This window comes from Plantibacter sp. RU18, assembly GCF_050613355.1.
Taxonomy (GTDB): Bacteria; Actinomycetota; Actinomycetes; order Actinomycetales; family Microbacteriaceae; genus Plantibacter.
Window position 1 is genome coordinate 1,246,968 of the sequence record NZ_CP159618.1, and the last position, 57,553, is coordinate 1,304,520.

The 57,553-nt window shown below is 68.3% G+C and carries 49 protein-coding genes (2 of these 49 only partly in view); 22 read left to right on the forward strand and 27 right to left on the reverse strand.

Annotated elements, in window-relative coordinates:
• Positions 1-445, reverse strand: partial view of a siderophore-interacting protein gene (locus tag ABMA10_RS06115; RefSeq protein ID WP_347867041.1) — the beginning only. 506 nt of this gene lie to the left of the window's left edge; the window shows 445 of its 951 coding nt (coding positions 1-445); its start codon is at positions 443-445; its stop codon lies beyond the left edge, outside the window.
• Between the two features lie 172 nt (positions 446-617).
• Between ABMA10_RS06115 and ABMA10_RS06120 the strand changes: the two genes are divergently transcribed.
• The 4 genes from ABMA10_RS06120 to ABMA10_RS06135 all read left to right on the forward strand — a co-directional run bounded on the left by ABMA10_RS06120 (position 618) and on the right by ABMA10_RS06135 (position 5,095).
• Positions 618-2,765, forward strand: coding sequence for an ATP-dependent Clp protease ATP-binding subunit (locus ABMA10_RS06120; protein WP_347867050.1), 2,148 nt, complete (start codon positions 618-620; stop codon positions 2,763-2,765).
• Positions 2,766-2,841: 76 nt separating this feature from the next.
• The gene (locus tag ABMA10_RS06125; protein WP_347867040.1) at positions 2,842-3,864 is read left to right on the forward strand and encodes a D-2-hydroxyacid dehydrogenase; all 1,023 of its coding nucleotides are present in this window, start codon (positions 2,842-2,844) and stop codon (positions 3,862-3,864) included.
• Between the two features lie 80 nt (positions 3,865-3,944).
• Positions 3,945-4,364 carry a hypothetical protein gene (locus ABMA10_RS06130; protein ID WP_347867039.1) on the forward strand — a complete coding sequence of 140 codons (420 nt, stop codon included), beginning with the start codon at positions 3,945-3,947 and terminating at the stop codon, positions 4,362-4,364.
• 74 nt (positions 4,365-4,438) lie between these two features.
• On the forward strand, positions 4,439-5,095 hold the full coding sequence (locus ABMA10_RS06135; protein WP_347867038.1) for a DUF1345 domain-containing protein: 657 nt from the start codon (positions 4,439-4,441) through the stop codon (positions 5,093-5,095).
• 115 nt (positions 5,096-5,210) lie between these two features.
• Here the strand turns inward: ABMA10_RS06135 and ABMA10_RS06140 are convergent, their stop codons facing one another.
• Both ABMA10_RS06140 and acs read right to left on the reverse strand, forming a co-directional pair.
• Positions 5,211-5,789 (reverse strand): nitroreductase family protein, encoded by a 579-nt coding sequence (locus ABMA10_RS06140; RefSeq protein WP_347867037.1) that lies wholly within the window; start codon positions 5,787-5,789, stop codon positions 5,211-5,213.
• 75 nt (positions 5,790-5,864) lie between these two features.
• Positions 5,865-7,946: an acetate--CoA ligase gene (gene acs / locus ABMA10_RS06145; protein WP_347867036.1), complete on the reverse strand. Its 2,082-nt coding sequence runs from the start codon at positions 7,944-7,946 to the stop codon at positions 5,865-5,867.
• A gap of 171 nt (positions 7,947-8,117) precedes the next feature.
• On the opposite strand from acs, the gene ABMA10_RS06150 reads away from it, so the two are divergent.
• Positions 8,118-9,059: an NADP-dependent oxidoreductase gene (locus tag ABMA10_RS06150; protein ID WP_347867035.1), complete on the forward strand. Its 942-nt coding sequence runs from the start codon at positions 8,118-8,120 to the stop codon at positions 9,057-9,059.
• A gap of 718 nt (positions 9,060-9,777) precedes the next feature.
• Here the strand turns inward: ABMA10_RS06150 and ABMA10_RS06155 are convergent.
• The 11 genes from ABMA10_RS06155 to ABMA10_RS06205 all read right to left on the reverse strand — a co-directional run bounded on the left by ABMA10_RS06155 (position 9,778) and on the right by ABMA10_RS06205 (position 21,215).
• Positions 9,778-10,098 carry a hypothetical protein gene (locus tag ABMA10_RS06155; RefSeq protein ID WP_347867034.1) on the reverse strand — a complete coding sequence of 107 codons (321 nt, stop codon included), beginning with the start codon at positions 10,096-10,098 and terminating at the stop codon, positions 9,778-9,780.
• A gap of 353 nt (positions 10,099-10,451) precedes the next feature.
• Positions 10,452-10,604, reverse strand: a complete 153-nt coding sequence (locus ABMA10_RS06160; protein ID WP_347867033.1) for a hypothetical protein — start codon at positions 10,602-10,604, stop codon at positions 10,452-10,454.
• A gap of 108 nt (positions 10,605-10,712) precedes the next feature.
• Positions 10,713-12,158, reverse strand: a complete 1,446-nt coding sequence (gene thrC / locus ABMA10_RS06165; protein ID WP_347867032.1) for a threonine synthase — start codon at positions 12,156-12,158, stop codon at positions 10,713-10,715.
• Positions 12,159-12,254: 96 nt separating this feature from the next.
• Entirely contained in the window at positions 12,255-13,364 is a 1,110-nt protein-coding gene (locus ABMA10_RS06170) for a threonine aldolase family protein (protein WP_347867031.1), read from the reverse strand.
• 142 nt (positions 13,365-13,506) lie between these two features.
• A complete protein-coding gene (locus ABMA10_RS06175; RefSeq protein ID WP_347867030.1) occupies positions 13,507-13,917 on the reverse strand; it encodes a hypothetical protein in 411 nt (136 codons plus the stop codon).
• Positions 13,914-15,065: an ABC transporter permease gene (locus ABMA10_RS06180; protein ID WP_347867029.1), complete on the reverse strand. Its 1,152-nt coding sequence runs from the start codon at positions 15,063-15,065 to the stop codon at positions 13,914-13,916. Before ABMA10_RS06180 ends, ABMA10_RS06175 begins: the two co-directional genes overlap by 4 nt.
• Positions 15,062-15,946, reverse strand: coding sequence for an ABC transporter ATP-binding protein (locus tag ABMA10_RS06185; protein WP_347867028.1), 885 nt, complete (start codon positions 15,944-15,946; stop codon positions 15,062-15,064). Before ABMA10_RS06185 ends, ABMA10_RS06180 begins: the two co-directional genes overlap by 4 nt.
• Positions 15,947-16,308: 362 nt before the next feature.
• Positions 16,309-17,313, reverse strand: a complete 1,005-nt coding sequence (locus tag ABMA10_RS06190; protein WP_347867027.1) for an aldo/keto reductase family protein — start codon at positions 17,311-17,313, stop codon at positions 16,309-16,311.
• A 63-nt stretch (positions 17,314-17,376) separates the two neighbouring features.
• Positions 17,377-18,081 (reverse strand): response regulator transcription factor, encoded by a 705-nt coding sequence (locus ABMA10_RS06195; protein WP_347867026.1) that lies wholly within the window; start codon positions 18,079-18,081, stop codon positions 17,377-17,379.
• Entirely contained in the window at positions 18,078-19,502 is a 1,425-nt protein-coding gene (locus ABMA10_RS06200; protein WP_347867025.1) for a sensor histidine kinase, read from the reverse strand. Before ABMA10_RS06200 ends, ABMA10_RS06195 begins: the two co-directional genes overlap by 4 nt.
• Positions 19,503-19,637: 135 nt before the next feature.
• A complete protein-coding gene (locus ABMA10_RS06205) occupies positions 19,638-21,215 on the reverse strand; it encodes an MFS transporter (RefSeq protein ID WP_431031301.1) in 1,578 nt (525 codons plus the stop codon).
• 290 nt (positions 21,216-21,505) lie between these two features.
• On the opposite strand from ABMA10_RS06205, the gene ABMA10_RS06210 reads away from it, so the two are divergent.
• The 3 genes from ABMA10_RS06210 (at position 21,506) to ABMA10_RS06220 (ending at position 24,283) form a co-directional block, all read left to right on the forward strand.
• Positions 21,506-22,150, forward strand: a complete 645-nt coding sequence (locus ABMA10_RS06210) for a SatD family protein (RefSeq protein WP_347867023.1) — start codon at positions 21,506-21,508, stop codon at positions 22,148-22,150.
• Positions 22,147-22,914, forward strand: coding sequence for a hypothetical protein (locus ABMA10_RS06215; RefSeq protein ID WP_347867022.1), 768 nt, complete (start codon positions 22,147-22,149; stop codon positions 22,912-22,914). Before ABMA10_RS06210 ends, ABMA10_RS06215 begins: the two co-directional genes overlap by 4 nt.
• A gap of 133 nt (positions 22,915-23,047) precedes the next feature.
• The gene (locus ABMA10_RS06220) at positions 23,048-24,283 is read left to right on the forward strand and encodes a serine hydrolase domain-containing protein (RefSeq protein WP_347867021.1); all 1,236 of its coding nucleotides are present in this window, start codon (positions 23,048-23,050) and stop codon (positions 24,281-24,283) included.
• A gap of 69 nt (positions 24,284-24,352) precedes the next feature.
• Here the strand turns inward: ABMA10_RS06220 and ABMA10_RS06225 are convergent, their stop codons facing one another.
• Entirely contained in the window at positions 24,353-25,786 is a 1,434-nt protein-coding gene (locus ABMA10_RS06225; protein WP_347867020.1) for a DUF6421 family protein, read from the reverse strand.
• Between the two features lie 407 nt (positions 25,787-26,193).
• Positions 26,194-26,775 carry a TetR/AcrR family transcriptional regulator gene (locus ABMA10_RS06230; protein ID WP_431031302.1) on the reverse strand — a complete coding sequence of 194 codons (582 nt, stop codon included), beginning with the start codon at positions 26,773-26,775 and terminating at the stop codon, positions 26,194-26,196.
• A gap of 133 nt (positions 26,776-26,908) precedes the next feature.
• Here ABMA10_RS06230 and ABMA10_RS06235 point away from each other — a divergent pair, with 133 nt between their 5' ends.
• Together ABMA10_RS06235 and ABMA10_RS06240 are read left to right on the forward strand one after the other, a co-directional pair.
• Positions 26,909-27,295, forward strand: coding sequence for a DUF1304 domain-containing protein (locus tag ABMA10_RS06235; protein ID WP_347867018.1), 387 nt, complete (start codon positions 26,909-26,911; stop codon positions 27,293-27,295).
• 94 nt (positions 27,296-27,389) lie between these two features.
• The gene (locus ABMA10_RS06240; RefSeq protein ID WP_347867017.1) at positions 27,390-28,403 is read left to right on the forward strand and encodes an NADP-dependent oxidoreductase; all 1,014 of its coding nucleotides are present in this window, start codon (positions 27,390-27,392) and stop codon (positions 28,401-28,403) included.
• Positions 28,404-28,484: 81 nt separating this feature from the next.
• Here ABMA10_RS06240 and ABMA10_RS06245 read toward each other — a convergent pair whose 3' ends face one another.
• Positions 28,485-29,582, reverse strand: coding sequence for a Glu/Leu/Phe/Val dehydrogenase family protein (locus ABMA10_RS06245; protein WP_347867016.1), 1,098 nt, complete (start codon positions 29,580-29,582; stop codon positions 28,485-28,487).
• Positions 29,583-29,745: 163 nt separating this feature from the next.
• On the opposite strand from ABMA10_RS06245, the gene ABMA10_RS06250 reads away from it, so the two are divergent.
• The 4 genes from ABMA10_RS06250 (at position 29,746) to ABMA10_RS06265 (ending at position 35,816) form a co-directional block, all read left to right on the forward strand.
• Positions 29,746-30,666, forward strand: coding sequence for an AEC family transporter (locus ABMA10_RS06250; protein ID WP_347867015.1), 921 nt, complete (start codon positions 29,746-29,748; stop codon positions 30,664-30,666).
• A 126-nt stretch (positions 30,667-30,792) separates the two neighbouring features.
• Complete coding sequence (locus ABMA10_RS06255) at positions 30,793-32,349, forward strand: amino acid permease (protein WP_431031303.1); 1,557 nt, start codon at positions 30,793-30,795, stop codon at positions 32,347-32,349.
• A gap of 229 nt (positions 32,350-32,578) precedes the next feature.
• Positions 32,579-34,096 (forward strand): amino acid permease, encoded by a 1,518-nt coding sequence (locus ABMA10_RS06260; protein WP_347867049.1) that lies wholly within the window; start codon positions 32,579-32,581, stop codon positions 34,094-34,096.
• Positions 34,097-34,238: 142 nt separating this feature from the next.
• Positions 34,239-35,816 (forward strand): DUF4832 domain-containing protein, encoded by a 1,578-nt coding sequence (locus tag ABMA10_RS06265; RefSeq protein WP_347867013.1) that lies wholly within the window; start codon positions 34,239-34,241, stop codon positions 35,814-35,816.
• A gap of 77 nt (positions 35,817-35,893) precedes the next feature.
• Here the strand turns inward: ABMA10_RS06265 and ABMA10_RS06270 are convergent, their stop codons facing one another.
• Complete coding sequence (locus tag ABMA10_RS06270; protein ID WP_347867012.1) at positions 35,894-36,769, reverse strand: exodeoxyribonuclease III; 876 nt, start codon at positions 36,767-36,769, stop codon at positions 35,894-35,896.
• A 150-nt stretch (positions 36,770-36,919) separates the two neighbouring features.
• Between ABMA10_RS06270 and ABMA10_RS06275 the strand changes: the two genes are divergently transcribed.
• Positions 36,920-37,618, forward strand: coding sequence for a DedA family protein (locus tag ABMA10_RS06275; RefSeq protein ID WP_347867011.1), 699 nt, complete (start codon positions 36,920-36,922; stop codon positions 37,616-37,618).
• Positions 37,619-37,834: 216 nt separating this feature from the next.
• Here the strand turns inward: ABMA10_RS06275 and ABMA10_RS06280 are convergent, their stop codons facing one another.
• Positions 37,835-38,785 carry a LysR family transcriptional regulator gene (locus tag ABMA10_RS06280; RefSeq protein ID WP_347867010.1) on the reverse strand — a complete coding sequence of 317 codons (951 nt, stop codon included), beginning with the start codon at positions 38,783-38,785 and terminating at the stop codon, positions 37,835-37,837.
• A 71-nt stretch (positions 38,786-38,856) separates the two neighbouring features.
• Between ABMA10_RS06280 and ABMA10_RS06285 the strand changes: the two genes are divergently transcribed.
• The gene (locus tag ABMA10_RS06285) at positions 38,857-38,979 is read left to right on the forward strand and encodes a hypothetical protein (protein WP_347867009.1); all 123 of its coding nucleotides are present in this window, start codon (positions 38,857-38,859) and stop codon (positions 38,977-38,979) included.
• Between the two features lie 120 nt (positions 38,980-39,099).
• On the opposite strand, the gene ABMA10_RS06290 is transcribed toward ABMA10_RS06285, so the two are convergent.
• From ABMA10_RS06290 to ABMA10_RS06310, 5 genes are all read right to left on the reverse strand, one after another.
• Positions 39,100-39,870 (reverse strand): FadR/GntR family transcriptional regulator, encoded by a 771-nt coding sequence (locus ABMA10_RS06290; protein ID WP_347867008.1) that lies wholly within the window; start codon positions 39,868-39,870, stop codon positions 39,100-39,102.
• A 53-nt stretch (positions 39,871-39,923) separates the two neighbouring features.
• Positions 39,924-40,712: a 3-oxoacyl-ACP reductase gene (locus tag ABMA10_RS06295; RefSeq protein ID WP_347867007.1), complete on the reverse strand. Its 789-nt coding sequence runs from the start codon at positions 40,710-40,712 to the stop codon at positions 39,924-39,926.
• A 120-nt stretch (positions 40,713-40,832) separates the two neighbouring features.
• A complete protein-coding gene (locus ABMA10_RS06300; RefSeq protein ID WP_347867006.1) occupies positions 40,833-42,188 on the reverse strand; it encodes an aldehyde dehydrogenase family protein in 1,356 nt (451 codons plus the stop codon).
• Positions 42,185-43,084 carry a gamma-glutamyl-gamma-aminobutyrate hydrolase family protein gene (locus ABMA10_RS06305; RefSeq protein ID WP_414693606.1) on the reverse strand — a complete coding sequence of 300 codons (900 nt, stop codon included), beginning with the start codon at positions 43,082-43,084 and terminating at the stop codon, positions 42,185-42,187. Before ABMA10_RS06305 ends, ABMA10_RS06300 begins: the two co-directional genes overlap by 4 nt.
• On the reverse strand, positions 43,071-44,438 hold the full coding sequence (locus ABMA10_RS06310; RefSeq protein ID WP_347867005.1) for a glutamine synthetase family protein: 1,368 nt from the start codon (positions 44,436-44,438) through the stop codon (positions 43,071-43,073). The genes ABMA10_RS06305 and ABMA10_RS06310 overlap by 14 nt, the downstream gene beginning before the upstream one ends.
• A gap of 242 nt (positions 44,439-44,680) precedes the next feature.
• Between ABMA10_RS06310 and ABMA10_RS06315 the strand changes: the two genes are divergently transcribed.
• From ABMA10_RS06315 to ABMA10_RS06325, 3 genes are all read left to right on the forward strand, one after another.
• Positions 44,681-46,237, forward strand: coding sequence for an amino acid permease (locus ABMA10_RS06315; RefSeq protein WP_347867004.1), 1,557 nt, complete (start codon positions 44,681-44,683; stop codon positions 46,235-46,237).
• A 199-nt stretch (positions 46,238-46,436) separates the two neighbouring features.
• Positions 46,437-46,985: an orotate phosphoribosyltransferase gene (gene pyrE / locus ABMA10_RS06320; protein WP_347867003.1), complete on the forward strand. Its 549-nt coding sequence runs from the start codon at positions 46,437-46,439 to the stop codon at positions 46,983-46,985.
• Positions 46,985-50,704, forward strand: coding sequence for a hypothetical protein (locus ABMA10_RS06325; protein WP_431031304.1), 3,720 nt, complete (start codon positions 46,985-46,987; stop codon positions 50,702-50,704). The genes pyrE and ABMA10_RS06325 overlap by 1 nt, the downstream gene beginning before the upstream one ends.
• Positions 50,705-50,822: 118 nt before the next feature.
• Here ABMA10_RS06325 and ABMA10_RS06330 read toward each other — a convergent pair whose 3' ends face one another.
• Both ABMA10_RS06330 and ABMA10_RS06335 read right to left on the reverse strand, forming a co-directional pair.
• Positions 50,823-51,863 (reverse strand): zinc-dependent alcohol dehydrogenase family protein, encoded by a 1,041-nt coding sequence (locus ABMA10_RS06330; RefSeq protein ID WP_347867001.1) that lies wholly within the window; start codon positions 51,861-51,863, stop codon positions 50,823-50,825.
• Positions 51,864-51,915: 52 nt separating this feature from the next.
• Entirely contained in the window at positions 51,916-52,713 is a 798-nt protein-coding gene (locus ABMA10_RS06335) for an HAD-IIA family hydrolase (RefSeq protein ID WP_347867000.1), read from the reverse strand.
• 107 nt (positions 52,714-52,820) lie between these two features.
• On the opposite strand from ABMA10_RS06335, the gene ABMA10_RS06340 reads away from it, so the two are divergent.
• From ABMA10_RS06340 to ABMA10_RS06350, 3 genes are all read left to right on the forward strand, one after another.
• The gene (locus tag ABMA10_RS06340) at positions 52,821-53,480 is read left to right on the forward strand and encodes a TrmH family RNA methyltransferase (RefSeq protein ID WP_347866999.1); all 660 of its coding nucleotides are present in this window, start codon (positions 52,821-52,823) and stop codon (positions 53,478-53,480) included.
• 249 nt (positions 53,481-53,729) lie between these two features.
• Positions 53,730-54,050: a hypothetical protein gene (locus ABMA10_RS06345; protein ID WP_347866998.1), complete on the forward strand. Its 321-nt coding sequence runs from the start codon at positions 53,730-53,732 to the stop codon at positions 54,048-54,050.
• A 674-nt stretch (positions 54,051-54,724) separates the two neighbouring features.
• Positions 54,725-56,041, forward strand: a complete 1,317-nt coding sequence (locus ABMA10_RS06350; RefSeq protein WP_347866997.1) for an Ig-like domain-containing protein — start codon at positions 54,725-54,727, stop codon at positions 56,039-56,041.
• 90 nt (positions 56,042-56,131) lie between these two features.
• On the opposite strand, the gene ABMA10_RS06355 is transcribed toward ABMA10_RS06350, so the two are convergent.
• Positions 56,132-57,553: the 3' portion of a YhgE/Pip family protein gene (locus ABMA10_RS06355; RefSeq protein ID WP_347866996.1), read on the reverse strand. The gene runs 441 nt beyond the window's last position; 1,422 of the gene's 1,863 nt are visible here — the last part of the coding sequence; its start codon lies off the right edge, out of view; it ends in the stop codon at positions 56,132-56,134.

The following is a 57,553-nucleotide window of genomic DNA, read 5'->3' on the forward strand; positions in this document are numbered from 1 at the left end:
GCGCGTGCCAGTCGACGCCGCCAGCCGTCACCTCTGCTCGAGCATTCGGGACGTTGACGACGAGTTCGTCACCGACCACGGCGTCCATCGCCCAGCTCGACGCCGGGCCGACGCGGCCGTGCAGGGCGATGTCGATGTCGAACTCGGCGACCTCTGGTCGGACCTCGCGGATCGTGTAGGTGCGCATCGCGTGGCGCTCCTCGGTGGGCAGCAGTCGCCATGCCTGGTACCAGCCGTCGTGCATGGGCAGGCCGTCGAAACCAGTGTCCGGCAGGGGGAAGAGCAACTTGACGCGTTGGTCGTAGCGGTTGTCGGCGATGTGCTGCACCTCGGGACCGGTGAAGGTGAAACGCCGATAGCTCGGGCTCACCTGTTCGATCCGCGCGACGACGGCGGAGACGAGGATGAAGATCGAGTCGGGGGATTGTTCACTGAGGCGAGGCATCGGTAGGTAAGCCTACCCTTCGATGGCATGGCGGGTCACGTGGGAATCTCCTCCACAGGGTCCACGGGCCGCAACCTTCGGCACGGGTGTGCGCATCGACCTTGTCGGGGCGCTCCACCGGTGGTAAACTTGAGCCATATAGACTCAACTTTAGATCAGGGGGACCGTGCAGATGTCAGCAGGCCAGCAGCCGCAGCAGGAAGACCAGCGCAGTGCGTTGGAGCAGTACGGCGTCAACCTGACCGAGATCGCCGCTTCGGGCAAGCTCGACCCGGTGATCGGTCGCGACGCCGAGATCCGACGCGTGAGCCAGGTGCTCACCAGGCGTACCAAGAACAACCCGGTGCTCATCGGCGAGCCCGGCGTCGGGAAGACCGCGGTGGTCGAAGGCCTCGCTCAGCGCATCGTCGCCGGCGACGTCGCAGAGAGCCTCAAGGGGAAGCAGCTCGTCTCGCTCGATCTCTCCGCACTCGTGGCAGGAGCCATGTATCGCGGCCAGTTCGAAGAGCGACTGAAGGCCGTGCTGAAGGAGATCGACGAGTCCGACGGCCAGATCATCACCTTCATCGATGAACTCCACGTTCTGATGGGTGCCGGTGGTGGCGAGGGATCCGTCGCCGCAGCCAACATGCTGAAGCCGATGCTCGCCCGCGGTGAGCTGCGACTCATCGGAGCGACCACGCTCGACGAGTACCGCGAGTTCATCGAGAAGGATGCTGCGATGGAGCGCCGCTTCCAGCAGGTGTTCGTCGGTGAGCCGAGCGTGGAGGACACCATCGCGATCCTCCGCGGCCTCAAGGAGCGTTACGAGGCCCACCACAAGGTCTCCATCGCCGACAACGCCCTCGTCGCGGCGGCATCGCTGTCCAACCGGTACATCACCTCCCGACAACTGCCGGACAAGGCGATCGACCTGATCGACGAGGCCGCGAGCAGACTCCGCATGGAGATCGACTCGGCACCCGTCGAGATCGACGAACTCCGGCGCAGCGTCGACCGCCTGAAGCTCGAGGAGCTCGCGCTCAAGAAGGAGAAGGACGAGGCGTCCAAGGAGCGCCTCGCCAAACTCCGCGAAGACCTCGCGCAGCGCAAGGCTTCCCTCGCGGTGCTGCAGGAGCGATGGGAACGGGAGCGCGCAAGCCTCAACCGCGTCGGCGACCTCAAGAAGCAGATCGACGCAGCCCGCAGCAAAGCCGAACGCGCACAGCGGGAAGGCAAGTTGGAGCAGGCCTCGAAGCTGCTCTACGCCGACATCCCGCAGCTCGAACGTGAGCTCGCGATCGCCGAGTCCGCAGAGCAGGCGGCCGACGGCGAGGAGCGGATGGTGAACGACCAGGTCACATCCGAGGACATCGCCGCCGTCATCGCCGCTTGGACGGGCATCCCCGTCGGTCGGCTGCTGCAGGGGGAGACGGAGAAGCTGCTGCACCTCGAGCAGGAGCTGTCACGTCGCCTCATCGGGCAGCACCGTGCGGTCGCGGCCGTCTCCGACGCGGTCCGCCGCACGCGCGCCGGCATCTCCGACCCCGACCGACCGACCGGTTCGTTCATGTTCCTCGGGCCCACGGGCGTCGGGAAGACGGAGCTCGCGAAGGCGCTCGCCGAGTTCCTCTTCGACGACGAGAAGGCCATGGTCCGCATCGACATGTCCGAGTACGGGGAGAAGCACTCCGTCTCCCGGCTCGTCGGTGCCCCGCCCGGGTATGTCGGCTACGAGCAGGGTGGTCAGCTCACCGAGGCGGTCCGGCGGCGCCCGTACTCGGTGGTGCTGCTCGACGAGGTCGAGAAGGCGCACCCGGAGGTCTTCGACGTCCTGCTGCAGGTGCTCGACGACGGTCGCCTGACGGATGGCCAAGGCAGGACGGTCGACTTCCGGAACGTCATCCTGGTGCTGACCTCGAACCTCGGTTCGCAGTACCTGGTGGACCCGTCGCTCACCTCCGAGCAGAAGGAGGAGGCCGTGCAGCAGCTCGTCCGGCAGGCCTTCAAGCCGGAGTTCATCAACCGCCTCGACGACATCGTCGTGTTCCAGGCGCTCAGCGAGGAGGAGCTCGGCCAGATCGTCGAACTCAACATCGATCGTCTGCAGCGTCGACTCGGTGAGCGCCGTCTGCACCTCGCGGTCACGCCCGATGCCAGGACCTGGCTCGCCGAGCGCGGCTACGACCCGCTGTACGGCGCGCGTCCGCTCCGCCGGCTCATGCAGCGAGAGATCGACGACCGCCTGGCACGCGCGATCCTCGACGGCTCGATCCGCGATGGCGACACCGTCCACGTCGGACTCGCTGACGACGGCGGTGGCTTGACCGTCCAGGCCTAGCCGCCGCCGTCGCCCTCCTCCGCCGTCTGTCCGTCTGTCCGACCTTTCCCGCCCACCGCGCTGGCAGACTGGGGAGATGACGATGAGGGTGCTGATCGGGAGTTGGCTGGAGGCGGAACACGTGGCGACGATCGCGGCCGAACCCGGGGTCGAGGTGCTGTACGAGCCGGAACTGCTGCCGCAGCCGAGGTATGCGAGCGACCACCACGGCCAGCCGCGCGAGCTGAGCTCGACGGAAGACGCCCGATGGCAGGCGCTCCTCGCCCGCGCCGATGTCGCGTTCGACTTCGACTGGCAGGATCCGGCCGCCCTCCCACACCGTGCACCACGGCTGCGCTGGATCCAAGCCACGAGCGCTGGCATCGGCGCCTTCGTCCAGCGGACCGGCCTCGACCAGAGCGGCATCCAGATCACGACGGCCGCAGGTGTGCACGCCGTTCCACTCGCCGAGTTCGCATTGGCGGGTGCTCTCCATTTCGTGAAGGACGTCCCTCGGCTCCAGCGCGACCGACACACCACCCGCTGGGAGCGGCACACCACTGGCCAGCTGTCCGGCCGCCGTGTGGCCGTCATCGGCGTCGGTGGCATGGGGCGAAACGTCGTCCGGGTGTTCGCCGCGATGGGCTGCGCGGTGACAGCGGTCGGGAGGGCAGGCCGCGACTACGACCTCGCGCCAGGCATCGAGGTGACCTCGACCGACCACCTCGGTGACGTCCTCCCGACGACGGACGTCCTGGTCCTCTGCTGCGCGCTCACATCGGAGACCGCCGGACTCATCGGCAGACCTCAGCTCGCTGCGCTGCCTGACGGTGCGATCCTCGTCAACATCGCGAGAGGCGGGGTCGTCGACGAGACAGCGCTGATCGACGAACTCACGAGCGGTCGACTGGCGGGCGCCGCCCTCGACGTCGTCACCGAGGAACCGCCGGCCCAGGACTCCCCGCTCTGGTCGCTCGACAACGTCCTACTCTCGCCGCACTCGGCCTCGACGGTCGACACCGAGAATGCCACGTTGACGGAATTGTTCGTCGACAACCTCCGACGCTTCCATGCCGGCGAACCGCTTCGGAACGTCTACGACGCCGGGCGCGGCTACTGACCTCGCACGTCGTGCGAGGCAGACGACAGACGCATGACATCGTGGAGTAGCGTTGCAGAACCCGATCCGAGGAGGGCGCCATGAGCGGGCGCAGGACTTACGAGCAGCGTGACATCGATCAGGCCGAGCAGAGGATCGCCGCGCTGATCGCCGGTCGCACCACGCTGGATGACGCAGGAGTCGATGCGATCACGCTCGCGACCTTCGATCCGGTGTTCTTCAACGGTCTGGTCCTCGTCCTCGACCGGCCATTCGTGCACCGTGCGCGCTCGATCATCGGCGCGGCTCCTGGGCCGCTCAACGAGCTCGAGCTGATCGTCGATTCGCTGCTCGAACACGACGGTGTCCTCACCGTGCGCGCGGGCGTGGCATACGCGCCCGAGGGCTCGTGCACCGGGCTCGCTCCAGGTGAGACGATCCTCCTCACCGGCCTCCAGTTCGAACGCCTGGCGGTCGGGGTGCTCGCTGAACTGGAGGAGCTCTTCGTCGAGCACGACTAGCCGGCCCTGCGTCCAGCCGGCCCTGTGCCGCGAGCCTGCGCGAGCACGCGCGGCGGCGGTGCGACGATCAGCTCGTGAGTACTCCAACGCCAGCGTCGATCGGATTCCGTCATGGCGCGAAGCTGCGGCTGGCGCTCTCTGCGATCGTCGGCCTGGTCGTCGGAGGGATCGCCGGCGCGACCTGGTTCTGGGCTGGGGCGATCCTGGCCGGGTGGGGTGCAGCATGCCTCGTCTTCATCGTCACGATGTGGCTCAGGATCTGGCGGATGGACCCGGATCGGACGCGCGAGCACGCGACCTCCGAAGAGCCAGGCCGCGCCACGAGTGAAGTGCTCATCGTCTTCGCGAGTGTCGGCAGCCTCGTCGCCCTGAGCGTGGTGATCCTGCAGGCACGCACTGCGACGACGAGCTTGGAGCAGGGTCTCATCGCGGCGTTCTCAGTGGTGAGCGTCGCGCTGTCGTGGGGACTCATCCACACGATCTACACCCTGCGATATGCGCGGATGTACTTCGGGACGCCCGAGGGCGGTATCGACTTCAATCAGGAGGAGGCGCCGCAGTACAGCGACTTCGCGTATCTGGCGTTCGACCTCGGCATGACCTATCAGGTGTCGGACACCACGCTGCGGACGAGCGGGTTCCGCCGGACGGTGCTGAAGCACACCCTCTTGTCGTACCTGTTCGGCTCCGTCATCCTCGCCACCGTCATCAACCTCGTCGCCGGCCTCTGACTCGCTGTGCACCACTCGTCACGCTCGGGGAGCTGGACCGCGGAGCTGGACCCGCTGCAACGACGACTGCGCAGCCCGGCGGAACGGACTGCGCAGTCGTGGATGGCGTTGGTGACTACTCGCTGACGATGAGGAGGTCGGCGAGCGGGAGACGGGTACGCGGTGCGACCTCGCGCTCGCGCAGCATGTCGGGAAGGGTCTCGGCGTCACCGAGCTCACCGAGAGCGGTGACCGTGACGGGCACCAGGCCGGCGGGCAGGTTGAAGGCGGCACGCACACCGTCGACGGAGAAGCCGGCCATCTGGTGCGCGAAGAGTCCATCGCTGTGGGCCTGGATGCTCAGGTGGGCGACGGCCTGACCGAGGTCGTAGGTGGCCCACGGGCGGTCGTTGCCTTCGGCGTCGACGGTCTCGGCAACGGCGACGATCAGCGCGCCAGCCTTGGCAGCCCAGCCCTGGTTGAACCCGACAAGCTGCTCGGCGATCGTGTCGAACGTCGCGGTGCCCTTGGTGCCGACGATGAAGCGCCACGGCTGGACGTTGTTCGCGCTCGGCGACCAGCGTGCAGCCTCGAGGGCAGAGGCCATCTTCGCGGCGCTCACCGGCTCGCTCGAGTAGGCGCGAGGGCTCCAGCGGTCGGCCAGCACGTCGAGGATGGGGGCGCCGGTCTGGGCGGAACGGGTAGCGATGGACATGATTCTCCGAGCGTCGAAAAAGGAATGAAGGGACCGTCGCCATTGACCTTCGATGCAACTGAATAGGTTACGGCGCTATTCCCGGGAGGCCGCGACGATGTCCGCGATGCGATGCGGAGCCGCTTCGTCCTGCAACGAGGTGGTGTCGCCGAGCGGACGGCGGTCGACGATGTCGCCGAGGAGCCGCCGCATGATCTTGCCGGAACGCGTCTTCGGGAGGTCCGGGACGACGAAGACGTCGCGCGGTTTCGCGATGGGACCGATCTCGTTCGCGACGTGGGCCCGCAGCGCCTCACGGAGGGACGATGAACGCTCGAGCCAGTAGGCCTCACCGTCGGCCTCCGGACCGTGCGAGCGGGATGAGGGGATCACGAACGCCGCGATGGCGCTGCCTGTGAGGGGGTCGTCGACGCCCACGACGCCTGCCTCACCCACATGCGGGTGCGACACGAGTGCCGACTCGATCTCGATGGTCGACAGCCGGTGGCCAGAGACGTTGATGACGTCGTCGACGCGGCCGAGCACCCAGATGTCGCCGTCCTCGTCCCACTTCGCGCCGTCGCCGGAGAAGAAGTACCCCTGCTTCCAGTACTTCGCCCAGTAGGAGTCTCTGTACCGTTCGGGGTTGCCCCAGACGGTGCGCGCGAGGGACGGGCCGAACCGGCTGACCACGAGGTATCCGCCTGAACCGAACGGCACCGTCTCGCCCGCCTCGTCGACGACGAGCGCCTCGAGGCCGGGCAGTGCGCGGCTGCCCGAACCCGGCTTGATCGTCGTCGCGCCGGGCAGTGGGGCGATGACCGCCGAACCCGTCTCCGACTGCCACCAGGTGTCGATGACCGGGGCCTCGCCGCGGCCGATCCGCTCACGGAACCACATCCACGCCTCAGGATTGATCGCCTCGCCGACGGTACCCAGCAACCGGATGCTCGACAGGTTGTACTCGGCGGGCGGACCCTCGGGGAACCAGGTCATGAGCGTGCGGATGAGCGTGGGCGCCGTGTAGTACGTCGTGACGCCGTAGCGCTGGATGATCTCGAAGTGGCGGGCCTGGTGCGGGGTGTTCGGCGTGCCCTCGTAGATGACCTGCGTGAGTCCGTTGGAGAGCGGACCATAGATCTCGTAGGTGTGAGCGGTGACCCAGGCGAGGTCGGCCGTGCACCAGTGCACGTCGTCTTCCTTCGCGTCGAAGATCGCCCAGTGCGTCCACGACGCCTGCGTGAGATACCCGCCGGCGGTGTGCACGAGGCCCTTCGGCTTGCCGGTCGTGCCGCTGGTGTAGATGATGAACAACGGCGTCTCGGCGTCGAACGCCTCGGCCTCGTGCGTGTCGGCGGCGGTGTCGACGGTGTCGTGCCACCAGAGGTCGCGACCGGTCGTCCACGGCACGTTCGGTGTCTGCTCGCCGGTGCGCGACACGACCAGCACGTGCTCGATGGACGGCACGCCCTCGACGGCTGCGTCCGCGTTCTGCTTGACCGGTACCGCAGTGCCCCTGCGGTACTGGCCGTCGGTGGTGATGAGGAGTTTCGCCTCGGTGTCCTCGACCCGGAACCGCAGCGCCTCCGCGGAGAACCCGCCGAAGACGAGCGAGTGGATGGCGCCGATGCGCGCGACCGCGAGCGTGGCGATGACCGTCTCCGGGATGACCGGCAGGTAGATGACGACGCGGTCGCCCTGCCCGATGCCGAGGGCGGTGAGTGCGTTGGCGGCCTTCGCGACCTCGCGTTGCAGCTCGGCGTAGCTGATCGAGCGGCGGTCGCCTGGTTCGCCTTCGAAATGCAGGGCGATCTTGTCGCCGCGCCCGGCGTCGACGTGGCGGTCGACGCAGTTCGCTGCGACGTTGAGCGTGCCACCCGCGAACCAGGTGGCCGCTGGAATGGTGAGTTCGGGGTTCGGGTCGGCCGGGTCCGAGCCCTCGACCGGGCGTGCGGGCTCCCAGGTGTGCGCGGACTCCCACGGGGTGACCCAGTCGAGCCGGCGTGCCTGCTCCTCCCAGAAGGCGACGGGGTCGGCGGCAGCGCGTGCCCACTCCTCAGGGCCGACGTTCGCGGTGCTCGCGATGTCGGCTGGCGGCGCGAAACTGCGCGTCTCGGCGAGCAGGTTGGAGATGGTCGCGGTGGGCGCTGCGGTCGTCGGTCCATCAGTGGGAGGCATACGTCCACGGTACGACGTGGCGTCGCGCGCTCGCCATCCGACGGGTCATCGGGCGTCATCGTCGATGGATCGGGAAGCTGTGGAGGACGGTCGCGGTTAGCCTCGATGAGTCGGCGTGTTCTACCCGGCGAACACTCGACAAGCGGTGCAGCGCCGCGAGAAGGGAACGACATGGCGACCGTCGTCCAGTATCAGGAGCTTGGTGGACCGGAGGTACTCGAACTCGTGGAGGTACCGACGCCGCACGCCAGCGAAGGAGAGCTCGTCGTGGAGGTTCGAGCGGCCGGGGTGAACCCCATCGACTGGAAGCTCCGCCGAGGCATCCGCGGCGGTCACCTCACGGAGCCGCGACGCGTCGGCAGCGACGGCGGCGGGGTGGTCGTGGAGGTCGGCTACAGCGTCGACGGGTGGTCGGTGGGCGACGAGGTCGTGATCGTCAACGCGAACGGCGCCTACGCGACGCATCTCGTCGTGACGCCGAAGCAGATCGTTCCCAAGCCCGCGAACATCTCCTTCGAGGAGGCCGCGGCGATCGGCATCCCCGTCTCGACCGCCTATCAGGCGCTGCGTTCGCTCGGCGTCGAGGACGGCACCACGTTGCTCATCCACGGTGGCTCCGGCGCTGTCGGGCACGCCGCTGTGCAGTTCGCAACGGCCTGGGGCGCGACCGTGATCGCGACCGCGAGCGAGCGGAACCACGCCAGGCTCCGCGAGCTGGGTGCGATCCCCGTCGCGTATGGGCCTGGTCTCGTCGAGCGCGTCCGCGAAGCCGCTCCCCAGGGGATCGATCGGGTGCTCGACGCCGTCGGCACCGACGAAGCCCTCGAGGCGTCGTTCGCGCTCGTCGAGGACCGACAGCACATCGGCACCATCGTCGTCGGCGCGAAGGCAGCGGACCTCGGCATCCAGGCGTGGTCCGGTGGGAACCCGCTGCCCCTCACCGAACAGGAGCAGGCGTGGCGCGCCGAGGCGATCCCCGCGGTCGCCGAACTCGCGGAGCACAACGGCTTCAGCTTCGAACTCGGCACCGTCCGCCCGCTCTCGGAGGCCGCCGAGGCCCACCGTGAGAGCGAATCCGGGCACCCGAGCGGGAAGTTGATCCTCGTCCCGTAGCGGATCTGCGACAGTCTCAGGAGACGCGCGGCTCAGAGACTCGACGAACCCTTTCGCTACCCATTCATCAGCCCAGCGGACATGTGCTCGGATGAGCCTGTCACCGTCTCGTGGCTTTGACGAGCGCAGTGTACTTCGACATATCTCCGCGATCCCGTGGGTGCGGCTGGCTGCCCGGGCTCTCGTGGCGCTGGCCGTCGGTTCAACTGGCTGCTCCTTGGCTGTGTCGGGGCAGGATGAGCCCGGACGCAAACGCCGACTGGCGTTGTCGATGGCTGCAGCGAGGTCCTGCGCTCGGTCGCTTCGGAGTATTCGAGGCCGTCCAGATGATCGTGTGATCTTGACCGCTGGTCCTGCCGAGAGCAGAAGGTACTGCGCCGATGGAGTCGTTCGCCAGCCGAGGCCACCAGCCTGAAGAGGGGTGACGTGAATGACTTCCAACGCAGAGACATCTCGGATGGGTATCCGCATGACGCGGAGTGGGTCCAGATAGGCCGTGACGTAGTCTGCCCCCACTGTAACTGTTGTGCGACGAAGGATCAGCAGCAGTCCTGTCCCGGCAACGGCCAAAGTGACGACACCGAGCAGCGTCAAGAGCGGCCAGCGCTTGGGATCATCTAGCTGGATGAGTTCCGGGAGTGAAATTGCCGCGATGATGGTGATGAAGATCAGGCATGCAACACCGCTGACTGCCATCCAGGTTGGCCCGATGCTGTGCTCACGAAACGGCATGATTCATCCGAATCTTCGTGTTGCTTTTTCGATGTGTCGGCATGTACCACCTTTTCGAAAGAACATCCCAGCCTGCGTTTACTGGGAGCAGCAGGAGGAGAAGTGCGCCGAACATTGCGATGGAGAAGCTCGCGATGCCCATGAGGAAGAAAATCGCCGCGTGAAAGACGATGCCGCTTGGCAATAGGAAGTCCAATGCCGTTGCCGTAGTGGCGCTGGCGGCGCTCGGCGCCAGCAAACTCGCGGCAAGAAACGCGGCTGCTCCGATGCTCGCCAGTCTGATCGACGAAAAACGGTGTGGACTCATGTGGAAACTCCTTCGTGCGCGTGGATGCACCACGGGACAGACGCGAATATCTGGTATTTGAAGATAAACAACATCAAGTACTGCCGTATGTCCTCTTTTGTGCCCACATCGTCGGCGCGTCACCCCAAGCCCGCCACGCAAATACCGCAAACCAAGGGCTCTTCGTTGAATCGAGTCTTGGCCAGAGCGACGTGGTTGGCGCGCTCACCGGCCTGTCTGACACCATCGACGGGAGGGTCCTCGTTGAGGTCGACCGCGTATACATGTACCTCACCGAGAGCGCGCTCGACACCGCGAAGTGCCACCTGAGCGACAGGCTCAGGGACCCGGGTGAGACTCGAGGAGCAGATCAGCTACTCGGGGCCTTCGCCAAAATTGTCCTCGACTGCTTCGAGGTCGGCGATCTCGTCCTCGTCGTAGAGCGCCTCGCGGTCATCCTCGGCGTTGCGCTGGTCGTCGAGGCCGACGTCACCCACAGAGTCGTCGCCACCGATCGGAAGGCTCATGTCAGCAGCGGATGGGCATCACCGAGCAGAGGCAACGGCCCTTCCGCAGGCTCAGGGACCGGGTGCAGCTCGGAGAGTGGGCCGCGGATCAGACGGTCGCCGTCTCGCTCAGCGGCCGGCGTGCTCCACGATGACGGCCTTGATGCGGTCGACGTCGGCGGGGACGATCTCGAAGCGCTGCGGAAGCCCCTCGATGCCCTCGAACGCTGCAGGGCGCTCCGGTTCGGCGCCGAGCGCTTCGCGGACGATCTCGGCGAACTTCGCCGGCAGCGCCGTCTCGAGGACGATCATCGGCACACCCTCGCGCAGGTGGCGGCGTGCGACACCGACACCGTCGGCCGTATGCGGATCGATGGTGATGCCGTAGCGCTCGGAGACGTCGCGGATGGTGGCCACTCGGTCGGCGTGTGTGCTGCGCCCGGAGACGAAGCCGAACTCGCTGATGCGCGCGAACTCGGGGGTGCCGGAGAGGTCGAAGCCGCCGTCCTCGTCGAGGGCACGGAACAGCTCGCCGAGGCGTGAGGCGTCCTGATCGACGAGGTCGTACAGGAAGCGTTCGAAGTTGGACGCCTTCGAGATGTCCATGCTGGGGCTCGAGGTGTGGTGGGTCTCAGCGGCGGAGCGCGGACGGTACACGCCCGTGCGGAAGAACTCGTCGAGGACGTCGTTCTCATTCGTCGCCACGATCAGCTGGTCGATCGGCAGCCCCATCGAGCGCGCGATGTGACCGGCGCAGACGTTGCCGAAGTTGCCGGACGGCACCGAGAAGGACACCTTCTGGCCCGGCCCGTCTGTGGCGAGCAACCAGCCGTTCACGTAGTACACGACCTGCGCGACGACGCGTGCCCAGTTGATCGAGTTGACGGTGCCGATCGAGTGCAGTGCCTTGAAGGCGGCATCCTTCGAGACGGCCTTGACGATGTCCTGGCAGTCGTCGAAGTTGCCCTCGACGGCGAGGTTCACGATGTTGTCGTCCTGCAGGCTGAACATCTGTGCGCGCTGGAAATCGCTCATGCGGCCGTGCGGGCTGAGCATGAGCACGCGGATGCCCTCCTTGCCGCGCATCGCGTACTCGGCAGCGCTGCCGGTGTCACCGGACGTCGCTCCGAGGATGTTGAGCTCCTGCCCGCTCTTCGCCAGCGTGTACTCGAACAGGTTGCCGAGCAGTTGCATCGCCATGTCCTTGAAGGCGAGCGTCGGGCCGTTGGACAGCTCGAGCAGTTGCAGTGGCGCGCCGCCCTCGTCGCCGAGGGTGCGGATGGGCGTGATGAGCGCGGCATCGTCGCCGGGGCGACCGTTCGAGTAGACCTCGGCCGTGTAGGTGCGGCGGGTGATGTCCTGGAGGTCTTCCGCGGGGATGTCGTCGGCGAACTTCGAGAGCACAGCGAAAGCGAGGTCGGCGTAGGACAGTCCACGCCACGATTCGAGCTCGTCGGCGGTCAACTGCGGGTACTCGGTCGGCAGGTAGAGCCCGCCGTCGGGTGCGAGCCCGCCGAGGAGGATGTCCGAGAAGTGCTGGGGCAGGTCGTGGCCCCGCGTCGACTGATAGTGCATGGCTGCTGTCTCTCTCATCCGGTTGGAGGCCCAGCCTCCAACCTTGCCACATCGACGGTCCCCTCGCGCGGGCGTGCCACGACGCGTGGGCGAGCGCTACGCGTGGGCGAGTTCCTCGCGGATCGCGTCGACGAAGGCGTCGATGTCGGCCTCGGTCGTGTCGAACGAGCACATCCAGCGGACCTCACCCTTCGCCGCGTCCCAGTCGTAGAACCGGAAGCGCTCGCGCAGGCGGTCCGCGACGCCTGCGGGCAGCGTCGCGAAGACGGCGTTGGCCTCCGTCGGCTGGCTGAACCCGAGGCCCGGCGCCTCACCGGCCGCGATGAGCGTTTCGAGCGAGGTACGGAGGCGGGCGGCCATCGCATTGGCGTGTGATGCCGAACGCAACCACAGGCCGTCGCCGCCGTCTGCTCCCGGCTCGAGCAGCGCGATGAGCTGCGCCGCACCGAAGCGCATCTTCGACGCGAGCTGCATGTTGAGCTTCCGGAGGTAGATGAGGCCCTCCGAGGCCGAGGGCTCGAGCACGACGATCGCCTCCCCGAACATGAGCCCGTTCTTCGTCCCGCCGAAGGACAGGACATCGACGCCGGAGTCGGTCGTGAACGCGCGGAGCGGTGCGCCGAGCGCTGCCGCGGCATTGGCGATTCGGGCGCCGTCCAGGTGCAGCTTCATGCCGTGACCGTGCGCGTGGTCAGCGATCGCCCGGATCTCGTCCGGCGTGTAGAGCGTGCCGAGCTCGGTGGTCTGCGTGATCGACACGACGAGCGGCTGCGCGCGGTGCTCGTCGCCCCATCCCCACGCCTCGCGGTCGATGAGCTCCGGCGTCAGCTTGCCGTCCGGTGCGTCGACGGTCAGGAGTTTGATGCCACCGACGCGCTCGGGAGCCCCGCCTTCGTCCGAGTTGATGTGCGCGGTCGACGCGGAGATGACGGCGCCCCAGCGCGGCAGCATCGACTGCAGGCCGACGACGTTCGCACCGGTCCCGTTGAAGACCGGGAACACGGCGACGTCGCGCCCGAAGTGCTCGGCGAAGACCTCGTGCAGGCGACGGGTGTAGTCGTCTTCGCCGTACGCGATCTGGTGGCCACCGTTCGCGGCCGCGATGGCGTCGAGGATCTCGGGGTGCACCCCCGAGTAGTTGTCGGAAGCAAAGCCGCGGACGTTGGTGTCATGCAGGGAATCGGTCACTGATCCATCCTCGCGCATGCCGCACGCAGCTTCTGTGCGTCACGGTCCGACTTCCTGCGGCGGCTGACCCAACTCAGGACGGAAGCGGCGTGTCGACCCCGAGCCCCGAGGCTGAGGACGACACGCCGGGCACCTTCCTGAGTTGGGTCACACGGCTTCGTCAGTCGGCGGCGTGACGTGGTCCGTCGGTGGACGGCACGACCTCGTCGGGGACGGCGTCGACGGCTGCTTCGACGTCGGCGTGCGCGCCCGGTTCCGGTTCCACCGCCGGTGTCTCTTGCGCGAGCGCGTGCTCGTAGGCGAGCGCATGGACGGCGATCGAGGACGCGACGACTGCCTGATCGTCGTCGACGTCGGCCGGCCCTGCGACCTCGGCCGGCAGCGGTGCGTCCTGGTCCTCTTCGTCCACGTCCACCAGGTCGAGCACGATCGGTTCGTCACCGTAGATGTCGCCGACCGGGTCACCCGCGAGCGGAGCCGGGGCCGGGAGCTGCTGCTCCGCGTCGAGGAACTGCTTCGCTTCGAAGGCGCCCGGGTTGAAGACCTCGTCGAGCCCGCCGAGCCCGGTCATGCCTTGAGCGCTTCCGAGATCTTGACCCGTCCGCCCATCTTGAGCAGCGAGTTCTCATAGATGCGGGATCCGATCCAGATGACGAACGCTGCGGTGGCGGCGAGGACGAGGAGCGACAGGATCGGCTCCCACCACTGTGCCGAGCCGACGAACAGGCGGACGGGCATGCCCACGGCGGCCGAGAACGGCACGTAGGACATGATCGTCATGACCAACGGATTGTCATTGAAGAAGATGACGGCGAAGTACGGGATCATGATGAGCATCGTAATAGGGGTTGTGGTCGACCCGATGTCCTCTTGACGTGAGACCAATGATCCGGCAGCGGCGAACAGCGCAGCCAGCAGGATGAAGCCCAGGACGAAGAAGATCACGAACCAGACGACCGGCGTGCCGAGGCCCGCGAGCAAGTCGGTCTGGCCGGTGACCGTCAGTCCGATCACCGAGAGCGCCGCTATCGCGAGGATCTGCGCGAACGCCAGGATGCTGTTGCCGAGCACCTTGCCGGCCAACAGCGCCTTCACGGGGATCGCGGACATCAGGATCTCGACGACACGCGTCTGCTTCTCCTCGACCACGCTCTGAGCGATCGACGCTCCGAAGGTGGTTGCGGAGACGAAGAACACGAGTCCGAAGCCGAGCGACACGATGTACAGCAGGAAACCGGCCGAACCGCTGTCCCCGGGGGTGAGCACCGTCACCTGTGGTTGCGCGCTGAGCTGCATGATCAGTGTGTTGGACGCCTCGGTGTCGAAGAGCACCTGGACGCCGGTCGGGTTGTCATCGGTGGCCGGGGCGATCGCCGCCTCCACCTCGCCCGACTTCACGAGCTCCTCGGCGGCTGCGATGTTCGCCACCTCGGTGATGTCGAACGCCTTGCCCTCGATGAGTGAGGAACCGGCGCTGCCGACGACGGCGATCTTCGTCGTCTCCGACGCGGTGTTCTTCGCGAGGAAGCCGCCGACGACGATGCCGGCGAGGATCACGAGCAGCAGGATCCCCGTCGAGATGAGGAAGGTCTTGCTGCGCAGTCGCATCTTGACCTCGCGCTCGGCGACGAGGCCGATGCTCTGGACGAGGCTCGGTGACGCGGGGCCGCTGCGACGGCGGCCTGCGGGCTGGGTCGGGGTCTGCGTTGTGGTGCTCACTGGATGACCTCCTTGAAGATCTGGGCGAGGGTCGGGCGAAGAGGGGAGAAACTGGCGACATCGCCGTGGGTGAGCGCCTCGCGCAGGACGGCCTGCGCCGCTGCTGCGTCGTCGGCGTCGAAGAGGGCGTAGCCGCCGTCGAAGTCGACGACCGAGATCCCGGCGCGTTCGCGCAACCACCCGGTGTCGGCGCTCGTGAGGAGTTCGTAGCGATTGCCGGCGTGTGCTTCGCGGAGCGCGTCGCGGGAACCGGACGCGCGGATCGTGCCCGCGGCGATGATGACGAGGTCGTCGCAGAGGCGTTCGACGATGTCGAGCTGGTGGCTGGAGAAGAGGACGGGTGCGCCACTGGCGGCGAATTCGCTGAGCACACCGACGACGACGTCCACGGCCATCGGGTCGAGGCCGGAGAACGGCTCGTCGAGGACGAGGACGTCGGGGTCGTGCACGAGGGCGGCGGCGATCTGCGCCCGCTGCTGGTTGCCGAGCGACAGGCTCTCGAGCGCGTCGTTGCGGCGCTCGCCCAGGCCGAGGCGCTCGAGGAGTTCACCCGCGTTGTGCTTCGCGGCGTGGGTCGTGAAACCGTGGAGACGGGCGAGGTAGACGAGCTGCTCCTCCACACGCATCTTCGGGTAGAGGCCGCGTTCCTCGGGCATGTAGCCGAATCGGCGACGGTCCTCCGGGGTGAGCGGGGTGCCGTCGAGGGTGACGGTGCCGGTGTTCGCAGCGAGGACGCCGAGCAGGATGCGCATCGTCGTCGTCTTGCCGGCGCCGTTACCGCCGACGAAGCCGGTCATGCGGCCGGGAGCGACCTGGAAGCTGACGTCGTCGAGCACCTTCCGATCGCCGTACGACTTGTCGATGTGGCTGAGTTCGAGCATCGGCCGCCTCCTGTGAGCGTCTGTCCGGCCGCGGCCGGAACCGGACTGTTGCCGGTGTGACGATCACGCTACGGCGGGGCGCTGCCCGCCGGCATCCCCCGCAGGATGGGTTGACACGACGACGCCCGGCGTCCCCTCTCCATCGGATGGGGGATACCGGGCGTCGTCAGCCACAGCCCGGCCCGCTCCCACGAGAATCCCTCCCATGAGAATCCCTTTCCCCTAACTCAGGAAGTGGGCGGCGTGTCGGCCAGCGTGCTCGGCGAGCAGAGGTGACACGCCGAGGCCTTCCTGAGTTGGGGGAGTGGGGAAAAGGGTTGTGGTGAAAACGGGAACGGGAGAGGCGGCGCGGGCGGGGCTGGTCAGGCTGGGCGGGACTCGGGCGAGACCGTCTTCGACGGGTCCGTCACGGCGACCGGGCCGACTGCCGCGTTGATCTGCTCCACCACGAGATCGTCGAGCTTCACCCCGGCAGCCGCGGCGTTCGCCGTGACCTGCTCGGGGCGCGATGCCCCGACGATCGCGCCGGCGACATTGTCGTTGTGCAGCACCCAGGCGAGCGCGAGCTGCGCCATCGTGAGGTCGAGCCCCTCCGCGATGGGCTTCAGCTGCTGGACGGCGGTCAGGACCTCGTCGTCGAGGAAGCGCTTGATGGTGTCGGCGCCGCCCTTCTCATCGGTCGCGCGGCTGTTCTCGGGAAGTGCCGCGCCGGGGAGGTACTTGCCACTCAGCACGCCCTGCGCCACCGGCGACCAGACGATCTGCGAGATGCCGAGCTCACGCGAGGCAGGGACGACCTCCGCCTCGATGACGCGCCACAGTGCCGAGTACTGCGGCTGGTTCGAGATGAGCTGGAAGCCGAGCTCCTTCGAGAGTGCATGTCCTGCCCGCAGCTGCTCTGCGTTCCACTCGCTCACACCGATGTAGAGCGCCTTGCCCGCGCGCACGATGTCGGCGAACGCCTGCATCGTCTCCTCGAGCGGTGTCTCGCTGTCGTAGCGGTGCGCCTGGTAGAGGTCGACGTAGTCGGTGCCGAGCCGCGTGAGTGAGCCGTCGATCGACTCCATGATGTGCTTCCGCGAGAGGCCGACGTCGTTGTGACCCTTGGCCTCGGTGGGCCAGTACACCTTCGTGAAGATCTCGAGGCCGGCGCGACGCTCGCCCCGCAGTGCGTCGCCGAGCACCTGCTCCGCCGCCGTGTTGGCGTAGGCGTCCGCCGTGTCGAAGGTGGTGATGCCGGCGTCGAGGGCGGCACGTACGCTCGCCGTCGCGACGTCGTTCTCCACCTGTGACGCGTGGGTCAACCAGTTGCCGAAGATGATCTCTGAGATCTTGAGTCCGCTGTTACCGAGGTATCGAAATTCCATGCTCGTCACGCTACTCCTCGCGTCCGACGCACTGGCCGCTGTCGGGCGACGCGCAGGGAACATTCAGCCCCTGGGTGCGGCGAGCCCGTGTTCATAGGTGTAGATGACCGCCTGGATGCGGTCGCGGAGCACAAGCTTCTGCAGGACCTTCGACACGTGCGACTTGACGGTCGCTTCGCCGACGAAGAGCTCAGTGGCGATCTCCTGGTTGGACAGTCCCTGGGCGACGAGCTGCAGCACCTCGCGCTCGCGCTCGGTCAACTGCTCGTAATCGCTCCCCGGCGAGGACGCCCGCGGATCAGGGACCGCGGTCGGCAGCTGAGTCGACGCCGACTGCATCGCGAACCCTTCGATCACGCGGCGGGTCACCGCAGGGGACAGGAGTGCCTCGCCGCCGGCGACCACTCGCACCGCTGCGACGAGTTCTTCGGGGGAGGAGTTCTTCAGGAGGAAACCGCTCGCGCCCGCTCGGAGCGCCTCGGCGAGGTAGTCGTCGCGGTCGAACGTCGTGAGGATCAACACTGCAGCCTGCAGCTGCGGGTCGGCGACGATACGGCGGGTGGCCTCGAGACCGTCCATCCCGGGCATCTGGACGTCCATGCAGATGACGTCGGGTGCGAGGGTCGCGGCCAGCTGGACCGCTTCTGCGCCGTCTGCGGCTTCCCCGACGATCTCGAATCCGGGTTGCGAGCCCAGGATGATCCGGAAGCCCGCGCGCAGCAGCTCCTGGTCGTCGACGAGGAGGATGCGGGTCGGCTGTTCGGTCATGCTGGGTCCTTCGCGATGGTGGGGCGAGCTGGGACGGATGTCGGGACCTCGACCGGCTCGGCCGTCGGCGGCGTGTCGGCGGGGGCGTCTGCGACCGGTTCCATCGCCTGATCGCCAGGCGCGCTGAACGGGATGGACGCACGGACGAGGTAGCCGCCACGCGCCCGGGGGCCGACCTCGAGCACGCCACCGGAGGAGGCGACGCGCTCTCGCATACCGATGAGCCCGAGTCCGCCCCGTCTGGCGACCGAGGGGACGGTGCCCGTGTTCGTCACCTCGAGCTCGACGGCGTCATCGAGGTAGCGGAGCCGCAGCTCGGCTGTCGCCGCGGTGCCGCCGTACTTCCGAGCGTTCGTCAACGCCTCCTGCCCGATCCGGTAGAGGTTGAAGGAGACCACCGCGGGGATCGCGACGGGCGTTCCCACTCGTTCGAAGCGCGTCGGCAGGCCGTTCGACGTCGACTCGTCGGCGAGACGGCCGAGCTGCGCCACCCCGACCGTCGAGGGATTGGACGCGTCGGCAGGCTCCCCGTGCGCGCGCAGCGTTCCGAGCATCTTGTGCAGTTCGTCGATCGCGCTCCGGGCGCCGAGCTCGACGTTCGTGAGGGCGTCTCGGGCTGCAGCCGGATTCGCGTCGAGTACCGTGCGCGCTGCCCCTGCCTGCACCCCCATGACCGACACATGATGTGCCACGACGTCGTGTAGTTCGCGAGCGATACGTACCCGCTCCAGCGCGACCGCCTGTCGAGCGGTCCGGGCGCGCTCCTCCTCGAGCTCTCCGGTGCGCTGCTCGAGCGCCGCCCGCTCCCGTGCCGACTGGTACACGCGCTCGCCGAAGAAGTACGCGGCGCCGAAGTACAGGATGTTCGTCAGGATCTGGATGAGGATGAACGCGACCAGCGGCGAGAACAGGCCGACGCGGGACAGTGACGGCAGCGCATCGGGGTCGGTCGCCTGGATGAACATCGAGATGAGCAGCCAGACGAACATGGCCACGATGATGAGTGTTCGGACGAGCATGGCGCGGCGTCGGTCTGGGAGCCAGGCGCCGACCGTGTAGATCGCGAGGAACAGGGCGATGTTCGTGAAGAGCACCTCCGGCACGAGGACCGTGCCGCCGATGATGAACATCGCGGCGACGATGATCGCGACGGTCGACGGGTAGCGGCGCCGGACGGCGAGTGGGAGGGTGATGCCGACGGCCCACAGCACGGACGCCCACATCGGTGCCGGATCAGGGTAGAAGCCCGCGATCGAATAGAGCGTGAGACTCAGCAGGGTGCCGACGAACAACGCGACGGCGAGGACGATGTCCGACCGCAGTTCCGTCGCCGTCGCGTCGGGGCGTCGCCACGTCGCGTCGTAGGGGTCGAGCGGGTCGACGGCCGTCTCCGGGCGCTGATCGGCGGTGGAGGAGCTCATGGCGTCCACGCTAGCGCGGTGCCCGGAGTGTGACATCCGTCGTGCGACGGAGCTGGGAGCGGCACACGACGTGTGCGCGTGGCTCGGTCCGTCGTCGTGTCGATGCGGTCCGGGCTGCGGTGGCCGGATTCATGGTCATGGCCGCGGGACGGCCGGCTCGGCGTCGGCGCGTGCGTACTCGGCGAGCAGCTCGTTCTCCCGCGCGCGGCCGGGGAACCAGATCGCGATGATCGTCGCTCCGACCGCCATGGCGATGATCCCGATGAGGTAGGCCGCCTGTGCGCCCGCGAGGAAGGAGTCGCGGGCAGCGGAGATCACCTGGTCGTGGTAGTCGGGGTACTGTTTCGCGATCTGCTCCGCCCCGGAGAACGACTTCTGCAACTGGCTCGCGACGTCCGGGCCGATCGTCGCTCCGGCACCTTGGGAGGCGTTGGCCGCGGCGACCTGCTTGCCGAACGATGCGGTGTACCCGATGGTGAGCACCGCTCCGAGGAGCGATTGGAGCACCGCCGCGCCGAGGTCGCGCTGGAGGTCGGAGGTGCTCGACGCCATGCCAGCGCGCCGCACCGGAACCGAACCGGTCAGTGCCCGCGACGAGGGCAGACCCGCGAGGCCGGCCCCGATCCCGATGAGGCCGTACGCGACGCCGACCGGAACGACACCCGTGTGGATGTTCCACGTCAGCAGCATCATCGCGAAGCCGGCGAGGGCGACACCGAAACCGAGGAGGAATACGAGCCGGGAGCCGTAGCGTTCCACGAGGACGCCCGAGAGCGGAGCGCACAGGAGCAGCAGGATCGCCGCGGGCAGGATCGAGAGTCCCGCCTCGAATGGTGAGTACCCGAGCACGTTCTGCAGGAACAGTTGGCCGACGTAGATCGCCCCGGTGAGTGAGCCGAACACGATCATGCCGGAGATCGCGGCGACCCAGAAGACGCGACGCCGGGCGATGCGGAGGTCGAAGAGCGGCTCTGCGACGTGCAGCTGTCGCCAGGCGAACACCCCGCCGGCGACGAGCGCCACCGCGATGAAGGCGAGCGCCTTCCCGGCCTGATCAGGCGAGGCGAGCGTATGGACCGCGAACGCGAGACTCGACACGGCGACGACCGAGAGCACACCCCCGAGGTGGTCCACGGGTTGCGTCGACTCGTGCACCCCGGACGGGACGACCGCGATGACGAGCACGACGCTGACGAGCGCGAGCGGGATGGCGACGAGGAACGCGGTGCCCCACGTCGCCCATTCGAGGATCCAACCGGCGCTCAGCGGCCCCATCACCGACAGTGCGGCACCCGCGCCGGACCAGATCGCAATGGCCTGGGTCCGTGCCTTCCCCGACCACAGCGCGGTGATCAGTGACAGCGTGGTCGGGTAGGCGGCACCGGCCGCGATCCCACCGATGAGTCGAGCGAGGACGAGGGCCGGCAGACTCGGGGCGAAGGCGGCGAGGAGCGCAGCCGGGATCGAGACGGCGACGCCGATGAGCAGCATCCGCTTCCGTCCGAAGCGGTCGCCGAGCGCGCCGAGGTAGAGGACGGTGCCCGCGAGCCCGAGCGTGTAGGCGACGGCGACGAGGTTCAGCGCGTCCTGCGAGGCGTCGAACGCGAGTCCGATGGTCGGCAGTGCGACGTTCGCCACGGAGAGGTTGATGTTCGCGACGCCGGCTGCGAGTACCAGCGCGGTCAGTGTCGCTGCCGCGTGCTTCGGTTTCATCGAGAGCGTCGGTGCGTCCACAACTCCTGCAATCCTCGCCGGTCTGTCGGCGCTGGGGCGTCCTCCCGGGCGGGCGCCACGGCGTGCGCTCATTCTGGAGGAGTTGTGCACGCGGGCGCTAGGCGAGTGAGATCCGGGTTTGGCAGCGTTCCGCGTCGCGCCGCCTCCGTCTTCATCGTCGCTGGTCGACGACTCGCGTTGCAACACTCGTCATGAAGCTGACGGCTTCAGAAACGATGAATGTAGCCAGAGGCTTCATTTTATGACAATGAAGCCATATGCTTCATTTTATGGACCAGTCAATCGCGATGATCGTCGACATCTCGCGTTCGAAAGAGCACGCGGATCGGATCGCTCTGCAGCGCATGGTCGAACAGACGCTCGACCGCGCGGGACGCATCGTCTCTCCGAGACAGCCGTTCACCGCTACGGTCGGCGACGAGTTCCAGGCCGTCTTCGATCGGCTCGGGCCAGCGCTCCTGGCGACGCTGCTGGTGCGACTCGAGCTCCCTGCGGGCATCGAGTGCCGTTTCGGACTGGGGTTCGGCGAAGTCCGGGACATCGGCACCGGACCGACCGGAGCCTTGCAGGACGGGTCAGGATGGTGGGCGGCCCGCGCGGCGATCGAACGCGCTCGTGCCCATGAGTATGCCAAGCTCAGCGAAGTGCGCACGTGGTTCGTCGCGGCAGACGAAGCCTTGGACGCGCCGCACCAGGGTCTCGTCAACGCGTACCTGCTCGGGCGCGACCATCTCGTGGGCGCCATGTCGGATCGTGGTCGTAGGCTGCTGCTCGGCAAGCTGCTGGGGCAGTCACAGAAGCGCCTGGCCCAGCTCGAGGACGTGACGGAATCAGCCGTGTCGCAGACGGTACGAGCGCAAGGAGTGCTCGCCGTCGTCGAAGGGGAGAAGCTCATGAGGGAATCGCTCGGATGACGGCTGTCGCTGCCCTCCTGTTCACCATCGGGGTCTCCGACATCGTCCGGCTCGCCGTCGGCGTAACGCTCCGCTGGCGATCAGCACGGTTGCTCGCCGGTGTGCTCGGCATCGTCCTCGGCGCGCTCTTCGGCTTGCTCGGGGGTCTCGGAGCGTGGGCGGTCGTGGTGATCTTCGTGCCCTTCTGGTTGTTCACGACCCGACCCGGCAGCAGCCGACGTGCCTCGGTGGCGATCGTCGGTCTGCTCGGTCTGGCGATCGTTGTGCTCCTCGCGGTCGGAGCGGCGGTCCCCAAGCCCGCGGGGCCCTTGTCTGACTGGTACGCGACGTTGCCCTACGCCGGCCTGACGTCGATCCCACTCGAGACCGTCGCCATCGTGGGCGCAGCTGCCGTCTTCCTCATCGAGTCGGCGAACGTCGTCGTCAGGCTCGCGCTTGCTCCGATCACGGCGCAAGCCGAGGCGCCGGACGAGACGCCCGGACGGACGATGTTGTTCCAGAGTCCCGAGGATCTGCTCGAGCTCCCGTTGCCCGGAGGACGCCTCATCGGCCCGCTCGAGCGCATCCTCATCCTGTCGCTTGCGCTCGCAGGACAGTTCACCGCGATCGGCGCCGTGGTCGCTGCGAAGGGGATCATACGGTTTCCCGAGATATCACGCGACACGGTCGGCGGATCGAAAGCCGAGTTCTTCATCGTCGGGAGCCTCGCGAGCTGGGTCCTCGTCGCAGGCGCCGTCAGCCTCGCCGTGCTGGCCACGGGGTGACGACTCCTGATGCGGTGATGAGACCTCGGTTCGGCAGCCTCAGCGCGGACGGACGGGCTATCGCATCTCGCGAGGCCACGGGATGATGAGGGGAGTGGCGGACCGGAGCTCCGCGGCAGACGGGGGTCACGACATGGACGAGCGCAAGGACACGGCGCAGTTCGCAGGGATCGGCGTGGCGCGCACGCGGCGACCACGGTTCGGTCGTCTGCTGGGGGCGACCATCGGGCTCATCGCTGCGATCGTGCTCGCCGGTTGCACGACCGGCACCGGCCCGGATCCGACCTCCTCGTCCGCAGCCGACGCCGCGAACGCCGCCGACGCCGCGAACGCCGCGCTCGCCGCGGACATCGCCGACGTGCTCCAGGCGACGATCGACGAGACCGGCGTGCCCGGGATCGCCGTGTCGTACATCGGTCCAGACGGGACGGTCGCGGTGCACTCCGGGGTCGCGACCCTCGACGACGACCCCTCCGACGACTTCAGCGGAGACACCTTCGCGTATCGCAGCATCACCAAGTCGTTCATCGTGACGATGATCCTGCAGCTCGCCGACGCCGGCGCGCTCACCCTCGACGACCCCATCGAGCAGTACGTCCCCCGCATTCCTCGCGGCACCGAGATCACCCTGCGTCAGCTCGCGGGGATGCGTTCAGGGCTCCCGAACTACTCCGCCAGTGAGGCGTTCCAAACGGCGTTCGCCGCAGATCCGACCCGGGAGTGGACCGACGCCGAACTGCTCGCGACGGTGACGCCACTGCCGCTCGACTTCGAGCCGGGGGCGCGGTTCGAGTACTCGAACACGAACACGGTCCTGCTCGGACTCGTCGTCGAGGCGCTCGACGGTCGGCCGTGGGCGGACTCCGTGCGCGAGCGCATCACCAGCCCGCTCGAGCTCGCCTCGGTCGCCTATCCCGTCGGTCCCGCGATGGCGGATCCTGCAGCGACCGGCTACCAGCTCGGCGAGCCCGACGGCGAGTCCGCTCCTGACGCCGAGGAGTTGCCGGCCATCCCGTTCAGCGGTTTCTCCGCCGCCGGAGGGCTCGCGGGCACGGTGGAGGACCTCGCTCGGTGGGCCGAGGCACTCGGCGGGGGCGTGCTCCTGAACGGGCCGACTCAGGCGGAACGGATCGCGACCCCTTCTGATCCGAAGGAGGACGTCAACGCGCCGTTCTACGACGCGTACGGTCTCGGCATGGGCGAGATCGACAGCTGGTGGGGGCACACCGGCAACGGTCTCGGCTTCCAGGCGCTCGCGATGCACGACGTCGACACCGGCCGCAGTATCGCCATCGTGTTGAACGCGACGAGCATCGACCCGGACCTCGCGGCGCACATCTTCCAGAAGCTGCTCCCGCTGCTCGGATGACGGTGCGGGGTCGCCCGTCGGCAGGTACGGCGGACACCCTCACGGTGCCCGCCGAACCCGCTGAGGCGACTAGGCGGCCGAGCGACCCGTGATGCCCACGGTCGACGCGATCACGTCGGTCATCTTCTTGCCGAGCGCCTCGTAGAACATCGAGAGCGGGAACTCGTCGTCGAGCACCGCATCGGTGAGGCCACGCGGCGGACCGCTCAGGACCTCGTCCGAGAGGCCGCGAGCCCACAGCGAGGCGGGGTGCGGCGTGAGCGTCGTCGACACGAGCTCGTAGGCGGCGAGCCAGTGCGCGATCTTCGGCCGGTCGATGGAGCGCCAGTAGAGCTCGTCGATGCTCTCACCGAGCGCGACGACGACGTCGGGCACCTCGTCCCAGTCGATGGTCAGCCGGGTGTCCGTCCAGTGCAGCACGCCGTGCTGGTGCATCCACGCGAACAGCAGTTGGCCGCCGAGTCCGTCGTAGTTGCGCACGCGGGAGCCGGTGATCGCGAAGCGGAAGATGCGGTCGAAGATGATGGCGTACTGGACGAGCTTTGCGTGCTGCAGGATCGCCGCATCCGCTTCGTCGAGCGCCTCCGTCTCCGCGCGAGCGGTGAGGCTCCGTTGCAGTCGCACCGACTCGCGGAACGCCGTCAGGTCGCACCGCAACTCTTCGAGCGAGTACAGGAAGAACGGCATCCGCTGCTTGATCATGAAGGGATCGAACGGGAGGTCGCCGCGCATGTGGGTGCGATCGTGGATGAGGTCCCACATGACGAAGGTCTCCTCGGTGAGCTGCTGGTCCTCGAGGAGTGCTGCGGCGTCCGCAGGGAGGTCGAGCTTCGTGATGCCCGCGGCCTCGCGGACGACCCGGCGGTATCGTGCGGCCTCGCGGTCTTGGAAGATCGCACCCCAGGTGAACGCGGGGATCGCTCGCATCGCGACGGTCTCGGGGAAGAGTACGGCGGAGTTCGTGTCGTAACCGGGCGTGAAGTCGATGAAGCGGATCGGCACGAACAGGGCGTTCGTGTACTCGCCGGCTTCGAGTGCGGCGATGAACTCCGGCCAGATGACCTCGACGAGGACGGCCTCGATGTGGCGGTCGGTGGAGCCGTTCTGCGTGACCATCGGGAACACCACGAGGTGTCCGAGGCCGTCGACGCGGTGCTGCTCGGGGTGGAAGGCGACGAGCGAGTCGAGGAAGTCGGGCACGCCGAAGCCGTCAGCCGACCAGCGCTGGAAGTCGGCGACGAGGGCGTCGAGGTACTCGGCGTCGTGCGGGAAGTGCGGAGCGAGTTCGCGGACCGAGGAGGCGATCGTCGCGACGTGCTCGGCGGCGGTGGCATGGTCGCCCGCGTCGGGGATCGATCCGTCCTTCACCTGGACGGCCTGCAGGGCGACAGCCGCTGCTTTGAGGTCCAGCCACGCCGGGTGCGAGACGAGGAGGTGTGCGTCTTCGACGACCTCCGGCTCTCCGACGATGCTCTTCGTGTTGGTGATGGCGACGTTCGACATGGTGAACCTCCTTCCGCGTGTGCAGGGATGCCGCGCCTTCAGGGTGAAGAGCGATCCCTTCGAGCGTAGAGCCGGAGCAGGCGGAGTTTTCTTGTGTCAGGAGCGACTTCTCTGCAACATTCGGCCGTTGGCGCTGCGGAACTGCACGGGTGCCGAGGCCCATCGGTGAGGCGATCAGCTCCGCAGCCACCAGGAAGAGCCACGACTGGGCTTCGCCGCGATCGTGCGCCATGGCAGCAGGCGCGGCTCTGGATGCCGAAGGCGGTGCGCGAGTCGGTGCCGGCGACGGGCGTCACATCGATGAGGACGGCGCCGGAGGTCGGGTGGTCGAGGCCTGCGGCGATGTGGAGGAGGCTGGGCCGCCCGGGATCGAGACTCGAAACGTCCGCTTGTGTCGTGGGCGCCCGCTACCAGCGGTCGAGCTGGGCGAGCGCGACGTCGAGGATGGCGACGGCTTCCTCGCGGTTCACCCGCGCCAGGAGGAGGGCGCTGACCGAGAGCGAGGTGAGCAGCCGTGCCTCTGCGGCGAGTTCCTCGGTGTCGGCATCCGGCCTCGAGAGGGCGAGTGCGTCGGAGACGGCGCCGGTGAGCTCTGCCCGGTAGCCGTCGACCACCTGTCGCAGGGCATCGTCGTGACCGGCGAAACCGGCTGCGCTGTTGAGGAGGAGGCAGCCGCGCCGGGGCGAGTCGTCCGGCAGTGTCGCGATGACGGTCTGAACGCCTGCGAAGTAGACGGCGAGGCCGGCGCGCCCGTCCGTCGCGTGGGCGAGGATCGCGAGCCGCGGGCGGATGACGGTGTCGAGGTAGTCCTGCACGGCGGCATCGAACAGGCCGCGCTTGCTCTCGAACGCGTGGTAAAGGCTGGATCGGCGCAGTCCGGTCGCCTCTTCGAGGTGAGCCAGGGAGGTCGCTTCGAAGCCTCGGTCCCAGAAGACGTCGCGAGCCGCTTGGACGACGGCGACCGTGTCGAATTCCTGCGTGCGTCCCATGGCGTCCTCCTGGTGGATCGGGCTCATTCGGAACCGGGGTTGTGAACCGAACGTTCTACTATTATAGTAGACCTATCGGTACAGAAATCGCCAGACCTGGTGAACGGAGACCGAACCACCGGAAGGCACGTCAATGCTCGTCGTCAGTCTGATCCTCGTCGGCATCGCCGCCCTCATCCACGTCTACATCTTCGTCCTGGAGTCGCTCCGCTGGACGGAGCCTGCCACCCGCAAGACCTTCGGCACGAGCGAGCTCGAGGCGGAGACCACTCGGGGCCTCGCCTACAACCAGGGCTTCTACAACCTGTTCCTCGCGGTCGGCGCTATCGTCGGCATCATCTTCCTCGTCGCCGGAGCGACCGGGATCGGAGCGGCACTCGTGTTCGCCTCCGCCGGGTCGATGCTGCTCGCGTCCCTGGTCCTCGTCACCTCGGACCGCACCAAGGCGCGCGCGGCTGTCGTCCAGGGGGCTGCCCCGGCGCTCGGCGTCATCATCCTCCTCATCGCCCTCGCGATCTGAGGCCGGGCGCCCACTCGGGCGTCCCGATCCGTTCGCAACCCGACGTCGTGCTGCGCCCTCCCCACCGAAACACCGCTCCATGGAAAGGCATCACGTGAACACTCCCGCGCTCAGCACCCAGATCCAGCTCGTCGCCCGCCCCAACGGCTGGCCGACCGAGACCGACTTCCGCACCGTCTCCGTCGAACTGCCCGAGCTCGCGGACGGCCAGGTCCGCGTCGAGAACGTCTTCCTCTCCGTCGACCCGTACATGCGCGGTCGGATGAACGACGTCCGCTCCTATGTCGCGCCCTATCAGCTGGGCGAGACGATGACCGGTGGCGCGATCGGCCGCGTCGTCGAGTCGAAGGCCGAGGGCTTCTCAGCCGGCGACGTCGTCCTCCACCAGTTCGGTTGGCGAGACGTCGTCCAGGAGGATGCCGCCGGCTTCCGCGTCGTGCCAGAGCTGCCGGGCGTCCCGCTGTCCGCCTATCTCGGTGTCCTCGGCATGACGGCACTCACGGCCTACGTGGGTCTGCTCGAGGTCGCGAAATTCCGTGAGGGTGACACCGTGTTCGTCTCCGGAGCGGCCGGTGCGGTCGGCACGATGGTGGGGCAGATCGCCCGCCTCAAGGGCGCGAAGCGGGTCATCGGTTCGGCCGGCACCGCGGAGAAGGTCGCCCTGCTGACCGAGAAGTACGGCTACGACGCCGCATTCAACTACAAGGACGGCCCTGTTGCGCAGCAGCTCGCATCGGCCGCCCCCGACGGCATCGACGTGTACTTCGACAACGTGGGTGGAGAGCACCTCGAAGCCGCGATCGGCGCCTTCAACGACGGCGGGCGCGCTGCGCTGTGTGGTGTCATCTCCCAGATCAACGACACCGAGAGCGCCGAAGGACCACGGAACCTCTCGAACATCGTGACCCGGGGCCTCACGCTCACGGGCTTCACGGTCGGCAACTACGTCCAGCACTTCCCGGCGTTCTCGGCCGAGATGGGCGCCTGGCTCCAGTCCGGCGACGTCGTCTTCGACGAGACCGTCTTCGAGGGGATCGACCACACGCTCGACGCGTTCCTCGCGCTGATGCGCGGGGCCAACACCGGCAAGATGGTCGTCAAGCTCTGACGTTCCCCGGTTCGTCCGCCCACATGTGGGCGACGCGCGGTTCGCTCGCCCAGATTCGGGCGGACGAACCGCGCGTTGCGGTCACACGGTTGCGAGGACGCCGGCGGCGGCATCGATCCGTGCCATCGCCAGCCGTTCGGCCGCTTCCAGAGTGGTGATGCCCTCCGCGGCCGCATCACGGTAGATGGACTGCACGGTCCGACCGATCGCGGCGACACGGTGCTCGATGGCTGCGGCGTCGGCTCCCGGCTCGGAAGCCATCGCGAGGTAGATCACACCTCCGGCGTTCGCGACGAAGTCCGGTGCCCACAGGATGCCGCGCTCCTCGAGCGTGACGGCGTCCGCACGTGTCGCGAGTTGGTTGTTGGCCGCCCCGACGACCGCGCGGCAACGCAGCTGGCCGATGATGCGGCTGTTGATCGCACCGCCGACACCGCACGGGATGAAGAGGTCGGTCTCGACGAGGTGCTCGTCGCCCGGCTCGATCCAGCTCGCACCGATCTCCTCGGCGAGAGCACGCTTGCGCGGGTCGACGTCCGTGACGATGAGTCGTGCACCCTCGGCGGCGAGACGCCTCGCGAGACGGCCGCCGACCTGGCCGAGGCCTGAGATCGTCGCGCGGTGCCCGGCGACGAGTGGGGTGCCGAAGACCGTCTCCAGGGTCGCCGTGACCGCCGCGTGGACGCCGGCAGCGGTCGCGTCGCTCGGCTCGCCGACGCCGCCGCGGTCGGCGGGCAGCCCGCTCACGTTGTTCGTGCGCTCGGCGACGACGGCCATGTCCTCGGCGGTCGTCCCGACGTCCTCGGCGGTCCGGTACGAGCCGCCGAGTGCTTCGACCGCGTCACCGAGGTCGAGCATGGCGTCGCGGCGCTCGTCGGCGTCGAGGCTGCGCCCCATCGGCAGGTGGATGACGGACTTGCCGCCGCCGTGCGCGAGGCCGGCCGCCGCGTTCTTCATCGTCATCCCCGCCGCGAGTCGGAGGGAGTCGTCGACGGCGTCGAGCCAGTTCTCGTACTTCCAGAGTCGGGCTCCGCCGAGCGCCGGGCCGAGCGTGGTCGAGTGCAGGGCGACGCTGATGGTCAAGCCCGATCGTGGACCGCTCGTGATCGAGAGGCGTTCGTGGGGAAGGGTGGTGCTGTGCATCGCGTCGCTGGACGCGACGGGGTCGAATGACGCCATCGTCGGATCTCCTCGTGGGTGATTGGTGCGGGCTCCTGGTGGGAGCGGAGACCGGATCGGTGGTGGTGCCCGAGCCTCCTCCACAGATTCTCGCGCGCCACCGGCTCGACCACAACCGCCTCGCCTCGGGAGCCGTCGTCACGCTGCACCTAGGCTGGAGCGCATGGGTGGAGTGCTGACGGGGTTCGCGATCATCGGCACCGTCATCCTCGTCGGCTATGTCGCCGGGCGCCTGGAGATCGGCGGCCCGACGACCGGGCACGTGCTCAACCGCATGGCCTTCTTCGTGACCAACCCCGCGCTGCTCTTCACCGTGCTCGCCACCGCCGACCTCCACGAGGTCTTCAGCAGTTTCATCTGGGTGGCGCTCGCGAGCGCGCTGGCGGCCGCCGCGCTGTTCCTGCTCCTGAACGCCGTGTGGTTGCGGAAGGACGTCTCGGTCGCGACGATCGGCGCGCTCGGCTCGGCGTACGTCAACGCGAACAACATCGGCATCCCGGTCGCGGTCTACGTGCTCGGTGAGGCGGGCTACGTCGCTCCGGTCATCCTGTTGCAGCTGCTGATCTTCGCGCCCATCGCGCTCACCATCCTCGATGTGCGGCAACGCGGCTCCGTGTCGTTCGTCGGGATCATCACGCAGCCGTTCCGGAATCCGATGATCGTCGCCTCCATCATCGGCGTCGTCCTCAACCTGTTCGGTGTGCGGCTCCCCGAGCCGGTGATGGCACCGTTCGAACTCATCGGAGGTGCAGCGGTACCGCTCATCCTCATGGCGTTCGGCATGTCGTTGCACGGGATGCGGCCCCTGCAGGCCGGCAGCGGTCGCCGCGAGATCTTCGTCGCGACGGCGATCAAGTCCGTCTGCATGCCGTTGTTCGCCTACCTCATTGCACACTTCGGTTTCGGCCTGAGCGGAGCACCGCTCTTCGCCTCGGTGATCCTCGCCGGGCTGCCTGCAGCGCAGAACGTCTACAACTTCGCGAGCCGTTACGACCAGGGGGTCGCGCTTGCGCGCGACACCGTCCTGCTCACGACGATCCTCTCCGTACCGGTCCTCCTCGTCGTCGCAGCGCTGCTCGCCTGAAATATCTTCATCCGTTTTTGTTACAGATTCTGATACTCCAGGTTTCAGATGTGCATATCTTGCTAGAGTCGATGGTACTCATGCGGCGCGCTGGGACGCGTCGCACCACGACGAACGGAGACCAGCGTGACGCAGTCGTCAGCAGATCCATCGCAGGGCTCGCCCTCGTCCGACCCCTCGAGCGACTTCAGTGCCGAGGAGCAGGGATACCATCACAGCCTGTCCTCGCGGCAGATCCAGATGATCGCGCTCGGTGGAGCCATCGGGACAGGGCTCTTCCTCGGTGCCGGAGGGCGGCTCGCCAGCGCGGGCCCCGCACTGATGCTCGTCTATGCGGTCTGCGGTTTGTTCGCGTTCTTCATCCTGAGGGCGCTCGGCGAGCTCGTGCTCCATCGTCCGTCGTCGGGGTCGTTCATCTCCTACGCGCGCGAGTTCTACGGCGAGAAGCTCGCATTCGGAGCCGGCTGGTTGTACTTCATGAACTGGGCGATGGTCGCGATCGTCGACGTCACGGCGATAGCGATCTACCTGAAGACCTTCGGTCGCCTGATGGACTGGCCTGAACTCGAGCAGTTCCCGCAGTGGATCTTCGCACTCATCGCGCTCGTCGTCGTCATCGCGCTGAACCTGGTGTCCGTGAAGGTGTTCGGCGAGATGGAGTTCTGGCTGGCGCTCGTCAAGGTGGCGGCGCTCGTGATCTTCCTCGTATTCGGCATCTGCTTCATCGTCTTCGGTGGCCGGACCGATCTGGGCGAGACAGGCTTCTCCCTCATCGCCGACGCCGGCGGGCTGTTCCCGCTCGGTGCGTTCGCGCCGCTCGTGGCTATCAGCGGTGTGGTCTTCGCGTACGCGGCGATCGAGCTTGTCGGGATCGCGGCGGGCGAGACCGCGGAACCCCGACGGAGCATCCCGAAGGCCGTCAACGCCGTCATCTTCCGAATCGCGATCTTCTATGTCGGCTCAGTGCTGTTGCTCTCGCTCCTGCTCCCGTACTCGGCCTACGAGGCCGGCGTCAGCCCGTTCGTCACCTTCTTCTCTCACATCGGTTCACCTGAGGCGGGCTCCGTGGCGGCGTCGGTCATGAACCTCGTCGTCCTCACCGCGGCTCTGTCCGGTCTGAACGCAGGCCTCTACTCGACCGGCCGCATCCTGCGCTCGATGGCCGCGAACGGCTCCGCTCCGCGATCGATGGCCCGGATGAGCCGGTCCGGCGTGCCGTACGGCGGGATCCTGCTCGCGGGGGCGATCACCCTGCTCGGTGTCGTCCTCAACGCGGTCGCGCCGTCGAAGGCGTTCGAGGTGGTGCTCGAGATGTCGGCGCTCGGGGTCGTCGGCGGGTGGGCGACGATCGTGCTGTGCCAGATCGCGCTCCAGCGTCGCGCGAAGCTGGGGCTACTCGAACGCCCGGCGTTCCGGATGCCTGGTGCACCGTTCACGGCTTACCTCACCCTGGCGTTCCTCGCGTTCGTGCTCGTCTCGCTGAGCTTCTCGGAGACCGGGCGCTGGGTGCTCGCATCGATCGTGATCATCGTCCCGGCGCTCGTCATCGAATGGCATGCGGCCCGCCCGGGCATCGCGGCTGCGGCTGCGGCGCGCGTCGGCTACACCGGTTCGTTCCCGGTCGTGGCGGAGCGTCCTGCTCATGAGGCGGCCCGTCCCGAGGAGCCCCGACCGGAGTCGTGAGCGACGGGTAAGCGCCCTTCGATGTCCCCCGAAAATCGGACAGCGGTGGCCGGAAAAAGCGAACGGTACCGACTAACGTGGTGCAAGCCGCGACACGATGCCGTGCCGACCGACACCCGGATCCGAGGGGAACCCCATGACCGAAGGCACGTCACCGACCGAAGGCCGATCGCCGCAACACGAGCGGGCGGGCGAGCTGGAGAACTACCGGGAGACCGTCGGCGACGAGATGCTCGCGGTCCAGGACTTCTCGAGCGAAGAGGAGGGGTACCACAAGACCCTCAAGCCGCGGCAGATCCAGATGATCGCCATCGGCGGCGCGATCGGGACCGGCCTGTTCCTCGGTGCGGGTGGTCGGCTGAACAGCGCTGGCCCGTCCCTCATCCTCGTCTACGCGCTCTGCGGATTCTTCGCGTTCCTCATCCTCCGTGCGCTCGGCGAGCTGGTCCTGCACCGTCCCTCGTCCGGTTCCTTCATCTCATACGCCCGCGAGTTCTATGGCGAGAAGATGGCGTTCGGCGCGGGCTGGCTCTACTTCCTCAACTGGGCCATGACGTCGATCGTCGACGTCACCGCGGCGGCGCTCTACGTCAAGACCTTCGGCAAACTGTTCGGCTGGCAGGAGCTCGAGGACTTCCCGCAATGGGTGTTCGCGCTCGTCGCCCTCGTCATCGTCCTGTCGCTCAACCTCGTCTCGGTGAAGCTCTTCGGCGAGATGGAGTTCTGGTTCGCGCTCATCAAGGTTTCCGCGCTCGTCGTGTTCCTCATCGTCGGCGTCTGCTTCATCGTCTTCGGCGGTCGGACCGACATCGGGGCTGTCGGCTTCTCGGTGATCGGTGACAACGGCGGGCTGTTCCCGGTCGGAGCGTTCGCGCCCATGATCGCGATCTCGGGCGTCGTCTTCGCCTATGCGGCCATCGAGCTCGTCGGTACGGCTGCCGGCGAGACGGCCGAGCCGAAGAAGATCATGCCGAAGGCCGTCAACACGGTCATCTTCCGGATCGCGATCTTCTACGTCGGATCGGTGCTGCTGCTGTCGCTGCTGCTGCCGTACACCGCGTACCAGTCGGGGGAGAGCCCGTTCGTCACCTTCTTCTCGCACATCGGCTCGGAGCAGGCGGGGGCGATCTCAGCCTCGGTCATGAACTTCGTGGTGCTGACGGCCGCGCTGTCGAGCCTCAATGCAGGCCTCTACTCGACCGGCCGGATCCTCCGCTCCATGGCCGTCAACGGTTCCGCGCCCGCGTTCACCGGCAGGATGAGCAAGAACGGTGTGCCGTACGGCGGCATCCTGCTGACCGCCGCCCTCACGCTGCTCGGTGTCGGGCTCAACGCGCTCGTGCCGTCGAAGGCCTTCGAGATCGTGCTCGAGATCTCGGCGATCGGCATCATCGGCGGCTGGGCGACGATCATGCTCTGCCAGATCCAACTGCAGCGCTGGGCGAAGCAGGGCAAGCTCGAGCGACCATCGTTCCGACTGTTCGGCGCGCCCTTCACGTCCTACCTCACGCTCGCGTTCCTCGTCTTCGTGCTCGTGACGATGGGGTTCTCGGAGACCGGTCGCTGGGTGCTCGCCTCCCTCGTGCTGGTCATCCCGCTCCTCATCGTCGGCTGGTTCGCTGCGAAGCCTCGCATCCTCGCTGCTGCTGCTGCGCGCGAGGGGCACACCGGTACCTGGCCCGTCGTCGCCGAGCGTCCGGCGATCGACGCGAACCGTCGCAAGCGCGGCAGCGGTCCGAAGCCCTGATGGCAGCGTGCGACGAGGAAACCGCTAAGCGATACTGATCACTTCTGGGCGCTTTCGAGCAATCTCTTGCAGAACGGTGGGCAGGGTCAGCAGGATGTCGGCAACCTCATCCACGCACGACCGGACCCAGTTGGAGCCCTCCGTGAACCATCGCCTTCGTCTCGCCGCAGTCGTCATCGCTGCCGGCATCGTCATAGCGACCCCGATCAGTGCCGCCCAGGCAGCTCCCGCTCCGCTCGCGGACGTGCTGGACTACGAAGCAAGCGACGCGATCATCGCCAACCCGGAACGTGGTTTCGACCACACCAACAACACGCACTACTACCCGGCGGACCGGGAAGGTGGTCCCGGCTACACCCCGCTCGACGTTCCGACGCTCGCCTCGTATCGCGAGGAGGGCATCACGGAACTGGTGCGGGTGTTCTACATGGAACGCTTCGTGGCCGAACCGACCCTCGACCCCGCCTGGCTCGCACTGGTGCAAGCCGACTTCGACGCCGCACGTGAAGCTGGCATCTCGATCATCCCGCGCTTCGCCTACCTTGCGGGTGGCGATTGGCCGTACACGGCACCGTATGGGGATGCGCCGCTCGACATCGTCCTCACCCACATCGCACAGCTCACGCCGATCTTCCAGGACAACTCCGACGTGATCTCCGTCGTACAGGCTGGTTTCGTCGGGCTCTGGGGTGAGGGGTACTACACGGACCACTTCGCGAGCGACCCGACGAATCCCGGGGTGCTCACCGAGGAGGACTGGGCGAAGCGGCGCGCGGTCGTGGAGGCGCTGCTCGTCGCCGTCCCGGCCGATCGCTCCATCCAGGTCCGCACGATGAACATGAAGCAGAACATCCTCGGCGTCGCGACGGGCACCGCCGGCGCCATCACCGCAGCGCAGGCGTTCGACGGCAGTCCCATCTCACGCATCGGCCACCACAACGACTGCTTCCTGGCCGCTCCGGACGATTGGGGCACATACCTGTCCGACCCGATCTCCCTCGACCAGGACTACCTGGCGCAGGAGAGCGACTGGGTGCCCGTCGGAGGCGAGACGTGCAACGTGAACCCGCCGCGTTCCGAGTGGGAGAGCGCATCTGCGGAGATGGAACGGTACAACTTCAGCTACCTCAACTGGGACTACCTGCAGACGGTCCTGCAGTCCTGGGGGCAGGAGAACCTCGACACCACGGCGAAGCGACTCGGGTACCGCTTCGTGATGACGCAGAGTGCCGTGGTCGACGGCACCCTGTCGGTCACACTGCGCAATGACGGATGGGCGGCTCCCTACAACAGTCGGCCGGCGTACCTCGTCCTCACCAACGAGGAACGCACCGTCCGTGTGCCGTTCGGTGCCGATGCGCGCACGTGGGGTGCTGGTCAGACGGTCACGATCTCGGCAGCACTCACCGACGTGCCGGCCGGTCAGTACGACACGGCGTTGTCATTGCCTGCGACGCACGACTCCGTCGCGGCGAACCCGCTGTTCGCGGTGCAGACGGCGAACGTCGGCACCTGGGATCCGGCCGCCGGTGTGAACGACCTGCAGCGGCAGGTGACGATCGCCGACGGTGTGATCATGGCCGAGCCGGTCGCCGGTGCAGCCGCCCGTCTGCCGGACACCGGTGTGTCGACGGTCTTCCCCGCGGTCCTGGGTGGCTCCGTGATCGTCCTCGGGGGTCTCGCCCTCCTGTTGACCCGACGCCGCGCGACCAGCCGCTGATCGCACTGATCCGGACTGACCTTCCCGTGCGGGGTGGTCGGCCCGGATCTGTGTGCAGCGTGGGCCGGCGGCGTGCGTCAGCCGAAGATCATCGGTGAGTCGTCGCTCTCCTCGTCGGAGAGTGAGAAGTCGAGATCGACGACGACGGGGACGTGGTCGCTCGGGCTGTCGCCCTTGCGCTCGTTCCGGTGGATCGACGCGTCGACGACGTGGTCCGAGAAGGCTTCGGAGCCGTAGATGAAGTCGATGCGCAGGCCCTCGTTGCGTGGGAAGCGCAGCTGCTTGTAGTCCCAGAAGGTGTACCCCTCCGGGACGAACGGGCGGACCGTGTCGGTGAGGCCGGCGGTCTCGAAGGCTGCGAGTGCTGCGCGCTCAGGAGCCGAGATGTGCGTGGAGCCCGGGCCGAAGCTCGGGTCGCCGACATCGGAGTCGAGCGGTGCGACGTTCCAGTCGCCCATGAGCGCGAGCGGGAGGTCCGGGTTCTCGGCCAGCCAGCGCTGGGTGTCGGCTTCGAGCGCGGCGAGCCAGCGGAGTTTGTAGTCGTAGTGCGGGTCGCCCACGGCGCGGCCGTTGGGCACGTAGAGGCTCCAGAGTCGGACGCCGTCGACGGTCGCTCCGATGGCGCGGGCTTCGAGCGGCAGACCCTCGGCGTCGAAGCCGGGCCCGTCGAGCGCCAGGCTCGCGGGCGGCTTCCCGAAGCCCGGCATGTCGGGGAAGCCGACTTGCACATCCTCCATCGGGAGACGACTCGCGATGCCGACACCGTTCCACTGGCTGAGGCCGTGGAGTTCCACCTGGTAGCCGGCCTTCGTGAAGGCCTCCATCGGGAACTGATCGTTCTTGCACTTGAGTTCCTGCATCGCGAGGACGTCGACGTCCTCGCGGACGAGCCAGTCGACCACCCGTCCGACGCGGGTACGGATCGAGTTGACGTTCCATGTGGCGATGCGCATGCACCAACGCTATCGAACCGCACCGACTTCCTGCGGCCGGTGGCCCGACCCGCCCGAGTGACCCGACCCGTCCGACTGGTCGGACCCGCCTGAGTGGATTGGGCGGAGGTTCCCAGGGAGAGGCGGAAGGCGTCGCGTACCGTCGAAGGCATGACGACGTTCGCCGCCGCCAGTATCCGCCCCCAGACCACACAGGACGGTGACGCCAGTGCCTTGTCGGGTGTCGCCGATTGGGCCGTCGGCCTCATGGAGACGCTCGGCGGGCCCGGTGCCGCCATCGCGATCGCTCTCGAGAACCTGTTCCCGCCGTTGCCGAGCGAGATCATCCTCCCGCTCGCCGGGTTCACCGCCAGTCAGGGCAAGCTCGGGCTGCTCGACGTGCTCCTCTGGACCACTGCCGGTTCGCTCGTCGGAGCCCTCGCCCTGTACGCGATCGGTGCGCTGCTCGGTCGTACCCGTATGCGTCGTCTCGCCGAGCGCGTCCCGCTCGTGAAGCTCTCGGACGTCGACCGCGTCGAAGCCTGGTTCCTGAAGCACGGCTCGAAGGCGGTGTTCTTCGGCCGGATGATCCCGGTGTTCCGGAGCCTCATCTCCATCCCGGCAGGCGTCGAACGCATGCCGGTGCTGCGTTTCATCCTCCTCACCACGGCTGGTAGCGCGATCTGGAACACCATCTTCGTGCTCGCGGGCTTCTTCCTCGGCGAGCAGTGGCACATCGTCGAGGACTATGCGGGGATCCTGCAGCGCATCGTGATCGTGGCCGTCATCGTGGCGGCGGTCGCGGTCGTGTCGCTCGGCGCGCGGCGGCTCGTCCGGGAGCGTCGATCGCCGGACCCGCTCGGCGACTGATCCCGCCCACTCCCCACAGCTTGAAAACCTCCCTAACTCAGGAGCCGTCCGGCGTGGCGGGGCTCCCCGCCGAGCGCGCACGACGACACGCCGACACTTTCCTGAGTTAGGGAAGAGAGGAAACAGAGATGTCCAGAGAGATGTCCAGAGAGATGTCCAGAGAGATGTCCGGAGAGACGTCCAGGTGGATCGGTGGGGTGGGCCGGTGGGTCGCGGTCAGATCCAGCGCGGGGAGGTGAGCTCGTCCGGTTCCGGCGCGGTGTGCGAGGCGGCGACCGCGTGCGCCTCGGCACGGATGACGTCGAGCACCGTCCGCACCGCCAGCCGCTCGGCACGATCAGGGCGCGACAGTGCGACGATGCGCCTCGTCGCATCGAGACCCTCCACCGGACGCAGGATGATCCCGCGTTCCGGACCGCTCGCCGTGTAGCGGGGAAGGAGGGCGATCCCGATACCGGCGACCACCATGGCCTCCGCGATGCGGTTGTCGCTCACCCGCTGCACGACGCGGAGTTCGCCGCCCGACTCGGCCTCGATACTCCGCAGCAGTCGATCGAGTGGGTAGCCGACGGGGACTCCGATCCACGATTCGTCCGCGAGGTCGGCCGGAGTCAGGGCCGTGTGGCCGCTCAACCGGTGTCCGACCGGGAGGACGACGTCGAGCGGTTCGGCGAGGAGCGCCGTCGTCTTCAGCCCGCGTCGTACCCAGCTGCGCTCGCCGCTGATGGCGTGTGCGATGACGATGTCGAAATCGGCTGCGAGGGCCGGGAAGTCCTCGAGTTCGGGATCTCGGTCGCTGATCTCGACCCTGAGCCCGGGGACGGATTCCAGGCTGCGGAGGGCTGCGGGGATCACCATCTGCCCGAAGGTGGGGAAGGTCGCGACCGTGACGGTGCCCGTCGGGTGGTTGCGGTACTCGTCCCAGACGCTCGTCGCGCGTTCGATGGCGATGGCGACATCGGTGGCGCTGGCGGCGAGCGCGCGGCCCGCATCGGTCAGGACGAGTCCACGACCGCGTCGCTCGGTGAGCGGGAGGCCGGCCTCCCGTTCGAGTACCTTCAGTTGTTGCGAGACCGCGGAGGGCGTCCGGTGTGTGGCCTCGGCGACGGCGTGGACGGTCCCGCGCTCGGCGAGCTCCCGAAGCAGATCAAGCCGCCGTACGTCCATGTAGCCAGGCTACCGAGTATCGGCAGTATTGTGAGCTTGTCCTTCATCGGGATCGGATGTTTCATAGGAACATGACCATCTTCTTCGGCATTATCGCCCTCCTCGCTGCAGGTGCAGCCGCAGGCACTGTCGTCGTCGTCAAGCGTGACGGCTACCGTGCCATCCCGGCCCGCTCCTACCCGAAGTCCTTCTAGACTCCGTACCCGCCGACCTCGCGTCGGCGCATCCCGGCCTCCCCGTGCGACTCGTCGCCGTGGGGGCCGTTTTCATGCCTGCGAGCGCTCCTCGACAGGCTCGGGGAGCGGGGCGTCTGCTCAGGCGAGGAAGCCCCGGAGCAGCGCCTCGGACCCGGCGACGTGCTCCGCCATCGCCTGTGCGGCCTCCTCAGGGTGTCCTCGCAGGATCGCCTTCACGATGCGCTCATGCTGCTCGTCGGAATGCGCGATGTTCACAGCGAGCAGCGGGATCCCGTTCAACAGCTCGTTGATGCGCATCCGCGACTCGGCGACGAGCGGCAGCAGCGACGGCGCTCCGACGAGTTCGGCGATGAGCAGGTGTAGTCGGGAGTCGTGGCGACGGTAGTCCGTGGGGTCGGCCCCGCGGCAGTCGCCGAGCGCCTGCCAGAGCCGCTCCCGATCTGCGCCGGACAGTCTGCACTGCGCGGCCTCGCGGGCTGCACCCACTTCCAGGATGCTGCGGAGCACGAGGGTGTCCTCGATCTCCGCCGTGGACACCGGACGGCGCGGGTCGTCGACGGCCGAGGCGTCGGGCGAGGGACCGGGGCCGTCCTCCGGCAGCACGTCCATCACGAACGTGCCGCCGTAGCGACCCCGGCGGGAGGTGAGGAACCCCGCCTCGGTGAGAGCTGCGATCGCATCGCGCACGGTGTCGCGGCTCACGCCCTGCATGGTCGCGAGCTCCCGCTCGGCGGGAAGTCGTCCACCCGGTTCGATCAGTCCGAGTCGGATCGACTGCAGCAGCCGCTGGACCGTCTCCTCGAACGCGTTGCCGGCGCGTCCGGGACGCAGGAGGAGCTCGGCGCTGAGGATCCCCGGCGCCTCGTCGTCCCTCCGCGTCTCGCTCATCGGATCAGTCTATTTCGCCTGTGTCCGCGCCGGATCCCGCTCAGCTCGCCGCATCATTCGGGTGTCACGTACGCGGAGGAGATGCCGCCGTCGACGAGGAACGTCGAGCCGGTGATGAACGAGGCGTCGTCACTCGCGAGGAACGCGACCGATGCCGCCAGCTCCTCGGGTTCTGCGAAGCGGCCGAGAGGGATGTGGACGAGGCGACGCTGCGCACGTTCCGGATCCTTGGCGAACAGCTCCTGCAGCAGGGTCGTGTTCACGGGACCGGGGCACAGCGCGTTGACGCGGATGCCCTGCCGCGCGAACTGCACCCCGAGCTCTCGGCTCATCGCCAGCACGCCCCCCTTCGACGCCGTGTACGAGATCTGCGAGGTCGCCGAGCCGAGCACGGCGACGAACGAGGCCGTATTGATGATCGACCCCTTGCCCTGCTTCACCATGTGCCGGAGCGCCGCGCGCGAGCAGAGGTACACGGACTTGAGGTTCACATCCTGCACACGCTCCCAGGCCGGCAGCTCGGTCGTCTCGATGGAGTCGTCGTCGGGCGGTGAGATGCCGGCGTTGTTGAACGCCACGTCGACGGAGCCGTAGGTGGACGCCGCCGTGTCGAAGAGGTTGTCGACCTGCTCCTGATCCGTCACGTCCACCTGCACGAAGAGTCCTCCGACGAGTTCGGCCGCCGCCTGCCCGCTGGCCGGGTCGACGTCGCCGATGACGACGGTCGCGCCTTCTGCCGCGAACCGCTTGGCGGTCGCGAGGCCGATGCCGCTCGCGCCGCCGGTGATGACGGCGACCTTCCCGGCGAGACGCTGCGTCAGGTCGATGGGGGTGATGGTCATGTGGTGCTCCCTGGGGGTCAGTGTGGGTGGTGCGGGCGTGGCGCCCCTCGACAAGCTCCGGGACCGGGACCGGGACGGGGATCGGGACCGCGACCGGGTGCCAGCGGCCGGGGCCCGGGTTCAGTCGACGGCGATGAAGACGTTCTTGGTCTCGGTGAAGGCGAGCGGCGCGTCGGGGCCGAGTTCCCGACCGAGGCCCGACTGTTTGAACCCACCGAACGGCGTGGAGTACCGGACGGACGAGTGCGAGTTGACGGACAGGTTGCCCGACTCGACGGCGCGGGCGGCCCGGAGTGCCCGTCCGATGTCGCGCGTCCAGATTGACCCGGACAGGCCGTACTCCGTGTCGTTCGCCAGCGCCAGCGCGTCGGCTTCGTCCTCGAACGGCAGCACGGTGACCACGGGGCCGAAGATCTCCTCGCGCACCGTGCGATCGGAGCGTCCTGGCGTCAGCACGGTGGGCGGGAACCAGAATCCGGGGCCTGATGGAGCGCTGCCGGTGAAGGCCACCGGGGCGTCGTCCGGCACATAGGCGCGGACGGATGCGAGGTGGGTGGCCGAGACGAGCGGCCCCATCTCCGTCGCCGGGTCGTTCGGATCGCCGACGACCACGCCCTGCACCGCAGGCTCCAGAAGCTCCATGAACCGTTCGTAGACACTGCGCTGGACGAGGATGCGACTGCGTGCGCAGCAATCCTGGCCGGCGTTCTCGAAGACGCCGTAGGGGGCGCTCGCCGCAGCGCGTTCGAGGTCGGCGTCCGCGAAGACGATGTTCGCGCTCTTCCCGCCGAGTTCGAGCGTCACCCGTTTCACCTGGTCGGCGGCGCCCGCCATGATGCGTTTGCCGACGGCCGTCGAACCGGTGAAGACGACCTTCCGGACGGTCTCGTTCCTGACGAAGCGTTCGCCGACGACGGAGCCGCGTCCGGGCAGTACTTGGAAGACCCCCTCGGGCAGACCCGACTCGCGGGCGAGCTCGCCGAGGCGGATGCTGGTGAGCGGCGTCCACTCCGCCGGCTTCAGGACGACCGCGTTTCCGGCTGCCAGCGCCGGAGCCAACCCCCATGCTGCGATCGTCATGGGGAAGTTCCACGGTGTGATGATGCCGACGACGCCGAGCGGTTCGTGGAAGGTGATGTCGATGCCGCCGGCCACGGGGATCTGCTGGCCGAAGAGCCGCTCGGGCGCGGCGGAGTAGTACTCGAGCACGTCGCGGACGTGTCCGGCCTCCCAGCGCGCCTGCGTGATCGGATGGCCGGAGTTGATCACCTCGAGACCTGCGAGGTGTTCCAGGTCTCCGTCCACCGCCTCGGCGAAGCGGCGGAGCGCTCGCGAGCGATCAGCGGGTGGGAGCGCGGCCCAGGAGCGTTGCGCGGTGGATGCTCTCGTGATCGCGGCGTCGGTCGCGACCTCGTCGAGGTGGTCGATGGTGGTGACGACGTGCTCGTTCGCCGGGTTGATGATCGTGTAACTCACAGTGCGGTGCTCCTGTTCGTGCCGGCGCTGGTCGTGCTGCCTGGATCCGGGACCGTGGCCGCGTCGCTCGCCATGCCGGTTTTCGGTTCGCTCGTCGGTGCGGTCGGTCCGCCGTCGCGGTGCCTTCTCGTCGCGTCGACCAGACCGGCGAAGAGGCGGCGGTCCACGCTCTCCTCCTCGGGGTGCCACTGCACGGCGAGGCCGAACGGGACGCTGGGCAACTCGACGGCCTCGATGACACCCTCGCCGGTGCGTGCGGTGACGACGAGACCGTCGGCGACCCGGTCGATCGCCTGGTGGTGATACACGTGCACGTCGAGCGAGGTGCCGTCCTGGCGGAGCACAGCCGCGAGCTGGGAGCCCTGATCGACCTCGACCGTCTTCGGACCGAACACTGCCTCGCCCGGCTGATAGGAGTCATCACCGACGACATCGGGCAGGTGCTGGACGAGCGTGCCGCCGAGTGCGACGTTGAGGAGCTGCGCGCCGCGGCAGATGCCGAGGAAGGGCAGTTCGGAGTCGATCGCGGCGGTCAGCAGCGCTTCCTCCCAGGCGTCGCGGTCCGTCCGGGGTCGTCCCGTACGCGGGTGGGCAGCTTGCCCGTAGAGGCCGGGGTCGACGTCGGCTCCGCCCGAGACGATGAGTCCGTCGAGGCGCGACAGCACTGCAGCGGCGACGGCGCGGTTCACGGGTTGCGGCGGCAGCAGCACGGCGATGCCACCCGCGTCGGTCACGGCGTCCAGGTACACCTTCGGCAGGAACGACGCCGGGACGTCCCAGACGCCGGTCTGTGCCTGCTCGAGGTAGGTCGTGACCCCGATGAGCGGCGCGCTCGAGCGCACGGAGGCCGTGTCCGTCGCCGTCGTGCCCGGGTCGTTCCGGTCAGAGGCGCTCAAAGCCGCGCACCCGTTCCCAGTCGGTGACGGCCGCGTCGTAGGCGGTGAGTTCGACGTTCGCGTAGTTCAGGTAATGGTCGACGACCTCGTCGCCGAACGCCTCGCGGGCGATGACCGACTGCGAGAACAGCTCGGTCGCCTCGCGCAGGGTGGTCGGGACACGGGGAGCGCCGCCCGTGTAGGCGTTGCCGGTCGTCGCGTCCTCGAGCTCCAGCTCGTTCTCGATGCCGTGCAGCCCTGCGGCGATGAGGGCCGCGACCGCGAGGTACTGGTTGACGTCGCCGCCCGGCACCCGGTTCTCGACGCGCATCCCGAGACCGTGGCCCACCACGCGGAGTGAACAGGTGCGGTTGTCCATGCCCCAGGCGACCGCTGTGGGTGCGAAACTGCCGTCGACGTAGCGCTTGTACGAGTTGATGTTCGGTGCGAAGAACGGCGTCAGCTCGCGCATCGCCGCGATCTGGCCCGCGAGGAAATGCCGGAAGAGCTTCGACATGCCGTCCGGCTGAGCGGCGTCCGCGAACACCGCTGAGCCGTCCTCGCCGCGCAGGCTGATGTGGATGTGGCAGCTGTTGCCCTCGCGCTCATCGAACTTCGCCATGAACGTGAGGCTCTTGCCGTGGGCGTCGGCGATCTCCTTCGCGCCGTTCTTGTAGATCGAGTGGTTGTCGCAGGTGACCAGTGCGTGGTCGTAGCGGAACGCGATCTCCTGCTGGCCGAGGTTGCACTCGCCCTTGACGCCCTCGCAGTACATCCCGGCGCCGTCCATGGCGTTCCGGATGTCGCGCAGCAGCGGCTCCATGCGGGTCGAGGCGAGCAGGGCGTAGTCGATGTTGTAGTCGGTGGCCGGCGTGAGCTTCGCGTACCCCTTCGCCCAGGCTTCGCGGAAGGTGTCGTCGAAGACGAGGAACTCGAGTTCGGTGCCGACGAAGGGGACGAGGCCCCATTCGGCCAGCCGCTCCAGCTGGGCGATGAGGATCTGGCGGGGTGAGGCGACGACCGGTGCGTCGTCGAGCCACTGGAGGTCGGCGGTGACGAGGGCGGTGCCGGGCAGCCAGGGCACCCGACGGAGTGTGCTGAAGTCGGGGATCATCGCCATGTCGCCGTAGCCACGCTCCCAGCTCGACATCGCGTAGCCGTCGACGGTGTTCATCTCGACGTCGACCGCGAGCAGGTAGTTGCAGCACTCGGCCCCGTGCTCGGCGACGTCCTCGAGGAACAGCCTGGCGGAGACCCGTTTGCCGATGAGGCGGCCCTGCATGTCGGTGAAGGCGACGATGACGGTGTCGATCTCGCGCTCCCCGACAGCCGTGGTGAGTTCCTCGAGCGTCAGGTTTCCTGAGCGTGGGTGCATCGGCTGCTCCTCGTGTGATCGGGTGACCTGTCGTTGAGGCGCTCCGTCGTTGGAGCACCGAATGGTCGCGAACTCGACCATTACATCACAACCGCGGCCTTGGATCGAGAGTCTGGTGAGTCCTCATCGGCCACAAAGGTATGTACATGCGACCATTGCAGGTCCTATAGTCGGGGCCAACCGAATCTCAGGACGTTGTGCGAGCCCGACGAGCGCGCAACCCGAGCGAACAGGACGCATCAATGGCCAAGGACACGCTCAAGGTCTCCGGGGTGACGTACACCACGGCAGCCGACGGGTACTTCGAGAAGCGCAGCCTGAAACGGTCGGCGGGGGTGTGGGGCCTCTGGGGTCTCGCGGTTGCGGCGGTCATCTCAGGCGACTTCTCCGGTTGGAACTTCGGCATCGACTTCGCCGGCTTCGGCGGCATGCTCATCGCCTTCATCATCCTCGTCGCGATGTACTACGGCATGATCTTCTCGATCGGCGAGATGGCGGCCGCAATGCCGCATACCGGCGGTGCCTACTCCTTCGCGCGAGCGGCGATGGGTCCGCTCGGAGGCTTCGTCACCGGCCTCGCCGAGACCATCGAGTACGTCGCGACGACCGCGGTCATCGTGTACTTCTCAGCCTCGTACGCCGACGCGATCACGAGCGAGTTGCTCGGCTTCTCGATGCCGTCGCCCGTCTGGTGGGCGATCCTCTACATCGCGTTCATCGCGCTGAACGCCGCCGGTGCGAGCATCTCATTCACATTCGCGATCGTCGTGTCGATCATCTCCATCGGCATCCTGCTGGTGTTCTCGGCCATGGCGATCTTCTCCGGCCAGTTCGCTTGGGCGAACCTGTTCGACATCGCTCCCGACCCCGGCCAGACGGAGTTCCTGCCGCACGGCGTCTTCCCGATCCTCTTCGCCCTGCCGTTCGCCATGTGGTTCTTCCTCGGCATCGAGGAGCTGCCGCTCGCCGCGGAGGAGTCGCACAACCCGGTGCGCGACATCCCCAAGGCCGGATTCTGGGCGCGCGGGACGCTCATCGTCACCGGTCTGCTCGTCCTCTTCCTGAACACCGGCGTCATCGGTGCCGAGGCGACCGGCACGGCGGGAGAGCCGCTGCTCGACGGGTTCCGCGCGATCGTCGGCGACGGCGCTGCCGCGGTGCTCGCGCTCTTCGCCCTCATCGGTCTGCTCGCGTCCCTGCAGGGCATCATGTTCGCCTACGGGCGCAACATGTATTCGTTGTCTCGGGCCGGCTACTACCCGCGCTTCCTCTCGCTGACCGGCAAGCGGCAGACGCCGTGGGTCGCCCTCGTCGCCGGCGCGATCATCGGCTTCATCGCCCTGGTCATCGTCGACGCGGCCGGCGGCTCCGGCGGTGTCGCCGGGGCGATCGTGCTGAACATCGCGGTCTGGGGTGCGGTGCTCGCGTACCTCATGCAGATGATCGCCTTCCTGCTGCTGCGGAAGAAGTTCCCGAACGCCAAGCGCCCGTACCGCAGCCCTTGGGGGGTGCCGGGTGCTGTGATCGCAGCCGTGATCGCCGCGTTCGTCTTCGTCGGATTCCTCGTGAACCCGACCTTCCTCCCTGCGATCATCGCGATCGTCGCGGTCTACCTCGTCATGCTCGCCGCGTTCGCGCTCTGGGGTCGTCATCGCCTGGTGATGTCGCCCGAGGAGGAGTACGCGGTCTCGGGCGGTCTGCATGGCGACCCGGAGACGGACGGCTACGGCGGCACCGCCGAGGCGGAGTTGCTCGCGGCTGAGGGCGTCGACGACCCGGAACCCGACGCGGTGCGTTGACCCCTGTCCGCTTTCCACTTCCCCAACTCAGGAGCCGCGCGGCGTGTCGGGAGCCCGACCGGCCGGGTCGAGCCCGACGCGCCGAGTCGTTCCTGAGTTGGGGAGGTTCTGAGGGAGGAGTCGTGAGCGGCGAACGGGCAAGTTGTCCCTCGTGTGGGCGACTGCGGCGATGGGGGTCACAGCTTGTAGACTCTGGGGCGTGACGGACGCACGAGCTCAGCTCATTGAATACATCTCGGCGGAAGCCGTGTTCCACGGTGACTTCACCCTGACCAGCGGCAAGAAGGCGACGTACTACGTCGACCTCCGCAAGGTGAGCCTGGACCACCGGGTGGCACCCCTCATCGGGCAGGTCATGATCGACCTCATCGCGGACGTCCCCGACGTCTTCGCAGTCGGCGGTCTCACCATGGGCGCAGACCCGGTCGCCGCGGCGATCCTGCACCAGGGCGCGGCCCGGGGCCTCAGCTACGACGCCTTCGTCGTCCGGAAGGAACCGAAGGACCACGGTCGCGGCAAGCAGGTCGAAGGACCCGACCTCGCCGGCAAGCGCGTCATCGTCCTCGAAGACACCTCCACCACCGGCGGGTCGCCGCTCAAGGCCGCAGAAGCGCTCGAGAAGATCGGTGCAGAGGTCGTCGCCGTCGCCGTCGTCGTGGACCGCGCGACGGGCGCCCGCGAGATCATCGAGGCTGCCGGCTACCAGTACCTGGCCGCCATCGGCCTGGAAGACCTGGGACTCGCCTGATGTCCGGCGACGGGACCGACCGCAACGGAGCCGGAGAACCGGACGAGTCCGCGGATGGAACCGACTGGCTGCTCTCGCAGCTCGACGAGGACGAGACCGGCGCCATCGAGACGCAGCCGGATGCCGCTGTGCCCGAGTCGTCTGTCACCGCCTCCTCGGTCACCGAGCCCGTCGCCCCGCAGCCGCCCACCCCGACGCCCGCGCCAGGAGCGCCCGACGACGACCGCACACGAGTGCTCCCGGTCGTGCAGGAACCCACGACGGACGCCGCACGGGCAGAGCGCACCGACGCCCCGCCCACCCCGTCACCTGCCGCCGACGTCGCGCAGGGACCCGCCGCGTCTGCCCCGACCACTCCGCCCCCGGCGACCATGCCCACCACGGACGCTGCGGCACCGACCGCACCCGGTGAGTTCGCCAGCGAAGCGGAGCTGCTCACGTGGTGGCAGTCGCACGTCAGCGCCGAGGCAGCGACTGGAGCGTCCGGCGCGGTCCCGGAGCCCGAAGCCACCGAGCCCGAAGCCACGCAGTCCGAGACCCCGGAGTTCGAAGCGACACGATCGTCGGCTGCGGCTGCGGCGGACGAGCCCGTCGCTGCCGGACCAGACGCCCCGACCCCCATGCCCACCGAGCCGCGTCTGCACCCGAGCGCACTGCAGCTGCCCGTGGTCCCGCCGACGCCAGCACCGGAAGCGCCGGTTCCGCCGGTGCTCAACGAGCTGACGGTCGACACTGACTCCGTGCTCCAGCATGCACCCGCCGGCACGTTCCGGCCGGCACCGACGAACCCGGTGGTCCTGCCGCCGGTCGACGACCAGCCGTGGAGCCTCGGCACCGACGAGGACACCGATCGTCCGGCCCCGGAAGACGTCGAGACGGCAGCGCTGCCGATCGCCCGTGCGCTCGCCGCCGATGACCCAGCCGCGTGGGCAGAGGTCGAGGCCGAGACCACCGACGCCCCGGCCGTCGTGCCGGTCACTCCCGAAGCCAATTCCGTGGCTTCGGCCGAGCCGAGCCTTGCGGCATCCGCCCCGCCCGCAACGGTGATGCCGGACGTCATCGCGACGCCCGGAACCGCTGCTCCTCCTGATGCCACTGGAACAACTGCCGAAGCCGCCGATGTCCACGGCACGGTCGACGACGCCACGGCCGATGGCGCAGACCTCCCGCGCGAGTCGTGGAGTCTGTCTGAGACCTTCGGTGACGATGTCCTCGACGGCGCGATCGTCGAGGTCCGCGACGACACGACCGAGGTGCCCGCTGAGGCGGAGTCCGTCGCCGATGCACCCGCGTCCGAGCCACGAACCGACCCCCTCGCCTGGCTCACCGAGCCGTTCGGCGACACCTTCGGAGCCACCACCGACGACGTGACCGATGCCGCGTCCGCTCCGACGCCCGGCGCCACGGGCGTCGTCCCGGTCGAGCCACAGGATGAAGCCGTCTCCGTCGACACCGCGCCCGCCGACCAGGCCGTCGCAGACGTGCCGGAGGACTCGGAGCCCGGCCCGACCGTCACGGAATCCGCCGATCAGCCCGAGATCATCGACGCCGCAGACGCCATCGGCACCGTCGAGCCCGCTCCGGGGACGGCTCCGGTGACTCCCGTCGTGGCTTCGCCGACCTCGGCCGAGCCGACCACTGCTCCATCCGCATTGCGGTGGGATTCGCCGGCGCCCTCGACCCCGGCGACCCCGGCCGAACCGGTCTCGCCCGCCGACGTGCCGTGGCCCGAGCCCGCCGACAGCTCGGAGCCACTCGACGAGACGCGCCCGTTCGACAGCCTCGGAGGCCCCGGGTTGATCCCCGCCGCCGGTGCAGCCCCTGCAGCGCCTGAACCCCCTGCAGCCGCTGCGGCCTTCGTCGCCCCCGTCGCCGTCCCGACGACCCCGATCGATGATGCCACGGCGGCACCCGACGCTGCAGTGCCGCCGGCGTTCGGCCCTCCGACGCCTCCTGCCGAGCGCTCCATCACCGAGCTCATCTCCCTCGACGGTGTGCAGCTCGAACCCTCGGTCAGCCCCTTCGGTGGCGCACCGTTCGTGTGGGACCTCGCTCCGAACGATGCACTCGACCCGCTCGTGCACGCTGCACCCACCACGCAACCGATCGCCGTCCCGCCCGTCCAGTGGGAGGCCGCCGCGCCCGGTGGGGCCGTCAGCGAGGACTCCCCGTCTGAGTTGGCTCTCGAGGGCGAGGTGCCGGATGCGGCGTTCATCGCCGGCGACATCCAGCCCTTCGCCCCAGGACTCGCCGCCGAGACGCTCGGTCGGCCACTCCTCGACGGCCCCGGAGACGAGTTCGGCAGCTGGACCGATGACGACGTCGATCAGCCCCCGACACCGACCGTCGAGACGCCCATCATCCCGGCTGCGAACGACACGGTCGACCTCTTCCCCACGCTGTCACTCGGCGGTCTCGATGCCGGCGTGGACGCCACCGCCCTCGCTGCAGGAGTCGCTGCAGGGGGCATCGGAGCCGGTCTCGCCGGCGGCGCTGCCAACACCGACGACGCGTCGACTGCTGACGTCGAGGCGCCGGCGTCGGACGCCGAGCTGCCCTCCTACGCGGTCGACCCTGAGGAGCTCGACGACGAGTTCGACGAGGAGATCGTCGAGTTCGACGCCATCCCACTGTCGGCCTCGGGTGCCGCGCCGTTGCAGTCGTTCGTGCCGGACGATGCGCTACCGGACAATGCCGCCGCCATCCTCGATCCGATCAGCCCCATCGACGCCGTCGATGCGCCGAGTGCAGACGAGGAGCCTGTCGAGGCGTTCGAGGCGCACGAAGCCGAACCGGTCAGCGAGGAGCTCCGGCTCGAGTCGCTGTTCGATGTCGGCCCGGACACCGACCTCGTCGATGTCGTCCCGTCCGCGGAGACGACGGGGGATAGTCAAGCGCTCGACGAGGCGACCATCGACGCCCCGGCGACGATCGAGGTCCCCCAGACGACGGGCGAGTTCGTCCAGGATTCGACAACGGACGACATCGCCGCAGCGCCCCAGGACGCCCCGATCGAGCCTGCCGAGGGAGCCGCAGCGACGTCGCTCGCCGATGCCTTCGCCGCAGAGGGTGGTTGGTCCCTCCAGGCCGACGCAGCGGATGAGCCTGGACTCCCGCTCGTCCCGGTGCCAGGCCTCGTCGCGGGCGACGGCTCAGACGTCTCGGCAGCGACCCCTGAATCGGCCCCTGAAGCGGATGTCACCCCTGCCGTCGCGCCCGAGGATGAGGTCGGCGGCGACCGGGTCGAACCGCACGACCTGGTCGAACCGATCGCACCCGCCTCGACACTGGCGTTCGGCTCGATCCTCGGCGCAGGTGCGGTGGCCGTTCCCACGCAGGGGCCGGTCGTCCCGGCCGTGCAGACGGCTCCGGCCGCGCTGACTGGCGAGACGGTCGCCTTCCCGGAACTCGACGCCGCAGGAGCGCTCGGAGGCGCATCTCCTGCCGCCGGTGTCGTCGGTGCCTCGCTCCCGCCGCAGACCGTGCAGTCGACGCCCGAGCGCGATCTTCCCGAATACCACGGCGACGCTGTCGACCACAGCATCCCGAAGGCACTGCTCTGGACGGTCGTCGGTCTGGGGGCAGCGGTGCTCCTGCTCCTGGCGTTCTATTTCGGAACGCTCGTGGGAGCAGCGAACACCGCAGCGGCGGAGAGCGTCTCCACGCCGTCCGCTGCGTCGTCCGTCCCGCCTGCCGACCGGGGCCCCGACCCCGCCTGATTGCTGCGGGCGCGTGGTTCCGAGGGTCGTCGGCGCTCAGAACTCCTTGACCGCCGAGGTCCGGTCGCCGCCGACGTCACCGGTGTACGCGCGATGGCATCCATCTGCGTCGGTGCCGTCAGGAGATGTCGATGACGGTGATCCCGGCAGACCGGTCGCCGGAGGCAAGGGTGACGAGCGCGGCCGGGGCATCCGCCAGCGTGATGCGGTGCTCGATGAGGTCCTGCGGGCGCAGTGCTCCGCTCGCGACGAGTTCGAGGAGCGCGGTGTAGTCGGCGGCCGGCATACCGTGGCTGCCGTGCAGCGACAGCTCTTGCGAGATGATCGTCGGTACGGGCAGGGTCGGCTCGCCGGAGAACAGTCCGATCTGCACCTGCCGACCGAGCGGCGCCAGCGCGAGCAGACTGATGCGCACCGTCGCCTCGCGGCCGAGCGCCTCGACCGACACCTGAGCGCCGCCTGGTGCGACCTCGGCGATCCGGGCGAGGACTGCTGCCTCATCGAGCCCGCTGGAGTCGATCGTGTGCGCGACGCCGATGGACGCAGCGCGCTCGAGGGCGGACGGGTCGATGTCGACCGCGATCACCTCGGCACCGAGGGCGACTCCGATCATCGCCGCGCTGAGGCCGACGCCGCCGCAGCCGACGACGAGCAGTCGCTCGCCGCTGCGGAGCCCCGCCCGGTGCACCAGACCGCGGAAGGCGGTCGCGAAGCGGCAGCCGAGCAGCGCCGCAGCTCCCGCATCGAGGTCGTCCGGAACCCGGATGAGGTTCACGTCGGCATCGTGCAGCGCGACCAGTTCGGCGTATGAGCCCCAGTGGGTGAAGCCCGGCTGCGTCTGGTTCGGGCAGACCTGTCCGTTGCCGGCGAGGCACTGCTCGCAGCGTCCGCACGCACAGACGAACGGTACGGTGACACGGTCGCCGATGCGGAAGCGCTCGACCTCTGCGCCGACGGCATGGATGCGACCGACGAGTTCGTGCCCCGGCACATGCGGAAGGGCGATGCCGTCGTCGTGACCGAGCCAGCCGTGCGCATCGCTCCGGCAGAGACCCGTCGTCTCGACACGGACGACGACGCCGCCGGGCGACGGGCTCGGATCGGCGACCTCGCGCAGCTCGGGCGGGGCGGCGAACTGCTCGTAGACGACGGCGCGCATGGTGCTCCTCGGAAACAGTCGGCCGGGCAGGGCCGACGCGGACAGACGGGGGTTAGAGCTCGACCTCGACCGGCTCCGTCTTCAGGAGGTCGATGACGCCGCCGAGGATCTCGTTCGGACGGAACGGGTACCGGTTGATCTCCGCCTCGTCGCTGATGCCGGTGAGCACCAGGATCGTGTGGAGGCCGGCCTCGATGCCGGCGACGATGTCGGTGTCCATGCGGTCGCCGATCATGCCGGTGTTCTCCGAGTGCGCACCGATCTTGTTGAGCGCCGATCGGAACATCATCGGGTTCGGCTTCCCGACGACGTACGGCTCCATGCCGGTCGCCTTCGTGATGAGGGCCGCGATCGCGCCGGTCGCGGGCAGCGGGCCGTCCTTGCTCGGGCCCGTCGCGTCGGGGTTCGTGACGATGAAACGGGCACCGGCCGCGATGAGGCGGATGGCCTTGGTGATCGCCTCGAAGGAGTAGTTGCGCGTCTCGCCGACGACGACGTAGTCGGGGTTCGTCTCGGTCATGGTGAAGCCGACCTCGTGGATGGCGGTGGTGATGCCTGCCTCGCCGATGACGAAGGCCGAACCGCCCGGCTCCTGCTCGGCGAGGAAGGCCGCCGTCGCGAGTGCAGAGGTCCAGATGAACTCCTCCGGGACGTCGAGCCCGGAGGTGCGCAGGCGGGCACTCAGATCGCGAGGGGTGAAGATCGAGTTGTTCGTGAGCACCAGGAACGGGGTTCCCTGGTCCTGCCACTGCTGCAGGAGCGCCGCGGCGCCCGGGAGGGCGTGGTTCTCATGGACGAGCACGCCGTCCATATCGGTGAGCCAGCATTCGACCTCGTCACGTCGTGACATGGGTTCCTCCAGGTGTTCAGGCGAGTCGCGCGAGCCGCGCGCCGCTGGGACTGGCGCGGCATCGGGCCCGGAAGTCCAGTGTGGCACGCCGCGGGTAGGGTTGGCTGGTGTCCGAGACCCCGCTCCACCCGGAAGAACCGCCCGCCGTACCCGCCGGTCCCGGCTCCGGTGTCGGCCCCTGGGAGGGGGAGTGGCCCGAGGAGTCGTGGTACGACCAGGAGTTGCTGCGCGACGGTGACGCCCGCAACGTCATCGACCGCTACCGGTACTGGACGATGGAGGCCATCGTCGCCGACATCGACGACCATCGGCACCCGTTCCACGTCGCGATCGAGAACTGGCAGCACGACATGAACATCGGGTCGATCGTCCGAACGGCGAACGCCTTCGCAGCCGACACCGTGCACATCGTCGGGCGGCGCCGCTGGAACAAGCGCGGCGCGATGGTGACCGACCGCTACCAGCATGTCGAGTACCACACCGACGTCGCAGCCCTCGTCGCCTGGGCGGCGGCCGCTGAGCTCCCGATCATCGCCATCGACAACGTGCCGGGCTCCGTCATCATCGAGACGTTCGACTTCCCGGAACGGTGCCTGTTGCTCTTCGGTCAGGAAGGTCCAGGGTTGTCACCCGAAGCCGTCGCCGCGGCTGAAGCGGTCGTCGAGATCAGCCAGTTCGGGTCCACCCGGTCCATCAACGCATCGGCCGCTGCGGCGGTCACGATGCACGTGTGGATCACGCAACACGTCGGATTCGGTTCCTCCTGAATCGTCTTGACCCCCGTCCGCGGGGCGTCCTCAGTGCTGCCCCGCATCGGACCTCAGGAAAACCTCAAGATTGCCCCAGTTGACCCTGTAGTCCCCCAAAGTGCCGACAAGGACGGCCATACTCATAACCGGAGCAACACTCCACCGCTGAACCCGAATCCCTCACGGCACCCGAAGCCACGAGGGCCCTCGCACGGAACCCGAATCCGTGCGATGCGAATCGGCGGTCACCCGAAGGATGCGTCGAAGATGAACCGTCACACCGAAACACTGGGAGCCTCGCCCGAACGAGGAACCCGCCGCTCACTGGTCCGCGGCGTCACGGCACTCGCCGTGCCGGCAGCGCTGGCCGTCGCCCTGATCGTCGGAGTCGCCTCGCCCGCTCAGGCCGAGCCGCGCGTCGATGAGACGTCGACCTCGGTCGCCGCGCAGCAGACCGGCCCGAGCGAACTCATCGCCCCCGCCGGTGCGCTGTTCGCCTCACTCCTCATCTGGGGTGCCGGTGCGGCATTCGCGACTCGTCGCCGGATGCTCGCGGAACAACGTGAAGCGGCGCTGATCGCAGCCTGATCAGGGCTGTCCACGCGCGCCGACCCGGTGGGGCCCGAACCCCTCCGACCAGGCGCGACCAGACGGACCCGACCGTCGTGCGGTGCTCTGCCGCAACACGTCCGGGACCGTCGCGCCGGTGGCCGCCGGGAGTTCCCCCACTCCCGGCGGCCTCCGGTGTCTCCCGGCTCCGACGTCTCCGGGATCGGCTTCCGATTGCCCCCCCCGTTCGCGGGTTTCTGCTGTGTGGCGGCGATCATCGGGTCATTTCTCCGACAATTCTCCCATTCCGCGTCATGATCCCCGGTTTCGGCGATCACTCATGCGAGTGCAACCGACGGGATCGACCCGATCGACCCGGGCGCAGCGCTCATCCGCCGGACACGGTCGGTTCCCCGCCCGAATGGGAGCCGCACGGAGACGACGACCCGAAGCGCGCCGGAGCATCCCCCACCCGAGGGGGATGCTCCGGCGACGGCGTCGAGGGGCGCGCTCGCCCCCGTCACGGCGCAGTGATCGGTGATGTACCCCGATCGCGGGGGAAATATCGCTCCATCTCGAAGACGCGGATGAATTCCTGGTCAGATCGGCGATTGTGCGTCAGGATCCGCGGTCGATGGACTCTCCCAAGTGGGTCCGACGACACGAAGGTGTCACCCGGTCGGGCTCGATGAGACCCGATTGCGAGTACCCGAATGCAGAACCGACAGACCCCGCCGAGCGCGGCCCCCGAGCAGCACTTCGGCTCGACCCGCCTCCCCGCACCGACCACCCCGCCGAGGACCGCACGCGGCATCCTCTCCGCCCTGGGGATGACCGTCGTCGCGACGGCCGTCCTGGCCGGTGCGTCGCCGGCGAGTGCCGCCGAGATCCCCGGTGCGATCACCGCCGTGTCCATCGCGACGACGACCGAGGACGGCCAGTTCGATCGGAACCAGACCATCGAACTCCAGGCGGACTGGGCGGTCCCTGACGGAACCCCCGCCGGCAGCACCTTCGGACTGCAGCTGCCCGACGAACTCGTCGGCTTGGGCAGCGACTTCCCCCTGCTCACGGCCGACGGCGACACCGTCGCGCAGTGCATCGTCACGACAGCCGACAACCGCCTCGACTGCACGCTCACCGATTACGTGACGGGCCACCCGATCGCGATCGGCGGCACGCTCGGACTCTACGTGCGCTTGAGCGCCGACCTCGCGGGCGGCACCACGACGACGGTCGAGATCGTGATCGACGGCAGCGTGATCGAGCTGCCGGTCACCGTTCGCCCCGATGGCGGACCAGGTGAGCAGAGGCCGTACGACGGGCAGAGCTTCGCGAAGTACGGGTCACTGAGTGACGACGGCACGACGATCGGCTGGTGGCTCACGATCCCGTCGCCGGCAGAAGGCTGGGCGGAGGACACCGCGTTGACGCTGACGGACACGCTCGGCGCCGGACACTCGGTGGCCACGGGCGACGTCTGGCTGCTCGGTGCCGACACGTTGAACGAGGCCGGCACCGAGCCGGCCTGGGCCGATGTCGCGCCCGCCGACTACCAGGTCACCTCCACCGGTTCCCAGTTCACGCTGGACTTCGTGGCACGTGCCGGCTTCAGTTACGCCGTCTGGTACCAGACGCGCGTCGCGCCGGGGTCGACCGGTCCCTGGGAGAACCGTGCATCGTTGACGGGCCCGGGTGTCTCCGAGGAGCCGGTCACCTGGAACGTGGTCGCGCACGGCGGCGGTGGTACCGGAACGGGCACGACGCCGACCCCGAGCCCCACACCGACGCAGGAGCCGACTGAGGAGCCCACAACGACGCCGACACCGGAACCCACGGTCACGACGCCGTCCATTCCTCAGACGACGCCGACCACCTCGACGCCACAGCCAGCAGCTCCTGCCGCAGACGCGACGGGTGACGGCTCGCTCGCCAGCACCGGCTCGGAGTTCGTCGCACCCGCGATGCTCGGTGCGGCCGTCCTCCTGCTGCTCGGCATCGCCACGATGTTCGTCGCCCGGCGCCGCTGAGCAGGGTCGCCCGACCGACGATGCACCTCACTGCCCTCGCCAGGCTCCGTTCCCGGAGCCTGGCGAGGGCAGCGACGCGCCGCGCCGCGGCTAGCCGATCAGGCTCGGGCGCAGGTCGCGGAGCGTCCTCGCGTGCGTCATCCGCGTCACGCCGATCGCCGACAGGCACAGTGCGATCGCGAGCCAGGCGAGGAGGACGCCGGCGTCCTGCAAGGCGGCATCCATCCGCCCGCCGTACATCAGCTGTCTCATCCCATCGACGGCGTACGACATCGGCAGCACGTGGTGGAGTGCGGCGAGCGGTGCAGGCAGGGTCTGCCACGGGAACGTGCCGCCCGCGGTGACGAGCTGCATGACCATGAGCACGAGCCCGAGGAACTGCCCGACGCTGCCGAACCACACGTTGAGCGTCAGGATGATGGCGGCGAAGGTCAACGAGGCGAGTGCCATCATCCCGTAGGTGCCGAGCGGGTTGTGGACCTCGAAGTGCAGTGCACCGGCGAGGATGCCGAACAGCGCGACCATCTGGATGGTGCCGAGGATGCCGGGGGTGAGCCAGCCCGCGACGGTCACCTTGATCGGACTGTGGAGGGCGGTGATCGCGCGACGCGACACGGGCTTCACGATGAGGAACAGTGCGTAGATGCCGATCCAAGCGGCGAGGCTCACGAAGAACGGGGCGAGCCCGGCGCCGTACGTCCCTGCGCTGGTGACGGAGGAGTTCGTCAGCTTCACCGGGTCGGCGATGGTCTTCGCCTGGAGCTCCCGTGAGTCGGCAGTCGTCGCGGGGATCTTGTCGGCACCGTCCCGCAGGGTGACGATCCCGTCACGGAGGGTGCCGAGCCCGGTCTGCAGCGTGGTGAGACCGGTCTGCAGCGATGCAGCGCCGTCGGCGGCCTGCTGCGTCCCCGAGGCGAGCGCCGGCATCGCGTCGCTCAGCGTCCGAGCGCCGCCGGCGACCTGCTGGGCACCACTGTTCAACTGATCGACCTGCGACACGACGGTCTGGACCTTCGCGTTCGCGTTCGCGGCATCGTCGGCCACCGGGTCGAGGAGCGCGAGCACCTGCGCGATCTGCTCTGGCGTGAAGCCGTTCTCGGTGAGGGTCTGCGCGATCTGGGCGCGAGCCGTCGGCAGTGCATTGAGCAGCTGTTGCGCGGCAGCGCCGATCTCGTCGCCCTTGCCCGCGAGGGTCGCCGTGCCTGCCGCGACCTGCTCGGCTCCCGAAGCGAGCTGATCCGTCTGGGCCGGGAGGCTCGCGGTGCCTGCGGCGATCTGCGCGGTGCCGTCGGCCAGTGTCGCGGCACCCGCCTGTGCGGTGCCGGCGCCGTCGAAGGCCTGCTGCGCGCCGTCGGCCAGCTGGGTGGCACCCGAGGATGCATCGGTGAGGTTCGTCTTGATCGTGTCGAGCGCGATGAGGAAGCGCCCTGCGGCTTGGCGGTTGACCGTCTGCACGATGGTCGCCTTGATCTGCTTGACCGCCTGCTCACCGATGGTCGTCGCGAGGTAGCT

Bases quoted from the DNA above. Each gene is read 5' to 3' on its own strand.
- ABMA10_RS06310 (WP_347867005.1), bottom strand. From the start codon at position 44,438: ATGCACCCACGCTCAGGAAACCTGACGCTCGAGGAACTCACCACGGCT.
- ABMA10_RS06235 (WP_347867018.1), top strand. From the start codon at position 26,909: ATGCTCGTCGTCAGTCTGATCCTCGTCGGCATCGCCGCCCTCATCCAC.
- ABMA10_RS06205 (WP_431031301.1), bottom strand. From the start codon at position 21,215: ATGAAACCGAAGCACGCGGCAGCGACACTGACCGCGCTGGTACTCGCA.
- ABMA10_RS06195 (WP_347867026.1), bottom strand. From the start codon at position 18,081: ATGACCGAACAGCCGACCCGCATCCTCCTCGTCGACGACCAGGAGCTG.
- ABMA10_RS06155 (WP_347867034.1), bottom strand. From the start codon at position 10,098: ATGAGTCCACACCGTTTTTCGTCGATCAGACTGGCGAGCATCGGAGCA.
- ABMA10_RS06285 (WP_347867009.1), top strand. From the start codon at position 38,857: ATGACCATCTTCTTCGGCATTATCGCCCTCCTCGCTGCAGGTGCAGCC.
- ABMA10_RS06270 (WP_347867012.1), bottom strand. From the start codon at position 36,769: ATGCGCATCGCCACATGGAACGTCAACTCGATCCGTACCCGCGTCGGA.
- ABMA10_RS06130 (WP_347867039.1), top strand. From the start codon at position 3,945: ATGAGCGGGCGCAGGACTTACGAGCAGCGTGACATCGATCAGGCCGAG.
- ABMA10_RS06250 (WP_347867015.1), top strand. From the start codon at position 29,746: ATGGGTGGAGTGCTGACGGGGTTCGCGATCATCGGCACCGTCATCCTC.
- ABMA10_RS06260 (WP_347867049.1), top strand. From the start codon at position 32,579: ATGCTCGCGGTCCAGGACTTCTCGAGCGAAGAGGAGGGGTACCACAAG.
- ABMA10_RS06280 (WP_347867010.1), bottom strand. From the start codon at position 38,785: ATGGACGTACGGCGGCTTGATCTGCTTCGGGAGCTCGCCGAGCGCGGG.
- ABMA10_RS06350 (WP_347866997.1), top strand. From the start codon at position 54,725: ATGCAGAACCGACAGACCCCGCCGAGCGCGGCCCCCGAGCAGCACTTC.
- ABMA10_RS06120 (WP_347867050.1), top strand. From the start codon at position 618: ATGTCAGCAGGCCAGCAGCCGCAGCAGGAAGACCAGCGCAGTGCGTTG.
- ABMA10_RS06200 (WP_347867025.1), bottom strand. From the start codon at position 19,502: ATGAGCTCCTCCACCGCCGATCAGCGCCCGGAGACGGCCGTCGACCCG.
- ABMA10_RS06215 (WP_347867022.1), top strand. From the start codon at position 22,147: ATGACGGCTGTCGCTGCCCTCCTGTTCACCATCGGGGTCTCCGACATC.
- ABMA10_RS06325 (WP_431031304.1), top strand. From the start codon at position 46,985: ATGTCCGGCGACGGGACCGACCGCAACGGAGCCGGAGAACCGGACGAG.
- ABMA10_RS06335 (WP_347867000.1), bottom strand. From the start codon at position 52,713: ATGTCACGACGTGACGAGGTCGAATGCTGGCTCACCGATATGGACGGC.
- ABMA10_RS06190 (WP_347867027.1), bottom strand. From the start codon at position 17,313: ATGGAATTTCGATACCTCGGTAACAGCGGACTCAAGATCTCAGAGATC.
- ABMA10_RS06245 (WP_347867016.1), bottom strand. From the start codon at position 29,582: ATGGCGTCATTCGACCCCGTCGCGTCCAGCGACGCGATGCACAGCACC.
- ABMA10_RS06160 (WP_347867033.1), bottom strand. From the start codon at position 10,604: ATGAGCCTTCCGATCGGTGGCGACGACTCTGTGGGTGACGTCGGCCTC.
- acs (WP_347867036.1), bottom strand. From the start codon at position 7,946: ATGCCTCCCACTGATGGACCGACGACCGCAGCGCCCACCGCGACCATC.
- ABMA10_RS06150 (WP_347867035.1), top strand. From the start codon at position 8,118: ATGGCGACCGTCGTCCAGTATCAGGAGCTTGGTGGACCGGAGGTACTC.
- ABMA10_RS06345 (WP_347866998.1), top strand. From the start codon at position 53,730: ATGAACCGTCACACCGAAACACTGGGAGCCTCGCCCGAACGAGGAACC.
- ABMA10_RS06185 (WP_347867028.1), bottom strand. From the start codon at position 15,946: ATGCTCGAACTCAGCCACATCGACAAGTCGTACGGCGATCGGAAGGTG.
- thrC (WP_347867032.1), bottom strand. From the start codon at position 12,158: ATGCACTATCAGTCGACGCGGGGCCACGACCTGCCCCAGCACTTCTCG.
- ABMA10_RS06210 (WP_347867023.1), top strand. From the start codon at position 21,506: ATGGACCAGTCAATCGCGATGATCGTCGACATCTCGCGTTCGAAAGAG.
- ABMA10_RS06175 (WP_347867030.1), bottom strand. From the start codon at position 13,917: ATGACCGGGCTCGGCGGGCTCGACGAGGTCTTCAACCCGGGCGCCTTC.
- ABMA10_RS06140 (WP_347867037.1), bottom strand. From the start codon at position 5,789: ATGTCCATCGCTACCCGTTCCGCCCAGACCGGCGCCCCCATCCTCGAC.
- ABMA10_RS06315 (WP_347867004.1), top strand. From the start codon at position 44,681: ATGGCCAAGGACACGCTCAAGGTCTCCGGGGTGACGTACACCACGGCA.
- ABMA10_RS06225 (WP_347867020.1), bottom strand. From the start codon at position 25,786: ATGTCGAACGTCGCCATCACCAACACGAAGAGCATCGTCGGAGAGCCG.
- ABMA10_RS06170 (WP_347867031.1), bottom strand. From the start codon at position 13,364: ATGCGCGAGGATGGATCAGTGACCGATTCCCTGCATGACACCAACGTC.
- ABMA10_RS06290 (WP_347867008.1), bottom strand. From the start codon at position 39,870: ATGAGCGAGACGCGGAGGGACGACGAGGCGCCGGGGATCCTCAGCGCC.
- ABMA10_RS06275 (WP_347867011.1), top strand. From the start codon at position 36,920: ATGACGACGTTCGCCGCCGCCAGTATCCGCCCCCAGACCACACAGGAC.
- ABMA10_RS06295 (WP_347867007.1), bottom strand. From the start codon at position 40,712: ATGACCATCACCCCCATCGACCTGACGCAGCGTCTCGCCGGGAAGGTC.
- ABMA10_RS06220 (WP_347867021.1), top strand. From the start codon at position 23,048: ATGGACGAGCGCAAGGACACGGCGCAGTTCGCAGGGATCGGCGTGGCG.
- ABMA10_RS06125 (WP_347867040.1), top strand. From the start codon at position 2,842: ATGACGATGAGGGTGCTGATCGGGAGTTGGCTGGAGGCGGAACACGTG.
- ABMA10_RS06330 (WP_347867001.1), bottom strand. From the start codon at position 51,863: ATGCGCGCCGTCGTCTACGAGCAGTTCGCCGCCCCGCCCGAGCTGCGC.
- ABMA10_RS06230 (WP_431031302.1), bottom strand. From the start codon at position 26,775: ATGGGACGCACGCAGGAATTCGACACGGTCGCCGTCGTCCAAGCGGCT.